Here is a 57671-nt window from a genome sequence, read left to right as displayed (position 1 = left end):
TCGTTTTATCTGTCATGTAAAGCGGGTAGAAACCGAAGAAGAAGCTAGAGATTTTATAAACTCTATAAAAAAAGAACACTACAAAGCCACCCATAACTGTTCTGCCTTTATTTTGGGAGAAAAAAGCGAAATAAAGAGAACTAGTGATGATGGTGAACCAAGTGGTACTGCCGGTATCCCCATGCTGGGAGTTTTGGAAAGCCATCAGTTAACCAATCTTTGTGTTGTCGTAACTCGGTATTTCGGTGGGATTAAACTAGGTGCGGGCGGATTGATTCGAGCTTATGCAGGAAGCGTTGCTCTAGCAGTTAAAGAAATTGGACTGGTAGAAATTAAAGAGCAAGTGGGATTAAGGCTTCAGTTGTCCTATAGTCAGTACCAAGAGTATGGTAATTTTTTAAAATCTGAAAACCTAATGGAGTTTGATACCGAGTTTACGGATTCTGTAGCTACTACTATTTTTGTGAATAAAGAAGATAAAAATAGAATCGAGGAAGGCCTGATCGAATTTTTCAATGGTAAAGTTCAGTTAAGCAACCAAGGAATTCGGCAAGTGGAAGTTCCTATTATTTCTTGATATAAAAAAAAGCTATGATAGCCATAGCTTTTTTATATTTTACAAATTCCAATTTTCATTTTATACTTTTCTTAATTCTATTTCATGAGGTGTAGTTATGTCTAAAATTTATAATAATATTACCGAACTAATCGGAAATACTCCCATTGTCAAACTAAATCATTTGGTTCCTGATGGTGCAGCTGATGTATACGTGAAGTTAGAAGCCTTTAATCCTGGATCTTCTGTCAAAGATCGTATCGCTCTTAGTATGATTGAGGCAGCAGAGCGTGATGGTCTTCTTAAACCTGGATCAACTATCGTTGAAGCAACCAGTGGAAACACTGGAATTGGTTTATCTTGGGTTGGAGCAGCCAAAGGCTATAAGGTTGTCATTGTCATGCCAGAAACGATGAGTGTTGAGCGTCGTAAAATCATCCAAGCTTACGGAGCTGAGTTAGTCTTGACTCCTGGAAGCGAAGGAATGAAAGGAGCGATTGCAAAAGCAGAGGAAATTGCTGAGGAAAGAAATGCATGGTTGCCACTTCAATTTAATAATCCTGCAAATCCTGAAGTACATGAAAGAACTACTGGCGTAGAAATTCTAGCAGCCTTTGGCGACACTGGATTGGATGCTTTTGTTGGTGGAGTTGGAACAGGAGGAACTATTTCAGGAGTCTCCCATACTCTTAAAAAAGCAAATCCTGCAATCGAGATTTATGCGGTTGAAGCAGACGAGTCTGCTGTTCTATCTGGTGAAAAACCTGGACCACATAAAATCCAAGGCCTTTCTGCCGGCTTTATCCCTGAAACCCTTGATACTGATGGCTATGATAAAATTGTGCGAGTTACTTCTGAACAGGCTTTAGACTTTGGCCGTCATATTGGTGGCAAAGAAGGTTTCCTTGTTGGTATTTCATCTGCAGCAGCAATTTATGCAGCAATTGAAGTTGCTAAAAAACTTGGACAAGGTAAAAAAGTCCTTGCTCTTGCTCCAGATAATGGTGAACGCTATTTGTCAACTGCTTTATATGAGTTTGACAAATAATTTTACAAACGATATGACAGATAAAAGAAAATCATCCTAACATTCAGGATGATTTTCTTTTTCGTCTTTTTGCTGAGATAAAAATTGAAGGGCTTCTTCAGTCCAAGTCGGAATACTCTTAGCAAGAGGTGCAAAGCCAAACTTATGACGGTCATTCGAAAAGCGATGACGCTTAGGTAGGCGATGTTTTTCTTCTTCCAAAGTTCTCATTGATAGGCTAGCCTTCTTAGTATATTCATCGAAATCAAGGACTTGCACTTGCACAGAATCCCCTATAGCTAGAAGATCATGAATATTTTCTATGTATCCTGTTTTAATCTCAGATATATGAATCAATCCGGTAATACCAGATTCAAGTTCAACAAAGGCACCATAAGGTTGGATTCCTGTAATGGTCCCCCTTAATTTATCGCCAATCTTCATTCGTCTTCAACCTCAATTGTCTCGATAACTACATCTTCCACTGGTCTATCCATCGCTCCAGTCTCTACTTGAGCAATCTTATCCAAAACTTGATAAGACTGTTCATCTAGTAACTGACCAAACACGGTATGACGTCGATCTAAGTGGGGTGTACCACCTTTAGTTGCATAGATCTCTGCGATAGGTTCCGGCCATCCCCCACGACTCAATTCTTTTGCCGAGTATGGTAGATTAGAATTTTGTACAATGAAGAACTGACTTCCATTGGTATTAGGTCCAGCATTGGCCATAGAGAGCGCCCCGCGAATATTATACAATTCTGGCGAAAATTCGTCTTCAAATCTTTCGCCATAAATCGATTCGCCACCCATTCCTGTTCCTGTGGGATCTCCACCTTGAATCATAAAATCTTGAATAATACGGTGGAAAATAACACCGTCGTAATATCCATCTTTTGACAAAGCGATAAAGTTAGCTACCGTTTTAGGAGCTTGTTCTGGGAACAGGACCAATTTCATGTCACCTAGATTTGTCTTGATTGTTGCAAAGGGCCCTTTGTTTTTTTCCATTTCCACTTGTGGAAAGTTTAATTCTTTTTCTACCATACCTAATTTCTCCAAAGCATCAAAGATGCCATCTTCTTCTACTGTTTTTGTAATATAATCTGCTTTTTCAATAATTTTTGGATGCGAATGCCCCATAGCAATACTCATGCCAGCATAGTCAAATAGCTCTAGGTCATTCAACTCATCACCGAAAACCAAGAGATTTTCAGGTTTTAAACCAAGTTTTTCTATAACCTTTTGGACTCCTGTCGCCTTGGAACCAGCAATCGAAACGACATCTGAGGAATTCGGGTGCCAACGAACCAAACGTAAATCTCCTGATAAATCTCCAGGTAGCTGTAAACTATCTCCTTGATCCTCAAAAGTCCACATTTGATAAATCTTTTCTGACTGGTAAAAGTCAGAATCGACAGGTAAATCCTGGTAAACAACATCAATGGCTTGATTAATCATTGGACTGCGAGCCGAAAGAGCGGCTCCATGACTGCCAACAAGCCCGTATTCAATCCCAACTTCCTTAGTCCAAGCAATGTACTTCTCTACTATATTTTGGGGGATTGGTTGCTCACTAACGACTTGTCCTTTTTTATCTTCTACATAAGCACCGTTTAGGGTCACAAAAAAGTCAGGTTCTAGTTCACGAATCTCGGGCACCACACCAAAAATCCCACGACCTGAAGCGATCCCTACCAGGATCCCTTTTTCTTTCAGAGTCTTAAATACTTGTTGGATACTCGCCGGCATATAACCTGTATCTTTCACCCTCAAAGTATCATCAATGTCAAAGAAAACAATTTTAATTTTCTTAGCCTTGTATTTTAATTTTACGTCCATATATCCCTCTTTATTTGCGATGTTCCCATTATACCATAAATACAGCCAGAGGACTGCTCTCAAAATCAGAAGACTTTTTCTACCTTATCAAAAGTCTTCCTGAGGAACTAAGTGATGCTGGAAGGCATAGACAACCGCTTGAGTCCGGTCGCTCACTTCCAATTTTGATAAGATATTAGAAACATGAGTTTTTACTGTTTTTAGAGAAATATAAAGTTCATCAGCAATGCGTTGATTTTCATAGCCCTTGGCTAGAAGCCCCAAAATATCTCGTTCTCGGGCGGTTAAATCATCATGTAATTCAATGTGATTGCGATGGTACTGAACTTTTTTGCTGACTTCTGTTTCAATCGCAATTTCTCCTCTAGCTACTTTTCGGATAGCATGTAAGATCTCATCTGCACTAGATGTCTTCAGCATGTAACCTTTAGCTCCAGCATCCAGAACAGGATAAATCTTTTCATTATCCAAGTAGGAAGTCAAAATCAAAATCTTTGCCTCTGGCCAAGTTTCTAGAATAGCCATAGTAGCCTCGATACCATTCATCTCTGGCATAACAATATCCATGATGATGACATCTGGTCTTAGCTCCAAAGCCAGCTCAACTCCCTCACGGCCATTAGAACTTTCTGCCACCACTTCAACATCTGCTTGTAAGTCTAGGTAGCTTTTTAATCCCAAACGAACCATTTCGTGATCATCTACTAATAAAATTTTCATACTAATTCTCATTTCTATCTAGTAAAGGCACTCGAATATCAATTGCAACTCCTTGCTTAGGAGCAGTCAAAATCTGAATTTCTCCTGCCATATCATGAACTCTCTCTTCAATATTTTTCAAGCCATAACTTATTTCATCTAGCTTTTCTCTGTGAAAACCAATACCATTATCAGCCATTTTTAGCTGAACTTCGTGTCTGTTCTGATATAAGTAGACATCTAAACGACTAGCCTTGGCATGGCGAAGGGTATTGCTAATAATCTCTTGCGCAATTCGAAAGATGTGTTCCTCAATCTGTCTTGGGATGGAACCAACTCGATGTTCAAAGTTGACTTCAATCTCACTCTTATCAACTAACTCTTTCAAGATCACTTCCAAACCTTCGACCAAACTTCGACCTTCTAATTCTGTAGGCCGAAGATGTAGTAGCAAGATTCGCAAATCTTTTTGGGCAGTATCCAAAATGGAAGACACTCCTTTTATTTGCTGCTCTACCACTTCTCTTTCCAAAGTCCCCAGTTGACCTGAGACACCTGATAGAATCATATTCGCTGCAAAAAGCTCCTGACTAACCGTATCGTGAAGATCTCTAGCAATACGACGGCGTTCTTTCTCAACAATCACCTCTTCGTTTTGGAGAACTTGATTTTCAGACTTCTGCAGATTTTCTGTTAACAATGCCATCTTAGCAACAATTTTTTCAAATCCATAATCAATGTCTTCCTGATTACTTACCTCTATTTTTTGGCCATCTAAAATATTTCGAATATTTCTTCTGATAGATGTTAAGGTTACAATCTGTACAAATTTCATAATCAGCAAGAGTAGTATAGTCAAAGACAGAGTTAAAAAGAAAATGAAGAAGATAAACTTTTGTAGTGTTTCAAAATTCCCCAGAACTGTTTGCCATTGAAAACCAAAAAGGCTGAAGACATATTGAATGACAACGGCTAAAACAAGAAAGGAATAAAAGAAAAGTATAAAATAGTAAGACTTCCTCATTTACGAACGACCTCAACATTTCCAATAAGACTGGCAATAACAATTTTAACGCTTTTATTGGCTCTGTCAAAATCTGGCGTAGTCAGAGAAATACTTTCATTTCTCAATTCCCGAACAGTCTGCCCTAAAAAGAAGAGTTCCCCGTATAAACTATTGACCTTTAAACTGACTGCCACATCAACTGGAACAATAATTTTTGTGTCACCAATTCCTTTTCGCAAGATAATGACATTATCATGATTGGTTAAAATTACCTCTTCCAGATGAATAGTATCTTTCCCTACCATTCGAAAAAGGTTAATATCGTCAAATCGGCAACTATCATGGGAGGAAAAATGATGTATATCCCCAAGCCAACGATTTTTCTCTTTTTTTACAACTGTATCTTCCTCAAAAATTAGGTGAGTCGCTTCATTTTCCTTGTATATATAAGGAGAAGCAACAATCAGACCATAAACGACAGCAAATAGAACTGCTGCAATGACAAATGGATTGAGCATAATAATAAGAAAAAAGAGAATAGAAGCTGTAACTAAGAAAAAATTACCTCTTTGCCTACCTAGATAATAATAGAGAAAGAGCAAAAACAAAATTGAGAGAAGGACAAGTCGAGAAAAATCACCTGCAACAATCGTAATAAAAGCCATTGTCAGTAAAATTGCTTCAATTAATACAAAAAACTGAATCTTTCTCATCATACTTATCCTTTCTACTTTTCTATTTCTATTGTATCAAATTTTACTATTTTTTCCTCAGACCTGAGCATGAATCCTAAATTTACAGACATCGTTTCAATTCTTATTCGTTCCAGAAAATCAAAACTTTTTAAGAGCTCCACCAAAAAAAGCAACCAAGGAGGTTGCTTTTATTTTAATCACCATGTGTCGAACTTGATGCTGACGTTTCGTCTTCTGAAGAACTTGACGATGACGTATTCTTACTGCTAGAAGAAGAATTCGAGCTCGAGCTAGAACTTGAACTTGGAGTAGTTGCTTCCGTGACATACAAAGTCACTTTTACCTTCTTAGGATTAACTGGTCCAGTTGCTGGAGATTGTGATGTCACCAAATCAGATTGACTCGACACAACCGAACGATCCACGACTCTTTCAATGTTACTAGATGGAATTCCTAGAGAAATCAGATAATTCCGAGCATTTGCATAAGTATATTGAAGGCTACCAAAGTTTGGCATTTCAATCGTTGATACTGCTTTGGCTACCTTTAAGACAATCTTCGTATTTGAAGTGAGATCATAGGTAGCTCCCGCAGCTGGTGTCTGTTCAAAAATTGTTCCTTCTTCTACATCGTTTGTTTCAACTTCTTCAACTTTGATATTGTTTTTTGGAACTTTTAGAACATCCGTGAGTCTCTCAACAGCTTGGGCAGTCGTTTGGCCAGTATAGTCTTCCATAATTAGCGTTTTAGCTCCCTTAGAAACAACTAAGTTAACTGTACTGCCTTCTTTTCTCTGAGTTCCTGCCACTGGATCTGTGCGAATAATCATCCCTGAAGCTACTTCATCACTATTCTCTTCTATCTCTTCACCAACTTTTAAATTGACTTTTTCAATCGCTTCTCTAGCTTCAGCAACGGTCTTGCCAGTAACATCTGGAACCTGCTTATTAGATGGTGTTAGATAGAGCAATGCTAGAAAAGCAGCAATGACCAGAAATACTGCAGCTAACAAAACCTTGTATCTCGCTCTCAAATGACGCTTTTTCTTAGGTTTTGTTGGTGGTGCAACTTGAGGGGCTTGCAGTTCAACATCTGTAGCTGGATCATTTTTTACTCTAGAAGCTACAGGAGGTGTAACTTGCGGAATCTTTGGAAGTGTCTTAGTATCCGCTTTTACCGCGTCATCAAACATCAGTTTCTTTTCATTCCGTCGTTCAGGTGACAGGCAACTAGACAGATCTACATACATATCCGAAACACTTTGATACCGGTCTGTCAGCTTTTTAGCGGTAGCCTTAATAATAACATTTTCCAGAGACTGCGGAACATTGGCATTTTCAGCAATAATAGACGGCAATGGTTTTTGGAAATGTTGTAGAGCAATCGTCACTGCACTATCCCCATCATAAGGAATATGACCAGTCAGCATCTCATAAAAGATGATCCCCATCGCATAAATATCGCTTTGGAAAGTTGCTTTCGAACCACGCGCCTGCTCAGGAGACAGGTAATGAACACTGCCCAGCATTGAATTTGTCTGGGTCAAACTTGTTTCTGCAAAGGCAACCGCAATCCCAAAGTCCGTTACCTTAGCATTTCCATCTGGAGTCAGGAGAACGTTTTGCGGTTTCAAATCTCGGTGAACAATCCCACGAGCATGTGCCAAACGCATGGCTAAAAGAATTTGCCCCATAATTCGAACGGCCTCTTCGTTCGACAAAGGAGAGTGTTCCTTGATATAACGTTTGAGATCCAAGCCAGCTACATATTCCATAGCCAAATATTGCTGGCCGTCTTCTTCACCAATATCGGTGACACGAACGATATGTGGATGGTCCAAATCCGCCATGGCACGCGCTTCTCGTTGGAAACGTGCAACAGCGATAGGATCCGTCTGGTAATTGGTTCTAAGAACCTTAACCGCCACTTCTTCACCATCTAAAATCAAATCCTTGGCAAGATAGACATCTGCCATCCCGCCTCGGCCAATTTGTTTGATGATTTTATATCGCCCGGCAAAAATTTTGCCGATTTGAATCATGCTTCTTCCTCCTTGTCAAAGTACACAAGAGCTACTGTAATATTGTCCAGACCTCCTGCATTATTGGCAAAGCGAATTAAAGTTTGAGCTTTTTCTGGCAAAGTAAGACCACTTTTTAGAATATCATAGATTTCACTTCCGGCTACCATATTTGATAAACCATCACTGTTAATCACGATATAGTCGCCCTCTTCTAAAGTGATTATTCCAAAATCAGGCTGAATTTCATCTTTTTGTCCGATTGATTGGGTAATGATATTTCGTTGGGGATGACGTTCAGCTTCTTCAGCTGTAATCTGACCAGCTTTCAAAAGAGCATTGACTAAAGAATGGTCACTTGTTAGTTGTTTGTACTCTTCTCCACGGACCAAGCCGATACGGGAATCCCCTATGTGAGCATAAATTGCTTGATTGCCAATAATCGCAATGGCCTCAAGTGTCGTTCCCATTCCCTTGTACTCGTCTGATTGTCCAACTTCATGAATCTTTTTATTTTCTGCTTCTAAGTGCTCAGCAAACCAATCTCTCACACCATTGACAGAATCAATCTGCGTATCGACCCAAGCAGCACCCAAGTCTGTTACGGCCATTTCACTTGCAATATTTCCAGCACGGTGACCACCCATGCCGTCCGCTAGGACAATCAAAGGCATCCCAGAGCGATTCACAAAATGATTTACGAAGTCTTGATTATTTGTACGTTTTTTACCAACATCTGTTAATAATGCTATTTCCATTCTGTTAGTATCCTCCTCTTTCAAGATATTCTCCTAAACTGACTGATAAAAAAGCCATCGCTTCCATATAATTCGGGAGTGATTAAAATACACCCATCTTTTAGAATATCTTTTCTTTCATGTTTTAAGTTTACCTGCTCAAAGTTAGGATGTTTCTCTAAAAATTTAGAAACTACTTGACTATTTTCTTGTGAAAAAATAGTGCAGGTACTATAAGTTATTATACCACCTTTTCTCAAACTTTTACAAACACTATCTAGTATCTCTAGCTGAATTTTTTGTAAAGAGAGAAAATCTGCATTTTCTTTGTTGTATTTGATATCCGGTTTTCGCCGTAAGAGACCAATTCCCGAACACGGAGCATCTACTAAAATCTTATCAAAGGCATCCTTACCGAATTTCTGATAGACTTCTCTAGCATCAAGCTTTTTTGTTTGAACTTTATCAGCAAGACCCAACCGAGTAGCTGCTTCTTCGATCAATTGAAGCTTATGCTCATACAAGTCTAGGGCTATGATTTCCCCAGTATTTAAATATGAAGCCATATGAAGAGTCTTTCCACCAGGCGCACTGCAAGCATCTAAGATTCTTTCATCTCCTTCAATACCTAAAGTTGGTGCCACCAGCTGACTAGATTCATCCTGAATTGTAATTAGGCCAGACGTAAACAATTCGTGACCAGCAAAGTGACCTTGATTTTTAACCAAAGCAGACGGAGCTAAGAGAGAATCTTCTGCCTGTAAAAGTCCTTTTAGTTCCTCTTTACGAGCCAAGTCTGTCACACGAATACTGGCTTTATTCCGCTCAAAAAGACTCGCTAAAATGGCCAGGGCACGTTCTTCACCATACTCTTCTATTAAAGCCTTAACTAGCCATACTGGCGTCGAATATTGGATAGAATAGCGCTTGTTCTTCCGTTTAATCGTTTCAACGTCAGCTACACCTTCACGTTCTATCCGACGCAAAATAGCATTAACAAACTTATCGCTTCCTAGCTTTCGTTTTTTAGCTAGTTCAACAGCTTCATGAATAAGAGCGTGATTTGGAATCTTATCCAAATACAGCATTTGATAAAGACTCAAGAGCAAGAGAATGTATAGCCAAGAATCTAGTTTATTCCGGTCTTCAATTAGATGGGACAGATACCACTCAAGGGTCAGCTTACGATCAACTGTTCCGTAGACAAGTTCTGTCGCCAAACTTTTATCTTGTTGAGAAAGCTGAACCTTCTTGAGAGCCTTATTGAGGGCAATATTGGAAAAAGCTCCTTGATCAAATACTTCTTCTAACACCTCTAAAGCCACCTGTCGCGCACTTTTTCTTCTAGTTTCCAAACTTATCTCCTACTGCTAAGTTTCGGCCAGCACCATTCAAAAAATCTGAGATAGTCATTTGGGGTTTTCCAGCTGGCTGAACTGTCTTAAGGGCAAGTGCCCCTTCTCCAGTTGCAACAAGTAGCTGCCTTTTCCCAATCTCTAAAATCTCTCCAGGCTGGCCTTCTCCATCTGCTAATTCCGCTTCATAAATTTTAAATCTTTCACCTTGCCATAGAGTATGGGCTACAGGCCAAGGATTCATTCCGCGTATCTGATTAAAGAGTTGACGATTGGTCTTGTTCCAATCCAGTCTTTCTTCTTCAGGTCTGATATTTGGTGAGAAAGTAACCTGACTTGGATCCTGAGCTTCAGGCTGAATATCCCCAGAAAAATAAGCCGGCAATGTGTCCAAAAGTAAATCTCGACCAACAATGGCCAGTTTCTCAAACAAAGTACCGACATTATCTTCATCAGTGATTGGAATACTTCTGCAGGAAATCATATCTCCTGCATCCATCTCTTTGACTGTTTCCATGATTGTAACACCAGTTTCCTTATCACCTTGAATCAAGGCGTAATGAATTGGTGCCCCGCCACGGTGTTTGGGCAGAAGAGAAGCATGGACATTGACAACAAAATTCATGCTTGCAAGAAGTTTACTTGGAAGGAACTGTCCAAATGCTGCTGTTACAATTCCGTCAGCACCTAGATTCATGATTGCTTCCATTTCTGGACTTCCAGATAATTTCTCCGGCTGATAGATTGGCAACCCATAAGATAAAGCCACTTCTTTCACTGGTGTTATTCGAATTTCTTTTTTCCGCCCTACTGCTCGATCTGGCTGAGTCACAACAGCCAAAACTTCGTATTGGTCACTTTCCAACAATCCCTTTAAGACCGTAGCAGAAAAGTCAGGCGTACCCATAAATATTAGTTTTATCATACTTATTTCCTTTTACATAAAGTTTTGTGGTTCGTTATCAATGCTGAAACGCAAGTCCTTGTTATCCCGTTCCTGCGTCCATTCCAAAATCTTATTTAAAGTTTCTTGCAAATTATCTTCAAAACGATATTTTACTAAAATCTGATAATGAAAAAGATTATGTGTACGGGCAATTGGCTTGGGTGTAGGTCCCAGTATTTTAACCTGGTCAGACAGACCCTGCTTCAAAATATCCAAAACTTGATAGGATTTTTTTACTAAAAATTCTTCATCTTTGTGGGATAAAGTCAAGCCAACTGTAAAATAATAAGGCGGATAGCCAAGTTGCCTGCGAATATTCATTTCATAGTTAAAAAAGCCTTCATAATCTTGCTTTTTAGCATACTCAATAGCATAGTGGTGGGGGTTGTAGGACTGAATCAAAACTTGGCCTTCCTTTTCAGCGCGGCCTGCTCGACCAGCTACTTGAGTCAAAAGCTGGAAAGTCCGCTCAGAAGAACGAAAATCTGGTAAATTCAGAGCTGTGTCCGCATTCAGCACACCGACCAAGGTTACATTTGGAAAATCCAAGCCCTTAGCAATCATCTGGGTTCCCAGTAAGATATCCGCTTCACCTCGCCCAAAAGCTTCTAAAATCTTTTCATGACTACCTTTTTTTCGAGTCGTATCCACATCCATTCTCAAGACCCGCGCATCAGGAAAGGCTGTTTTCAACTCATCATAGGCTTTCTGCGTCCCCGTTCCATAGTAGCGCATACTCCTGCTGGAACAGTTAGGGCAGGCATAGGGGATATCTTTGACAAAACCGCAGTAATGACAGTTCATGGTCTTGGTATCCATATGAAGCGTTAAAGAGATATCACAGTTTGGACAAGTGTCCACTGTCCCGCATTCTCGGCACATAATAAAACTTGAATAGCCTCTGCGGTTCAACATGAGAACAACTTGTTCCCTTTTATCCAAACGCTCTTGAATAGCCTCTAAAAGTGGAGGGGTAAAGTTTTTGGCTTCATTTTGACCAATATAATCCCTAAAATCGACCACTTCAACTTGTGGAACCTTGGCTAGGGGATTGGCCCGTTTAGTCAGCCTTAAAAATTGATACCGACCCTTCCCCGCTCTTGCTCTGCTTTCCAAGCTTGGCGTTGCTGATCCCAGAACTAAAACCGCCCGATTATACTGAGCTCGGAGAATAGCAACTTCTCGAGCATGGTAACGCGGATTAGAATCCTGCTTGTATGAAGATTCGTGCTCCTCATCAATGATAATTGCACCAATATTTTTGAGAGGGGCAAAAACAGCTGAGCGCGCGCCAACAACAACCTGGGCTTCCCCTCTTTCCACCTTACGCCATTCGTCATATTTTTCACCATTTGACAAGCCAGAATGAAGGATTGCCACCTGTTGGCCAAAGCGGGCAATAAAACGATCCGTCACTTGTGGAGTCAGAGAGATTTCAGGAACCAGCATGATAGCAGTTTTCCCTTTTTGTAAGACTTGTTCAATTACTTGAAGATAAACTTCTGTCTTGCCACTTCCTGTGATTCCTTCTAGCAAGATCGGATTCGCATCTTGGCCAATCTTCTCAGTTATCGCAGCGACAGCGTTCTCTTGCTCACTATTGAGCTCTAATTCTTGGTCCTTTCTCTCTCTTTCAAAATAGCTTGCCGTTCTACTGACTTCTTTTTCCTCAACAACAATTGCATTTTGGTCTATAAAATACTGAACCAATTCTCTAGAAAATTTTTCCCGCAAATCCGCCAGCAACTGTGCTTCGTTTTGCTTCAGTAAATACTCTTTTAAATCCTGCTTTCTTTTGGCACGATTGGATATATCCATTTCTACTAAGGAGTTATGATTTACCCTATACCATTTCTCTGTTTTGATTCGTTTTTGATCTGTTGCCTGATACTCCATACGAATCCGTCCTAATTGGCTCAAGCGCATAAAGGCTGCTTGTCGTTCCTTGTCTAAATCAGAAAAACGAAGACTAGTCTGCTCCCCAAAAATCTCTTGTCTCTCCTCTAAAGACATCACTTCCGTCGGATAGAGTATTTTGTCGTAGGAGGAGTTAAGAAAATTAGGTAGCATGGCTTTTAAAATGGAAATTTTGTAAGAGAAGACTGTTTTACGTAACTCATCTGCCAGCCAGAGTTGCTCTTCGTTTAAAACCGGACTAAAATCAAGAACTTCAACAAGTTCTTTTAATCCCAAACCCTCTTCCTCTTCAATAGCAAGAACAATCCCTTGAATCAAACGATTGGCCTTTCCAAAAGGAACGTGAACCCTCATCCCGACTTGCAAGGCTTGAGAAAACTCTTGAGGAACTGCATAACTGAAAGGTTTATCCGTCTGCATCAAGGGTACATCTACAATAACTTTAGCAACTAGCATTTCCTCTCCTTCCTTTCTCACTTTTAAGTATTAGCTAATTATTTGCACAAAAATATACGTCTCTCTATTATACCGAAAAAATAGCTGGAATAGAAAAAAGAAGATTGAGTTTCCCCAATCTTAAATCTTTTCGCCTTCTTCTTTTTCTTTAGCGATTTGTTCTTTAATTTTACGTTCTTCTTCTTCCTTACGCAAGCGCTCTTCTTCTGCACGGCGACGAACAGCCTCACGCTTTCCTTCTGGATCCGGGTGAATTGTTACATTACCAGACTCAATTTCTTCTAGAGCTCGAAGAGTTGATTTGACAGATTTAAAGTCCTGAGTCGGTGTGGCGCCAGCCTCAAGCTCGTGTGCACGCTTTGCTTCCAAAATTACTAATGAATATTTTGATGGTACCTTGTCCAACAAGGTATCAATAGACGGTTTTAACATCATAATTTTTTACCTAATTTCTAATCTTTATCTTACTGCTGCAGAATTTTTGACCATGTCTTGATAGTGGCCAATCACGCGATCCACACGGAAATGCTCCGCCTCAATCACTCGCTTAACTCGTTCAGCCGCTAGACTGACCTCATCATTGACAATAGCATAGTCATACTCACGCATGAGGGCAATTTCTTCCTTGGCCTTCTCAATCCTCTTAGCAATGACGTCTGCACTGTCTGTGCCACGACCAACCAAACGGTCTTGTAATTCTTCCAAATCTGGAGGTGTCAAAAAAATAAAGACAGCGTCTGGAACTTTTTTCTTGACCTGCAAGGCACCTTGCACCTCAATCTCAAGGAAGACATCGATTCCCTTATCCAAGGTCTCGTTGACATAAGTTAGTGGCGTCCCGTAGTAGTTACCGACATACTCAGCATACTCCAACATCTGACCCTGACGGATCAACTCTTCAAACTCTTCACGAGTTCTAAAGAAATAATCCACACCGTCCACTTCACCTGGACGTTGCGGACGTGTCGTCATAGATACAGAATATTGAAATTGGTTTTCTGAGCTTTCAAAAATTTCACGTCTAACCGTTCCTTTTCCTACACCAGATGGTCCAGAAAAAACGATTAACAAGCCACGTTCCGTCATTTGGTCTCCTTCACAGTCTTTTACCTAGTGTAACAAAAAAAAGCAGATATTTCAACTGCTTTTTATGATGATTATAAGCTACTGAAAGAAAAAAACAGCTCGAAAGCTGTTTCTCTACTTAGCATAATCAACGGCACGCAATTCACGAATAACTGTGACCTTGATATTTCCTGGATACTCCAGATTGTTTTCAATTTTCTCACGAACATCATGTGCCAAAATCGTCACCTTATCATCCTTGATTTTTTCAGGATGAACCATGATGCGGATTTCACGACCCGCCTGCAAAGCAAAGCTGGTCTTAACACCATCGAATTCATTCGCAATTTCTTCTAAGTCATGCAAGCGTTTAATATAGCTTTCTAGTGACTCGCTACGAGCACCCGGACGAGCAGCGCTGAGCGCATCCGCTGCAGCAACAATGACTGCAATCACGCTTTCAGCTTCTACATCTCCATGGTGGCTAGCAATGGTGTTGACCACAACTGGATGTTCCTTGTACTTACGAGCGAGCTCGGTACCAATTTCAACGTGACTTCCTTCCACTTCTCGGTCAATTGCTTTTCCGATGTCATGAAGGAAACCAGCACGGCGTGCCAGAGTTGCATTTTCACCAAGTTCACCAGCAATGACTCCTGCTAACTTCGCCACTTCAATTGAATGGCGAAGGACATTTTGTCCATAAGATGTGCGGAATTGCAATCGTCCCATGATCTTCATCAAATCAGGGTGAAGGTTTGGAGCTCCAATTTCATAGGCTGCTGCTTCCCCATATTCGCGAATACGATTATCAATTTCCAGACGGTTCTTCTCTACCAGCTCTTCAATACGAGCTGGATGAATCCGTCCATCTTTGAGGAGAGCCTCCATCGTCATGCGAGCAATTTCACGGCGAACAGGATCAAATCCGGATAGGGTTACAACGTCTGGAGTGTCGTCGATAATGACATCAATTCCTGTAAGACTTTCAAAAGTGCGGATATTGCGTCCTTCACGACCGATAATCCGTCCCTTCATAGTATCATCAGGCAAGTGGACTGTTGAGTTGGTCTGCTCAGCCACATAATCACCAGCAATCCGCTGCATGGCTTGAACCAAGATATCTTTGGCCATCTTGTCAGAGCGTTCTTTAACCTCTTGTTCAGCCTCACGAATACGCATTGCAATTTCTTTGGTTAGCTTTTCCTCTGTTTGAGCAAGAATCAGATCACGTGCTTCGTTCTGCGATAGTGAAGCAACTCTTTCTAGTTCAGCTTCTTTTTGTTTTTCAAGCTCAGCTAGTTGTTCTTCCCGCTCATCAATGTATTTAGTTTTATCTGAAAGACTTTGTTCTTTCTGCTCGAGCAACTTCTCTTTGTTGGTCAAGTTATCATCTTTTCGATCAAGGCTAGCTGCACGTTCTGTCAAACGACTTTCTGTTTGTTTCAGCTCTTGACGCTCAGACTTAAACTCTGCCTCAACTTCTTCTCGATATTTTCTGGCTTCTTCTTTTGCCTCCAAAAGTGCTTCTTTTTTAAGCGAATTAGTCTCGCGTTTTGCATCTTTCAAAATGATATCTGCTTCACGCTCGGCCTGACCGCGTAAATTCGTTGCTTCTTGTTCAGCATTCAAAAGAGTAAGTTCCGCGGCTTCTTTTGAAGATTTCATTCGAGCCGAGATGCTTACATATCCAATGACTAAACCAATGATGACGGCAAAAACAAGAGCGAAAATCATTTCCATGTTTTTACCTCATTAATTTATTTTAAATTGAATTCGAAAATTCTTAATTATTTTATCATAAATTTGATAAATTAACAAACTGATTTTGGTAAAAAAGAGAGCGATTTCTTATATTATTTTATTAAGTTTTTGGCAAAGCCTTGTGCCACCTTATTCTTGTCAAAAATTATTTTTTTACAAAAATATTTGATATAATCGAATTATAGAAATTGATTACAAAGGAGACTTTTATGTCTAAAGAAGTTATTGTTGAAAGTTTCGAGCTTGATCACACAATCGTTAAGGCCCCTTATGTACGACTCATTGGAGAAGAAAGCGGACCAAAAGGAGATGTCATTTCCAATTTTGATATCCGACTTGTCCAGCCCAATGAAGATTCCATTCCAACTGCAGGTCTCCATACCATTGAACACCTGCTGGCCATGCTTATCCGTAAACGCATTGATGGAATGATTGATTGCTCTCCTTTTGGTTGTCGAACTGGTTTCCATATGATCATGTGGGGGCGTCATACCCCATCCGAAATCGCCCAAGTGATCAAATCATGCCTTGAAGAAATCGCTGAAACCACTACTTGGGAGGACGTCCCTGGAACTACGATTGAGTCTTGCGGAAACTATAAAGATCACAGCCTCTTTTCTGCCAAGGAGTGGGCTAAATTAATCCTCAAACAAGGGATCTCAGATAATGCTTTCGAACGCCATGTTATTTGATTATTCAATAACGAAAAAAATCTCAAGACTAATTTTTTAGCTTGAGATTTTTTATTTGTTTCTAAAAGTCTAAAGAATCCGCATAGCCCGGACCATTTCCTACAAAATAACCTGTTTTACAGTTGATACTAAAGAGGTAGGTTCCATCTGGCTTAAAGAGATTATAGTAGCCATTTCCTTTTATAATATTGACACGTTCGATGATATATTGATCGCCAGTAATATAGCCACGTTCCCGTGAAATTTTTAAGATTTTTTCCAAAATACCTGGATTAAAGACCCAAGCGGGATTATTGACATCATCAATCACAGCCTGATTATAAGGAACACGGCTTAGATTTCTCTGAAAAGGAACACCAGTGCTGGACAGTCCTCCATATCCAGTAGAACCACCCGTGATTACGCCTTGATCCGCATTATTAGTGGTTGGTGCTGTTGGAGTGGTTTCAGCAGGTGCTGGAGCTGTATTGGAAGCAGTCCCTTGACCTCCAGCTGCTTGAGAGACTGTTTGCTGACCCTTTCCTTGACTAATGGCAGAGCTGATTAACTTATCTAAATTATCATTGCCCGTTTTAGTTTCAGTAAAAGTCGCGTCCCCCTTAACTTTTGCATTAGTATCTAAAACACCATCTTTGATCGCAGCTGTTTCAAACTGAGAATTGACTGCTTGAATTGCTGAGATTTGTTTTACAAGATTATCATATTTAGCCTTAGCAACCGTATATTCCTTATCATTTTTCAGGGCTTCAAGTGCCGTTTTTAATTGATCCAAGTTGGCAAAGCTACTGTTTTTAATAGCCAATTTATTCTTATCAGTAAAGAAAGAATCATACAAATCATTAAATTTTTTCAAAGCACTGTTTTCAGAACTTGAACTACTTGAACTAGTCTTTTTACTTGCTTGACTGCTGGAGCTCGTTACTGTTTTGCCTGCCTGATTACGATTCATCGCAAAATACGCAGTTGCCGCAATTCCAGCTACAGCCAGAAGAGCTACTAGGGCATAGATGACCTTTTTACTACCAGAGCCTGTCTTTTCATCATCTTCTTCATAAGAATCCTCTGTAACTGCTGTAGATACTGGAGGAACAGGCTCCAAGTCCACCTGAGTCTTATCTTCGGGCTCGTCAGAAAAGGCCTGGCTGACTTCAGCTTCTAACCCAGGACTCTTAGGAGAAGCTATAACTTCTTCTTTCGTCTCATCAGTTAAAACTGTTTCTTTTTTCGCTTCTTCAGCCTGTTCGTCTTGTTTCTTTTGAGCTTGGACGGTTGCTGTATACTTTCCAGCTTCAATTTCTTGACGATGTTGCTTGATATATTTGTCTAAAACACTATCATCTTCTTTGACGCCAGCTTCTAATTCCTCACTTTTTCTGGCAGCCTGACCAATAGTCATTTCTTTAGCTTCTTCAAAATCTAAAATAGATTCTTGCTCTTGGCTTTCAGGCTTTTTATTTTCCTTACTCATAGTCATCCTTTCTGCTCTTCAAGTTTTCGTTTGACTCTTTGTCCAAAATATTGATATAAATCAACCTTCAAGGTTCCATTATAGAGTTTTCTCTTTTTATCTGCCGGACTTCCATATTTGCTTTCAAAAGCTTCATCGCTAGTCAAAATAAATTTACTCCATGTTTCTAATGGTGCAAAAGTTTGTCCCATTTCCTGGTAGAGCTTTGTAACAGCCGTATCATCCAAAAGCCGTTCTCCATAAGGAGGATTTGAGATAATCACACCATTGATTTTATTAGTGTGCAAGTCTTGCAACCTCATTTGCTTAAAGCAAATACAGTCTGCCACCCCAGCTTCCTCAGCATTCTTCTTAGCAATGTCAATCATGCGTGCATCCAAATCTGATCCAGCAATATCCAATTGAATATCCTGCTTAATTTGCATACGAGCATCAGCTTTTGCTTTCTGAATTTGTGCTCGATCTATCCAAGTCCATTCTTCAAAAGCAAAAGAACGATAAAGACCAGGAGCAATATTCTTACCAATCAAAGCAGCTTCTATACAAAAAGTTCCAGAGCCACATGTCGGATCAACTAAAGGTTTATCAGGATACCAATTGGATAAGAGAAGAATGGCAGCTGCCATATTTTCCTTAATTGGTGCTCCACCCTTATCGGTCCTATAACCACGCTTAAACAAGCTAGTCCCCGTCGTATCAATCATGACTGTCGCCAAATCTTTTAAAATAGAAACTTCAATCTTAAATTCAGGTCCATTTTCCATAAGGGGAACCCCTTCAGGACGCGCATAGTGTTTCTGCAACTTCTTCACAACGGCTTTCTTAGAAATCGCCTGAACGCTAGGTTCATTGTGAAGTTTGGACTTGACACATTTCGCTTTCGAAATAGGGAATTTTGCACCTAAGGGTAAGTAGTTTTCCCAATCAAGTGCGAAGACTCCTTGAAAAAGCTCTTCAAAAGTCTTGGCAGGAAAAGTCCCAACAATGATTTTGATCCGATCTGCCGACCGTAACCAAAGATTGGTTTGAATAATAGTTTGGACATCTCCTTCGAAACGAACTCGACCATTTTTAACCTGACAATCGATTCCAAGATTTCTAATTTCACGACCAACTACTGCTTCTAGACCTGCTGCAGCTGTCGCTATTAAGTCAAATGTTTTTTTCATTATTTCCTCAAAACAAAGGGGAAGCGTCTATCTATATACTGAGATAGCCGACTTGAGATTTACTTAGATCAGGAAAAGTTGCTATCCCTAACTTTTTAAAGTATATTTCACTATAATTAGAGGCTAAGAACCAAGCCCTAGCCTCTACCTATATGCAATTTTCTATAAGCCATGTTTTGTTCCAGAAATGACTAGGTACCATTTCCTTCGATAATCATCTGTCTACTGTTTCCAGTCAGAATGCAATGTTCGTTTCCACGCATTCCATGCCCCGACCAAAGTTTGGGTTGCTAGCTTGAGGGGTTTACCGCGTTCCACTTTTTGTGTTTCCACAAAAACTACGTCACTGTGGCACTTTCAGGCCTACTCCAGCATATCAAGAGACTTAGCTGTTTCATCCGCCGTAACGGAATAATCCGTCCCTAGGCTTATTGTTTCGCCTAGCACAAACACTACCGGCATCACAGCCAGTGCTAGCATGGACTTTCCTCATAAAAAATAACTTTTCATGCGATTATCCAAAAATTGCACGTCTTATAATTACAATTGATTTAATTCGCTCGCTTGGATTTGTTTACCGAACACTTCTTTTTCCAAACGGCTTAGTCTTTTCAAGATATCAAAATTGGTAATTGTCGTTTGAGTTGTGTCTCCAAATGACTGATGAACCTGAGAAGCAGTTGAATTTGGAGCTTCCTGAATTCGTTTAGAAAGTTCTTGTTTTAAACGGCTATTTTCTTCACGCAATTCCTTCACTAAAGCTGAATAAGTTTCGTAGTCTTTGATCACATCATCTAAAAACTCATCCACTTCTTGCTTACTATATCCACGTACTGCTGTTTTAAAATCTTGATCAAAAATATCTTTAGGTGTAAAAATAATACTAGCCATTTCTCTCTCCAATCTGGTTTATTATTATCATTATATACGAAAAGGAAGAGAAAAATCAAGGTATAAACTTTAAATTTCAGAAAAATTTTCCGCCATCTCATTTAAGTCATCAAATGTTAATTTTTTGATATGATATTGTTCATTTTCCTTCATCATTCGGTAAAGATACTTGAGCTTTGTCTCATTTTCTTCATCGTAAAATAGATAAGCGCCATCTGTGCTCTCTAACAAAAATTGATTATAGGTCCGAAACTGACTTGGATTTTCATAGCTTGGATAAGCATATTTGATAAAATCAACATTTTTAAAGTTAGCCAATTTTTCTTGGTTAACCTCATTCCAATTTTCACCTTGGTTTTCAAAAATAAAAATCGTCGCCAATTGAAAATTATATTCTTTCTGTAATTCCTTAGCAACTTCCAGAACCCAGACCTCAAAGCCCAAGTTTCCCGTAAAAACCAGCCATTTCATGCCATTTTCTAAGAGATAAATCAAATCCCTACGAATAGCTGCTTTGATAATTTTCAAGCGTTGATCCTTGTCTCCAAAGATTCCTAAATCAAAGGCTTTATAGCCTACAACAAGTACACTGACCATTTTTTATCCTTTTACAATGTTTTATGGTATAATAGAGTGATGTTATTGTACCAATAAGGAGTTTTATGGTCAACTATCCGCATAAGCTTACATCTAAAAATAACATAAAAAAAGTGAAAAAAGAGACTGTCGATTTCGCTAATCGGGGAATGACTTTTGAAAAAATGATTAACGACACCAATGACTATTACCTTAGCCGTGGATTAGCTGTTATTCATAAAAAGCCTACACCCGTGCAAATTGTCAAAGTTGATTATCCTAAGCGAAGCCGTGCCAAGATTGTCGAGGCCTACTTTCGCCAAGCATCTACTACGGACTACTCGGGAGTTTACCGTGGGCATTACATTGATTTTGAAGCCAAGGAAACGCGGCAAAAGCAATCTATGCCTATGAAAAATTTTCATGCACACCAGATTGAACATATGGATCAAGTGCTCAATCAAGGCGGGATTTGCTTTGTCTTACTTCACTTTTCTAGTCTGAAGGAAACCTACCTCCTTCCTGCTCCCTACTTAATTGAGTTTTACAAGATTGATAAGGGTGGGAAATCCATGCCCCTGGATTATATTCAGAAACATGGTTATCTCATTGAACAAAACATCCTTCCCAGCATACCTTATCTTGATATTATCTCAAAAAATTTACTAGGTGGTCACTCTAATGAATAAACAAACCTTAATGACAGCCCTAAAATGGGTTGCAAGCGGCCTTATCTCACTCTTTCTTTTGGGACTTCTGCTAGGAAGTTGTCTCTTCTTCTACTATGTGAGCAAGGCCCCTGAATTATCAGAAAGCAAGCTCGTTGCTACTACTTCCAGCAAAATTTATGATAGTCAAAATAACCTTATCGCAGATTTGGGTTCTGAAAAACGCGTAAATGTTACCACAGATCAGATTCCGACGGATCTGGTCAATGCTATTGTTGCTATTGAAGACCATCGTTTCTTCAATCACCGTGGGGTTGATTCCATTCGGATCATCGGCTCTATCTTTAATAATATTCTTAAGAGGTCGAATGGGCTTCAGGGTGGTTCTACCTTGACCCAACAGTTAATCAAACTGACATATTTTTCTACCTCTAAAGCAGACCAGACGGTCTCACGTAAAGCTCAGGAAGCTTGGTTGGCTTTCCAACTAGAAAGAACAGCTACAAAGCAACAAATTCTGACCTATTATGTCAATAAGGTTTACATGTCTAATGGGAACTATGGGATGCAGACAGCAGCACAAAGTTTTTATGGTAAGGACTTAAAAGACCTAAGCTTGCCTCAATTAGCCTTGCTTGCCGGAATGCCCCAAGCTCCAAACCAATATGATCCATACTCTCAACCAGAAGCAGCACTTCAACGTCGTAACTTGGTTTTATCTGAGATGTACCAACTGAAATACATCACTGCTGAACAGTATGAACAAGCTATCAATACTCCTGTTACTGACGGTTTGCAAAGCTTGAAGAGCTCTGCGTCTTATCCAGCTTATATGGATAACTATTTAAAACAAGTTATCGAGCAGGTCGAAAAAGAAACAGGCTATAACTTGCTGACTACTGGTATGGAAGTCTACACCAATGTCAATACTGACGCTCAAAAGCAACTGTGGGAGATCTATAACTCCGATACCTATGTTAACTACCCAGACGATGAACTTCAAGTTGCTTCCACGGTTATGGATGTAACAAATGGTAAAGTTATTGCCCAACTTGGAGCTCGTAAACAGTCTACTAATGTTTCATTTGGTACGAACCAAGCCGTTGAGACCAATAGGGACTGGGGTTCAACTATGAAACCTATCACAGACTATGCACCAGCCATCGAAGATGGGGTCTATAGTGCAACATCTGCAACTATTGCAGATGCTCCTTATAATTTCCCCGGCTCTAGCACCCCTGTCTACAACTGGGATATGCGCTATTATGGTAATATAACCATGCAATATGCCATCCAAGAATCACGGAACGTTCCAGCAGTTAAAACTTTGGAAGCTGTTGGCCTCAAACAATCCCTTAAATTCTTGAACAAGATTGGCATCAACTATCCAGAAATGCACTATTCAAATGCTATTTCAAGTAATACCAACAAATCTGGAAACGAATATGGCGCAAGTAGTGAGAAGATGGCTGCGGCCTATGCAGCTTTTGCTAATGGTGGAACCTACTACAAACCTCAATATGTCAACAGAATTGTCTTTAGCGATGGTACGGAAAAAATCTTCTCTAATGAAGGTTCAAGAGCCATGAAAGAAACAACGGCCTACATGATGACAGATATGATGAAGACTGTTCTGACATCCGGAACAGGTACAAATGCAGCAATTTCTGGTGTCTATCAAGCTGGGAAAACTGGTACTTCTAACTATGCAGACGATGAATTAACCAAACTTACAAAGCCTTATTATGGCTCTAGTATTGTAACTCCAGATGAGCTCTTCGTCGGTTACACTCCTCAGTATTCGATGGCGGTATGGACTGGTTATTCAAACCGCTTCACACCAGTTCTTGATGATGGGGTCAAGGTTGCAACTGATGTCTATCGATCTATGATGACTTACTTGAATGCCAATGGAAACGAAGATTGGGAGCAACCAAATGGGGTTTATCGAGTTGGCTACTATCTATACCTAAACGGATCTAATCCATATCGATACTATATCCAACCTTCCTCAACTTCAGAAGAATCATCTTCTTCTGAGGAAGAGTCTTCTTCAAGTAGTTCGGAATCTTCTACTACTTCCGAATCTAGTTCATCCTCTACTTCCAACCCACAAGAAAGCAAACCACAAATTAATAACGGTCAGCGCTAATGTTTGGAAGATCAACATAAAAACTCTATCTTCTCATATGAGAGAAGATAGAGTTTTTTTATTTAGAAAAGGCCTTATATAGCTATAAAGACCTTGTCCGTAAATATTCTTTTATAGGGCTAAGGCTCCCATTGGATCCCACGGAGCCAAGACAATAGGCTCTGCTTCATAAGCAGCTAATTCCGCTTCAGTCAGAAATTCTTTGCGCACTACGATTTGGTAAGTGTATTCATCCATCCAAGCATCACTGGCTACAAAGTATCCTTTGTCCCCAACTTTTTCGCCCCAGGAGTTTTCCACCTTCCATTTCTTGGCTTTTCCATTTTCATCCAAGTCTACCCCTGTCAAAACCATTGCATGGGTCATTAGACTTTCGCTATAGTCCAAACGTCCTGCCTTGTCTTGAGTCAACTGGATATCCATACTAGAAGTGAAGTCATACATGCCGTTAGCCATAATACCCGCTTTTCGATTGCTAGACTGTCCAACATCAGAACCAAACCACACGGTTTCGCCAGCTTGCATTTGGGCGATAGCCAGCTCTTTTAGCCTGTCCATTTCAACATTCAAATAACGAACCGGCTTGCTACCAACGACATTACCCAGCATCTCAACTGTATAGGACTGACCATAAGGCTTGTCTGCAGTCGGCGCATTGATGATAGAGACATAGTCATCTAGCTTGAGATCAACATATTTTTTGAAGAAAGCTTGTGGTGTCAATCCGTTCTCACTATGGAAATGATTATCTTTATCCCGATAAGAGAAGTCGAATTGGCGAGGTGGTAAACCTAAATTCATAGCTAGGAAGTTAAAGACTTCTTGGAGGAGCTCTTCTTTCTTAGCCTGAAGTTCTGCCAAGTCTGCTCCTTCTACCACCAATTCTCGCAAAATCTTTGCATCCTGACGCAAGAGCTTATTGAGAATCTGATTGAGCTCGCGACTATTGCTAGACGAGATTGACTCTGGATAGACTGACTTGGGTACGACACCATATTTTTCAAAAAGAGAAACAACCATATCCCATTGACCGCCATCCTGCTGAGGCGTATCTAAGAGAAACTTAACCTTGCGACTAGTCAATTCTTGGTCAGCGGTTGCCAGCACCTGCTCTAAGAACCAGTTGGATTTTTCATATTTATCCCAAAAGAAAGTGTGGGCCTGAGATAGCTCAAAATCTTCCAATTGGAAACCAGCAATCATTTTGTGGCGGAAGGTATTAAGAGCTGCAAACATCCAACAGCGTCCAGAAGCTTTTTGGTCGCTAACCTTGTCCTTAGTGAGGTCCAGTGAAAAGACTGGCGTGTTTTCCACAGCACTGCTTCGCTTCTCCAAGGATGTCAAGAGACCATTGTGACTGATGGCATTTTCCATTGCTGCAAACTTAGGATTAGCTTCATAAACAGCATACAACTTATCTGTAAAATCTTGTTCTATCGACTTCATAGAATCCTCCTTGTCATTATACATCTATTATAGAACTTTAAAAAAGGAGTGCAAGTAAAAAGGCTAGACAAGAGAGTCCTAGCCTTTTTCTAAATCAGATCTTAGGATTCCATAAACGGAAAAATCTTTGACTTGTCCTTTATGAAATACAGCTTGACGGAAAGTACCTTCGTAGCTCATACCAGCTTTTGACATAACACGTCCCGAAGCTGGATTGGCTGTTACAAATTTTGCTGAGACACGATTGAAACCTGCACCTTGCAAGAGATAAATTAAAACAGCTTTCAAAGCTTCTGTCATCAGCCCCTGTCCCCAGTAGTCTTTACTTAAAATATAACCGACCTCGCAAGCATTAACTGCCTCATCCATGTCCACCACACTGATGTCCCCAATTACAGAATCAGGATTTTCTTTCAGGCAGATAGCCCACTTGTAAAAATCCATATTTTGATAATTCTCAACCCAGCAAGCAATAGACTGTTTGGTGACTTCAGGGCTCTCATGAGCATCACAGGTCACATGCAGCAGATTATCCGGACGACAAGCCCAGTTGTCATACATAGCTTGAGCATCTGATTCCAGAAAAGGTCTTAGCAAAAGACGTTTGGTTTCAATAGACTGTGTACCTATCTTTTTCATAGTTTTCTCGTTTCTTGGCTCGGACTAAAAAGATTCGATAGAGATTTTCACTTCCAAAATTCGTCAAAAATCGTAATCGGCAAATGCCGTTTGTGCTGTCCTTTATGCCACCAAGATTCGATAGTTTCTTGGGCTTGGGCTGAAACGGACTTGCCTTCGAGATAATCGTCAATTTCATTGTAAGTCACTCCCAGAGCGACTTCATCCGCAATCCCAGGTTTTTCCTCTTCCAAATCAGCCGTCGGTACCTTTTCATAGAGAGCCGGATCAGCTCCTAAAGCGGCCAAAAGCTGCTTACCTTGTCGTTTATTGAGGCGGTAAAGTGGTAAGATATCTGCTCCGCCATCCCCAAACTTGGTGAAAAAGGCGGTGACATTTTCTGCTGCGTGATCGGTCCCAATAACAGCCCCACTGTATGAACCAGCCAAAGCATACTGGGCAATCATACGGCTGCGGGCCTTGATATTACCCTTGTTAAAATCAGAGACTTTGGCACCCGTTGCCTCTACAGCCCTTGTCATGGCATCAGCGGATTCCTTGATATTGACTGTCAGACTGACATCAGGCTGGATAAAAGCCAGAGCCTTTTGCGCATCATCTTCATCTGCCTGAACACCGTAAGGCAAACGAACTGCGATAAAGCGATAGCTATCATCTCTAGTTTCAGCCCGCATTTCCTCTACAGCCAGCTGAGCCAAGCGACCAGACAAGGTTGAATCCTGACCACCAGAAATTCCCAAAACATAACTTTTCAAAAAAGGGTGCTTTCTCAGATAGGCCTTGAGAAAGTCCACCGACTTGCGGATTTCTTCCTCCGGGTCAATGATTGGTTTGACACCCAGTTGAGCGATGATTTCTTCTTGTAGACTCATTTTTCTGCTCCTGTCTGGTAGGCTTTCTTGCGCATCTGGTCAATCAAATCCATCTTATCTTGCCAAATATCTCGAGCCAGGTCAACTGGATAATCCTGTGGATTAAGAACCCGCTTGTACTCGTCCCAAAGTTTATCAAATTCCTTACGGGCATAGGCTTGAATTTCAGTCAGGCTCCGCTTTTCATAAACAAGATTTCCCTCTTGGAAAATATCCACCAAAAGCGGTACTGCATCAAAATCCTTAACCGTCTTATTAATGTATGTGTAGGTAGGATGGAACATTTCTAACTCTTCCAAGCCATTGACATCAATGCCGTCATAGGTAATGTAATCTCCCTCAGACTTCCCTTTTTCGCGACTGGTAATGCGCCAAACTTGCTTCTTACCTGGGGTAGAAACTTTTTCGGCATTATTGGACAGCTTGATAGTATTGCGCAATTCTCCAGTCTCATCTTCAATAGCAACAATCTTATAAACCGCCCCTAAAGCCGGCTGGTCGTAGGCTGTAATAAGCTTGGTTCCCACGCCCCAGACATCTATCTTAGCCTTTTGCATTTTCAAGTTGAGAATGGTATTTTCATCCAGATCATTGGACGCATAAATCTTAGCATCAGGGAAGCCAGCTTCATCTAATTGCTGCCGAACTTTCTTAGAAATATAAGCAAGGTCTCCCGAATCAATGCGGACGCCCAGAAACTTAATCTTGTCTCCTAGCTCACGCGCCACCCGAATAGCTGCCGGAACACCCAAACGCAATGTATCGTAGGTATCTACTAGGAAAACACAGTTATGATGAGTCTCAGCGTAGGCTTTAAAGGCATCATAATCATTGCCATAGACTTGAACGAGGGCATGAGCATGCGTTCCTAAGACAGGAATATCAAAGAGCTTGCCAGCCCGGACATTGCTGGTACCGTTAGCTCCGCCAATCACCGCAGCCCTTGTCCCCCAAATAGCAGCGTCCATTTCCTGAGCCCGTCGAGTACCGAACTCCATCAGAGGTTCATCTTCGATAACAGAGCGAATACGGGCTGCCTTGGTAGCAATCAGCGTCTGAAAATTAACGATATTGAGCAATGCAGTCTCAACAAGTTGACACTGAGCTAGAGGGCCTTCCACCTGCACGATTGGCTCATTAGCAAAAACCAAGTCACCTTCCTGAGCTGACCGAACACTCAGGCTCATCTTTAAATCCCGCAAGTAATCTAAGAAGTCTCCATGATAACCCAAGGACTCAAGATAGTCTAAATCACTCTGGCTGAACGTCAGATTATTGAGATAGGAAATAATTCTTTCTAAGCCCGCAAAGACAGCGTAGCCGTTATTAAAAGGATTCTTACGGAAAAAAACTTCAAAGACTGCACGTTTGTTATGTATATTCTGATTGAAATAAACCTGCATCATATTGATTTGATACAAGTCTGTATGTAAGGTTAAACTATCATCTGGAAACATATTTTCTCCTTTATAAACTGCATGGATTTTACTTATTATATCATAAATTTACAATTAAGAGGTGATAGGGAAATAGTCCGGCAATTAGAAAATTGAAATTATTCTTTCTCCAATTTAGCTAATAGCTATTTAATTTCTAATAAACCACTCCACAATTATGCCTCAAAAGCTTCAACAAATCCAAAAAACCTTGTTAGTCATAAACTAACAAGGTTTTCGGTTTTATTCATGTTCAGTGATATATTTATAAGCTTCTTGACCCGCAATCGCTCCATCACCTACTGCTGTCGTAATCTGGCGTAAGTCTTTTTGACGGACATCTCCGATTGCGTAGATACCAGCTACTGAGGTTTTCATATGGTCATCTGTCACAATCCAACCTGATTCATCTCTTATACCCAAATCTGCTACAAACTCACTAACTGGATCCAAACCAACATAAATGAAGATACCACCAAAATCTGCTTGGCTAGTTTCACCAGTCTTGATATTTTTAAAGGTTACTCCAGTCACCTTACGATCGTCACCATGAATAGCTTCTACGACTGAATCCCAGACAAAACTAATTTTTTCATTAGCAAAGGCACGATCTTGCAAAACTTTTTGTGCGCGTAATTGATCACGACGGTGAACAATGGTCACACTTTTAGCAAACTGGGTCAAGAAAATGGCTTCCTCAACTGCTGAGTCGCCTCCTCCGACAACTAGTAAGTCTTCATCGCGAAAAAAAGCTCCATCACAAACTGCACAGTAAGAAACACCCCGACTATTAAATTCAGCCTCACCCGGTACATTGAGCTGACGGTGAAAGGCTCCTGTCGCAATAATAACAGTCTTACTTTCATAAACCTCGTCTTCTGTGATAACTTTTTTAGAATCACCCTGATCTTCAATCCTTTGAACATGACCAAAGACATGCTCTACTCCGAGATTTTCCAATGGCTCAAACATTTTTTCAGCCAATTCCGGACCGCTAATTAGGGCATAGCCAGGATAATTTTCAACATCTGCTGTATTATTCATTTGCCCGCCTGGAATACCAGCTTCCAACAAGGCAACTTTGAGGTTACTTCTTGCAGCATAAAGTGCCGCTGTCATTCCTGCAGGACCTGCTCCAATAATAATTGTATCGTACATGACTCCACCTTCTTTTGTTGTAATAATAATTATTCTAACGCCAATAAAAAACTTTTGCAAGCATTATGCTTTCAGCACTAAGAGAATGCCCATAACCGCAAAAGATAAAATAGGGATAGTCATAATATCAATCAAAAGTACATCAAACAAATGCGCCTGTCGTGCCTTTGCTGTCTTATCCTTGCGACTAGCCATTCTGGCTAAAATTAAAATCCCTGACAAACCGCCGATTAGGGCTGTTGTCAAAAGAAGACTCTCTATATAGAGAGAAAAAATTTGCTTTAACATTTAATCTCCTATGTTTTGGTCTATTTATGTCCAATAAGTCATGCTTATTTTGCTCAAAACAAACTCAGCTGGTAAAACCAACCGAGTTATCTTTTCTCCATTATATCAAATATAGGTTCGTTTGTAACTAGCAAAAAACTCTTTCGTCCGTTCTTCTTTCGGATTATTCATAATCTCATCAGGCTTACCACCTTCAATAATATGCCCCTTATCTAAAAAGAGAACTTTGTCAGCAACCTGTGAAACAAAGGACATATCATGACTAACCAAAATCATTGTTTGACCAGATCTTGCAGCATCAGCAATGGATCTTTCTACTTCGCCGACAAGCTCAGGATCCAGAGCAGATGTAGGTTCATCAAGCAGGAGAACATCAGGTTTCATGGCTAGAGCCCTTGCCAAAGCTACCCGCTGTTTTTGACCACCTGATAAATGACGGGGGTAATGGTTTTCTCGATCTGATAAACCTACCTTGGCCAATTCTTCTTTAGCTATTTTAGTAGCTTCTTCATCTGAAAGTTTCTTGACAACGAGCAGGCCTTCTTTTACATTTTCCAGAGCAGTCCGTCTCTCAAATAGATTAAACTGCTGGAAAACCATGGCTAATTTTCTACGAAGTGTTAAGATTTCCTCCTGAGTAATTTGGGAAAAATCAACTCTAAAATCATCAATCTCAATGATACCGCTATCTGGAGTTTCCAAGTAATTCAAACTGCGAAGAAAGGTGGATTTACCAGCCCCAGATGAACCAATCAGGGCAATAACTTCTCCTTTTTGGATATCCAAACTAAGATTATCCAATACCGCTTGACCAGAGAAAGATTTACTGAGGTTAAAAATATGAATCATTAAAGGATATCTCCTTTCGCTTGAATTGCTGAATCAATTGCTGCTGGCGTTTGGATGGCCATTTTTCTTTCGATAAAGCGGCCAAATTGCTCAATCATAATATTGACAACCCAATAGACTAGAGCGACTGAAATGAAGCGCTCAAAATAACGGTAATCTGAACCACCTAAAATCTGGGCTTGAGCAAATACTTCTACCACTCCGGCACTAAAGGCTAGTGAAGTTCCTTTAGTCAAACCAATTAAGGAGTTGATCAGGGTTGGTGTAGCTACAACTGCTGCATTAGGAATAATCACACGACGGTATACTTGGGTATTGGTCATTCCCAGACTTCTAGCTGCTTCAATTTCTCCTTCACTAACAGAGAGGATTGCTGCCCGGATAGTTTCGCTAGCATATGCTGCCTCATTAAAGGCGAAAGCAACAACAGCAAAGACTGAGGCTGGGATTGCATTGATATTAAAAGCAGTTCCAAAACGTTGATTAAAAACCTTTAGAGCTATAGGAATCCCATAATAGGTAAGCATCAGTTGGACTAAGATAGGTGTTCCCCTTAAAAAGCTGACAAACAAAGCCTGAATAGGGTACAGAACTTTGACACGGTTGATTTTGACAATAGCAAACAGAAGAGCCAAAACCAAACCCAAAAGGGCGCCGCCCAGTGTTAAAAATAAAGTTGTTGGTAATTTTTCAATAATTCTTGGCAGGGCATCAAAAACAGATCTTAAACTAAAATTTTGGCCATCCGGAATGGACTTCATTAATTCCTGATACCAGTTAGAAGCCACTATAACTAAACTTGCGTTCATTATTCAATCCTTTCATCATTCTCATATAAGAAGGTCTATGCTCTTTTACTCGGTTTACTGTATCTGAATAACACAAGAAAAAAGATAGACCAGTATACTCTAGTCTATCACACCATTTTTATATCGAACAGTATAAATTATTTATCAAGGGTATAAGAAAATTTTATGACTAGAAGCTTTGGCGCTTGGCCTTGCGTTCTGCACGACCTCGAGCACGATTTTCAGCCCTCTTGGTCTTACGACGTTTTTCATTGACAGCCCACTGAATTTTTTTCTTATAGCCAGGTTTGATTTTCTTCTTTTTCTTTTTAACCAAACCAATCATTTCTGTATCAAGCTTCTCATAAGACTTTTCGCGGTTGGCTCGGCGATCTCGATCATAAGTGTCCTGAAATTCACCGTTCTTTATCATCTTAGGAATGAACTTGATACCCAGTTTCTCTAATTCACAAATATCAGAGTCATCACTTGGCTGATAAAGCGTAATAGCCGTACCAGGAAGTCCATTGCGTCCTGTTCTTCCCACTCGATGGACAAAGAAAGACAGGTCCTGCGGAATAGCATCATTGATGACATGACTGACCCCCTCAATATCAATCCCCCTTGCTGCTAGGTCAGTCGCAACAATATATTCAAAATCAAGATTTTTCACTTGATTCATAATCCGCTTGCGCTCACGAGGTGCAATATCACCGTGAATCTTAGCCACTTTCAAGCCTTGAGCAAGTAAGTAACTATGTAACTCATCTGCTCTTGTCTTGGTATTGACAAAAATCATAGCCAAATAAGGCTGTAAGATTCTGCTGATTTCATAAATCTGAGCATTTTTATCACGCCCCTTTGTTGAGACCAGCCAATTTTCGATTGTATCAGAAATAACCGTTTTAGTCTTGATTTGCTCCATGACCGGATTGGACAGATATTTCTTCAAGAAAGGCTGTAGCTTCTGCGGAATAGTCGCTGAGAATACCAAAAACTGCAAATCTTTTGGCAGACTTGAGGCGATTTTATCCACTGTTTCCAAGAAGCCCATATCTAGTGTCATATCCGCTTCATCCACAACAAAGGTCTTAGCCTTATGAATGGCTAAATCTCCTGACTTGACCAAATCATAGATTCGTCCAGGTGTCCCGATAACAATATGAGGTTGGCTAAATTCAAGTTTATCTATTTGACGGGTCTTATCAGTCCCTCCTACATAGTTAGCAACACGAATTTCTTTATCAGAAAAAGAAGCAATCTGTCTAGTTGCTTGATAGATCTGGGTGGCTAACTCGCGGCTTGGTGCTGTAATCACAACTTGTACGTGATCCTCATCTTCATTCAGCTTTTGAAAAATCGGTAGCAGAAAAGTATGGGTCTTCCCAGAACCTGTCTTTGATTCACCGACCAGGTCGCGCCCAGACAAAACAACTGGAATCAACTTCTCCTGTACCTCTGTTGCTTCAACAAACTTTAGATCCTCTAAAGCCTCCTGAATATAATTTTTAAAAGTAAATTCTGTAAATTTCATTTTTTCCTCTTATCCTTATTCGTCCTATCTATTATAACAGAAATTATGGATTTATAGCCATTTATATGAAAAGAAGGAGAACAATCGTTCTCCTTTTTCTTACAAATACAAAATTGCTAGAGTAATCAAACTTGCAACAAGGCCTATTCCCCAGAAGAGAAAATCCACCTTCCATTCACTCCAAGCCTTACCACGGCCAGAAAAACCACCAAGTTCAAAATGATGGTGAACTGGAGTCATTCGGAAAATCCTCTTACCACCTGTCATCTTAAAGTAAGTAACTTGAAGCATGACTGAAGCTGTTTCAAATACGTAGACAATCCCAATCAAAAGAAGGGTCCATTCTTGATGGAGGGCAATAGAGAGAGCCGCCAGCATACCTCCTAGAGCCAGACTACCTACATCTCCCATAAAGATCTTAGCAGGTTTATGGTTAAATCCGAAGAAGCCAAGCAGGCCACCAATCATACTAAAGATCACGATTAGAAGATCAAAACGTTTTTGTTCTAACGCAATAACCGCATAAGCCCCCAAACTGATCACGACGGAAATACTTGCAAGACCGTCAATTCCATCAGTTAGGTTGACTGCATTGGAAAAACCAACCAACCAAAAGAGAACAAAGAAAATATAAAGAAAACCTAATTCCAGTGGGAAACCGAAAACGTTCAGCATATCCCCTCCGCCGTGGCGTTCAAAAAAGAGATAAAAAACCACACCGCCAACCAGCTGCAAGAATAGTTTTTGCTTAGGATTCAGTCCCTCGTTGATTCGGCGGAAAACTTTTAAGAAATCATCTAAAAAGCCAACTAAACCGTACAAGAACAGAATAAACAAAATCGTTGTAACGTTGCTAGAAAGATTTCCTGAAAATAATGCAATGACAAAACTCGCCACAATCGAAGCCAAGAGGAAAACAGTTCCTCCCATAGTGGGTGTTCCAGCTTTGGCCTGGTGTTGTTTGACATCTTCGTGCATTTGTTGCCCAGAAATGCGGGCTTTTTGATAAAAACGAATAAAGGCAGGGATTCCAATAATTGTTAAAATCAAAGTAGTAATTCCTGCAATTATAGCTGTAAGCATCTTACTCTCCTAGTGTTATTGTTATTTCTTTGAGGTTCTTGATAGAGGTATTGGCTTTTACACTCTGTCCAACAACCTTCGAACCTTCACCTTTGTAGGTAACCTTTATATCTAACCATTTGGCAACGGTTGATGCGTTCTCTTTGGTCCAACCGTACATGTCTGGCATGTCATCCAGCTCATCTGTTAGAAGAAGGACTTGCTGGTTAGAAGCAACATTCTTACCTGCTTCAACAGATAATTTAGTAATGCTACTTCCTGTACCAAGGATAATCGGCTGAACCAAATTACGACGTAGCTCTTCAGCATAAGAACCCGGCGACTTATCCTTGCCTTTTTCTTTTGTTTTAGGCATGGTGTACTTGGTTTCGGTAATGATATTATCCAAAACAGGAGTCGGAGTAGTTAGGCTTAGCGTATCCTTCATGGCAACCGCTTCCTGTAAGATAGGGTTGACAATCTCTTTCCATAAATCTGGATAAAGCTTTTCTTCAGGCTGTTTTACTGTCACATACATGATGAAATCTGGGTCTTCGGCAGATGTCATGGCTACTACAGAATAGATATATTCACCATCTAAGTAGCCTCCACCATCTTTAGCTTCTGCCGCAATCTGGGCCGTACCAGACTTGACCGCTACATCTTGACCTGGAACCTGAATGACCGGCACTCCATTTGTCTGTAAGGTACCAAAATTTGGATCTGTCCCAACAGTGATCATATACTTACGAGTCTCTTGAGCTGCTGTCTTCGAAACGGGGTTTCCAACAATTTCTCTCGAGCTTTTTCTAGCACTATTAGTCGCTGAATCATAAATTGCACTGATAAATTTAGGTTCCAACATGACACCGTCGTTAGCAATTGCAGTAAAACCACGTAGCATTTGAACTTGCGTTACGTTAATCCCTTGACCAAAGGAACTCATTGCAGTTGTAACGACGTTTTTATCCGGAAGATTGCCGACGTCTTCACCCATCATACCAAACCGCGTACGAACACCAAACTTGAATTTATCTAAATAATCACGCCACTTATCATCTCCCATCTTTTTCTCCAGACGGGCCATACCGATATTACTTGAATAGGCAAATCCTTGAGCATAAGTCAAGGTCTGACCAGTTGAGAGCCCCATATTGACTCCCCAGTCTTTGATGGTTGTATCCTCGATTTGAAACTCGTCATTAAAGTAGGTTTCATTGGCAGGGAAAGTATGATTATCGATAGCACTAGCCAAGGTAAATACTTTCATAGTCGATCCTGGCTCATAAGGGCTTTGATAAAGCAAGGTTGACCAATTGAAGTCTTTAGACAGACCTTCCTTGGTATCTGCATTAAAACTTGGGCGCTGAGTTGTTGCCAAAATCTCACCTGTCTTGGCACTAACCAGTGTTGCAGACACAAATTTCCCTTTAACCTTTTCCTGGAAGATATCCATTCTTGTCTCTAGATAGCTTTGCAGATGGCTAGAAATAGTCGTATAGACATCTTTACCATTTTCTGTTGCCACAGAAACTTGGTCTGAACCAGGCACAATATTTCCGTTTTTATCGCGCTCATAGGTCACCAAACCATCCCGTCCAGCCAAGATTTTATCCAAGGAATATTCTAAACCTGTTGAACCACGTAGGCTCTTAGATCCATCCTCATTTTCTACCAATTGGGCAATACCGACAAACTGAGAAGCAAAGGTTTCATTTGGATAGCTTCGACTAGGACTAGTATCAAAACTGATTCCTTTAACGCCGGCATCTTCCATGGACTTCTTAATATCTGTCATCGTTGCGTAAGGAATATTATTTCCTTTAGCACCAAAATAGACCTGAGTCAATTTTTCCTGTGATAGTTGGCTCTTGGCATAATCAGTCTCAATGTCTAACTTATCGTGTAGAATTTGAGCAACAGTCTCATACTGAGAGGGCTCTACATAGAGAATCTCACCTGTAGCTGATTTATACTTTTTATCAATAATGGCATAGAGATTATAAGTCGTTGAATCTTCTGCAATGGCATTGCCGTTACGATCATAAATCGTTCCCCGCTTGGCCTGTACTGTTTTTTTAATCTGGTAAACTTTTTTAGCCTCCGCCACCAGGTCTACTCCAAATTTTCGACCAGACCCAATCAAGATAGCAAAGTTAATCAAAAAAACAAAGAAAAGAAAAACAGTCAGGATACTCAGATTTTTCCCCACTTGTTTTCGATTCATATTAGCTGTTTTTCGATTTTTTAAAGCATACCTTAAAATCTTATTCTTCATGCTTTATTCCGCCGTTTTTACGATTGCATTTTGCAAGGTCATTTCCTGAGAGCTGGCCAGGCCAGACAGTCTTTCCTTACGAGTTAAATCATTAATCTCTTGCTTGGCGTTATTAATTTCAACCTGCTTAGTGCTGACTTGGACATTTAAGTCCGTCAAATCATGCTGAACTTGCAAGAGTTTTGTTTGCATAAAGACAACACTAACGGCAATAATAATCGCTGTCAAGATAATCGAAGCATAAAATGCTTTCTCGATACGAGTGAACTTTTTAATCCGTGATTGGAGCTGCTGTCCTCTCGTTTCTTGGCTGTTATTTGGCATTTATTCCCTCACTTGTGTACTTTTTTCGCCACGCGCAATTTAGCTGAATGTGCTCGATTATTCATCTCAAGCTCTTCTGCACTCGGCAAAATCGGCTTTCGACTGATCAATTCCAGTTTAGGTTTCAAGTCATCTGGAATAAAAGGCAAGCCCTTTGGCACGTCTACTGTCGAAGCCTCTTTAAAAAGTTGCTTGGTCAAGCGATCTTCCAAAGAATGAAAGGTGATGACTGAAATCCGACCATCTACCGCCAATAAATCAATTGCTTGCTGAATAGACTCATCAGCTGCTCCTAGCTCATCATTGACCTCAATCCGAATGGCTTGAAAAATCTGCTTGGCTGGATGCCCTTTTTTCTTTAATTCCTTGGCTGGCTTGGCAGATTTGATAATCTCTGCAAGCTCTGTCGTCGTTTCAATCGGCTTGATCTGCCTAGCTTGCTCAATTTTACGAGCAATTTGCTTTGAAAATTTATCTTCACCGTATTTAAAGAAAATACGCACTAAATCATGATAATCATAGTCATTAACTACTTGATAAGCGCTAAAATCCGCATGACGATTCATACGCATATCCAATGGTGCATCTTGTTTATAAGAAAAACCACGTTCTCGCTCATCTAATTGGGGACTTGAAACCCCTAAATCATAACAAATGCCATCAATCTCATCTACACCAAGTTTTTCTAACTGTAGTTTGAGATGGCGGAAATTATCCTGCACAAAAGTAACCATGCCTTTTTCGATGTATGGTGCTAAACGTTTTTTGGCATGTTCGATAGCTGTCGCATCTTGATCAAAAGCATAGAGATGGCCCTTGGGACTTAACTTACTTAGTAAATATTCACTATGGCCTGCCCCACCTAAGGTCGCATCAACATACACCCCATCAGGTTTAACATCTAAATAATCAATAGTTTCATGAAGAAGAACGGTTACATGATGAAATTCATTTGTCATATCTTATCTATTATACCATAATCAAAAGCAAAAAAAATTTTAAAGAAAAAGTAGGACCAGGAAAAATAATCCTAAGTTTTTGTCGTATATACTTGACACAATCTTCAAAAAGGATTATACTATTTTAAAAGTCAAATATACACGACATTTGACTGGTGAAAAAAAATAGAAAGGAAGGGTGTAATGAATCGTGTCAAAGAATTTAGAAAAGAAAAAAAGATGTCTCAGCTAGAGTTGGCCAAGTCTATCGGGGTATCACGGCAAACTATCAATATGATTGAAAACAACAAATACAATCCAACCTTAGAACTCTGCATCAATCTAGCTAAAACGCTAGATACTGACCTCAACGCCCTCTTTTGGGATCCCCAGCTGACAGATGAAGATTCAGAAGACTAAGAATTTTTCCTTGCAGCAATTTCATACCTAAAGAAAGGAAACAACATGAAAAAAGAAACATTCTCAGACAAGATGATCAAACGATTTTACGGCATTACTGGACCCTTGGACGAGCAAAAGCGACAACAGGCTGAGCATCTAGGAAATATAGGCTTTATCTGGCTTTTCTTTATTCTGATTTTTGGCAATGCCATCGCCTTTCCAATGGCTTTTCGCTGGCCTAAAATTATCGCTGTTGCCTATCCTACCCTTCTGGAAATCCTTATCCTCGTCTTCTGTGTCTATATAGTCATTCAAGCACGGCGCAAAGGAATTGATAATCTAGAGCTAGGACTTCAGGATGAAAAAGAAGAAAAAGCTATGAAACATGCTGGTCTCAAAGCAGGCTTCTCTTATTGGCTGCTCTTTTACCCTCTCTTCAGCATCATGATAGCTGTCATGGAAAAGAAAGATATCCTACAAGTTTTGCTTCAACCTAAACTCATTATAGCCGGATTAGCTGCTGGTCTTGGATTTGGACTGATTATGCATTTTATTTCCAAAGGAAAGATTCGTCAAGCACAAAAAAGGGAGGAAGAAGAATGAACCTTCAATCTTATAGAAATACTATCTTAATTCTATTATTTGCTATTTTTCTAGTCTGCCTCTTCTTTCTGAGGACCACAACAGATCCAGTTCTTTTTTGGATTCTAACCTTCACTTGCGTCGCCATTCTCTACATCAGCTATAAACTTTTAAAAAGGAAGAAAAAATAAAATGAGGCTGGGACAAAAGTCCTAGCCTCTCAATTGTCTTTAGATTGTCGAGCAAGACGCAGTGGTTGAGTGGGCTCTACTACGCTGATTTCATCAGCTTTTACAGCCCTACTCAACTGTGCGGAGGTGGGACGATGAAATCGAATTCTAACGAATTACCGATTTCTGTCCCACTCTCATTTTTTTATGAATTTGGATCATCTAGACTGCGGCCATGAAGACCTTTCTCGCGCTGAACTTGACGCAACTTCTCAGGCGTCACATCATTGCCATCTTCATCGACAATCTTGATACCTTCGATGTGATGGCGAACAGAGCGACGGTAGCCCTCGATATACTCTTCACGAAGCTTGGCTTGTTCCACTTTTTCCTCAGCAGTTAAGCCTTCCGTTTTTTTCTTTTTAGCCAGTTCATTAATACGGGCAATTTTTTTAGGATCCATGATTCCACCTCTCTCTTACCTTTTATTTGGTATTAATCTGATTAAACTGCGCCATTTGTCCCGCCTTGGCTGTCAAAGAAGACAGGAGAGCTAGACGGTTGTTACGCACAGCCTCATCTTCTGCCATGACCATGGTATGGTCAAAGAAAGCGTCGATAACTGGACTGAGGGCAAAGAATTGGTCCAAATTGGCAGCTAAGTCAGATGTCAGCTTGACTTTTTCAATGGCCGCTGCCAAGTCTTTTTCCTCTTGATTTTCAAAGAGTGCTGGATTGACAACTGTCTGCCCTTGTGCTTTCTCAGCTAGATTGAAGACCCGAGATAGGCTTTCGACTGCTGACTTGAAGTTGTCTTCCTGAGCTTTTTCTGCTAGAAGCGCTGCTGTTTCTACCAAATCACGTACGACGAAGTGAGTGCTTTGAAGAACAGCCGTCACGATGTCTTTTGGAATGCTGCGATCCATCATTTTCTCAACGCGGGCACGGAAGAAGTCCAGCACCGCCTCTTGATTGTCATAACTTAGACTTTCAAACTTGAGTTCGTAAAGTCGGCTAACCAGCTGAGCCAAGTCAATGTTCCAGCCAAACTTGTCCAAGATACGCACGACACCTTGAGTCGCACGGCGCAGAGCATAAGGGTCATTAGATCCGCTTGGAATCAAGCCAACTGAGAAGAAAGACAGAATGGTGTCCAACTTATCGGCCAGCGCCAAGACCGCACCGACCTTAGTATCAGGCAATTCGCCATCAGCTGAAGTCGGCATATAGTGCTCCCGAATGGCAGCTGCTACTGCAGCATTCTCACCAGCCAGAAGAGCATACTTCTCACCCATGATACCTTGCAGCTCATCAAATTCCCCAACCATGCCAGTCAGCAAGTCAAACTTATAAATAGCTGCTGCACGAGCCAAGTCGGCTGTCTCATCAGCATCCAATCCTGCTTCTTGCGCCAAGAGAGCAGCAATCTTACTAGTCCGCTCCATGTGCTCTGCCAGAGAGCCAATCTTTTCGTGGAAGGTCACATTGCTCAGCTTTTCAACCAAGTCAGCAATAGCTAGCTTTTGGTCTTCCCGCCAGAAGAATTCCCCATCTTCCAGACGAGCCACCAAGACTTTCTCATTTCCCTTGATGACATTTTCTAGATGCTCTGCATTTCCGTTGCGGACAGAGATGAAGTGCGGCAAAAGTTTGCCTTCAGCATCGCGCACAACAAAGTAACGCTGGTGCTCTTTCATAGAAGTTACCAAGACTTCCTCAGGCACCTCTAAGTATTTGGCATCAAAATTACCTAAGAAAGCAGTTGGATATTCTACCAGATTCAACACTTCATTGAGCAAGTCTTCGTCAATTTCGATAGAAACACCGTGCTCCTCTTCCAGTGCTCGAATCTGCTCAACAATCATATCTCCACGTTCAAGAGGACTAGCAATGACAAACTGAGCCCGTAGGTCATCTTCATAGGAATCTGCTGAAGCAATCTCCGTTTCTTGACCTAAGAAACGGTGTCCACGGCTAGTACGACCGCTCTTGATGTCCAAGAAATCCAAATCAAAGGCCTGCTCATCTAAGAGTACAGTTAAGGTGTGGACCGGACGGATATATTCAAAGGTGTTGTTGGCCCAGTGCATGCTGACAGGAAAGGTCAAAGCTTGCAGAACTTCCGTCACTGCTGGGATGATCTCCTCTACAGGGCGACCGATTTCTTCCTTGGTCACATAGACGTATTCTTCCCCCTTGATTTCACGGAAAGTAATGTCCTCAACCGTCAAACCCTTGCCACGGACAAAGCCTTCGGCAGCCTTGGTGAAGTTCCCATCTGCGTCCAGAGCAATTTTCTTAGAAGGGCCTTTGAAATCTTCTGTCAGATCAGACTGCTTGTCCGCCAAGCCAACCACGCGCACCGCCAAACGGCGAGGCGTAGAGAACATTTCAATTTTCTCAAAGGTCAGACGATGGTCTGTCAGGAAGTCTCCCATCTTGTCGCGCAGCTGCTTCATGCTCGGTGTCACCACATAGGCTGGCATTTCCTCCAAGCCTAATTCAACTAGTAAGTTTTTTACCATGATTATTCTCCCTCCTCTGCCAAGAGTTTCTCGCGAGTCTCAGCATCCAAAAGCGGATAGCCCAGACGCTTGCGCTCAGCCACAAAGGTCTTGGCCACGACACGCGCCAGATTACGAATGCGAGCGATATAGCCTGCTCGCTCTGTCACGGATACAGCTCCACGCGCATCCAAGAGGTTAAAGGTATGCGAGCATTTGAGAACATAGTCATAGGCTGGGTGCACCAGATGCTCGTCCAGACAGCGCTTAGCTTCTGCTTCAAACCTCTCAAAATTCCCCAAGAGCAAGTCTTGGTCACTAACCTCAAAGCTGTACTTGGAATGCTCATACTCAGGATGAGTGAAAATTTCGCCGTACTTAACGCCATCAGCCCACTCAATGTCATAGACTGAGTCCACTTCTTGAATATAAGAAGCCAGACGCTCCAGACCATAAGTCACCTCAGCAGTCACTGGTTGAGTTGGTAGCCCTCCAACCTGCTGGAAGTAAGTGAACTGAGTGATTTCCATACCATCCAACCATACTTCCCAGCCCAGACCAGCTGATCCAGTTGACGGATTTTCCCAGTTATCTTCGACAAAGCGGATGTCGTGCTCCAGCGGATTGATGCCCAAGAGCTCCAAAGACTGCAAGTAAAGTTCTTGGATATTGCTTGGAGATGGCTTCATAACCACCTGAAATTGGTGGTGCTGGTAAAGACGGTTAGGGTTTTCCCCATATCGTCCATCTGCTGGGCGACGAGACGGCTCGACATAGGCCGCATTCCAAGGCTCAGGACCAATAGCTCGCAGGAAAGTATAAGGACTCATGGTTCCCGCCCCCTTCTCATTATCATAAGCCTGCATAAGCATACAACCCTGATCATTCCAGAATTGCTGTAAAGTCAAAATTATTTCCTGAAAGGTAAGTTTCTTGGACATTAGTTACTCCTTTTGTTTTTATTTTAGCTCAGGGACCATCTTTTGCTCCGTTTGAACAAACAAAAGAACCACATCCGACAGTCCTAGGCTATTGCGACCTAGGGGCGTCAAAAACGCGGTTCCACCCTAATTTATTACTTCATTCTGTTTACAAAATATAACCAAAAGCGCCATCTGCTCTGCTTCCCTATCTGGCTCACACTATCCCAGACTCGCTAAAAAGTAGACAAAGTGATTTCTTTCTAAAAAAGATTATAGCAGAAATCCTAACTATTGTAAAACACTAATGTACCTATCACAAAAGAAATCCCTCAAGTCTAAACCTAAGGGATTCTAATTCTAAAGTAAGCTTGAAACTTTTAAGCTTGTCTTGGCTTTCTTGGCTTCACAACTCTTGGTTTTCTGCCATCAAGTTTTCTTCTAGCTACCTTCAAATTCGCAATAGCTTCCTTAACTTCTGCTTGACTAGCTCCCGGATCGTCCAGAACTGCCTTAGCTTGAGCGTACGCTTCTAAATATGCTGCTTTAACATTCTCGCTAGCATAGATAAACTTATTGCTGATTGCTTGATAGTGCATGTCGTATTCTACTAATTTTTGTAAATCAGTAAAGTTCGTTGGCTTACCATCTAATTTTTTCTCAGCAGCTGCCAATTTAGCCAGTGCTGTATCGATTTGCTCCTGGGTCACCTTCTCTTGGAGTAAAAGAAGAGTAACCTCTTGGAAGGCTTGGTCATAGGCACGGCGGTTTCTATCCTTAGCATTAGCATAAGCACCTGTTTTCGTTGTTGCGGCATAGGCTTCTACTGCCGCTTTAACAGCTGCCACATCGGATTCTTTACCGTCAAGATCAGTTGTTGCGGCTTGCAATTTAGCAACAACAGCATCCACCTCTGCCTGCGTCAATTTACCAGCTAAAGCGTCTTTAGCAGATTGATAAGCTTGATCATAAGCCAGACGTTTTGCGCTAGAAGCATTGTAATATTGAACTGTCGTTACTAGATTTGATTGCTGATTAACCGCAGCCATAAGAAGCGTTTTAACAACAACTCCTAGTTTAAGAAGATTGTTCTTACCTTCAAGAACTTCAACAGTTGGATCTGTTTCTACAAGCTCATAACCAGTTGGGAGATTTACAAAGACAGAGTAGAATCCCGCCCCTACTGATCGTCCAAAGGAATTCTTACCAAATTTAGCAGCAGGCAAAGTATATACATCGCCATTGTTGTTCTTCAGAAGCACTTGGGTATTCTTTGGTACAGCCTGATCAAAAGCAACACTGACTGGCGCAAAGACAACTTCCTTAACAAGGAACTCGATGGTCTTGAAACTATCTTGTGCTGTTAATTCAAATTCCTGCGTCTTGGAACCGTAAAACTTGATTTCATCTCTATCATAGGTGAAGACTTCTACTGTATAACGACCGAACGGCAAGAAGTTGATATCTTTTCCTTTGTCCAAATCAACGTATTTTCCTTTGTCATCCTTGATTCGATAGACAAAGGTCGTGTCAACATCTTTATGTGTAGTTGCATCCACCATGGAAACTCGGATCCGGCCTGAATTTTCAGAGCTGACAAATTCAGACAAGGCAAGAACATCTTTGTTGCCTGCATAATCTTCTACCGCATAGAAAATCTGGGACTTGTCCACTCCTTCTGGCAAGGTGTAAGTACCATCTTCATTGGCTGAAAGATAAACTCTATGCTCGTATTCCCGTTCTTTTCCATGGGAATCCACGTCTTTATAAGTGATTGAACCTTCTTCGTCTGCCTTCAAGTAGAAGACTTGTTCGCGCAGGATACCACCGTTTCCGACATCATTTGGCTTACGGACTGTTAAAGTCTCAACACCGTCTTTATTCGTGATATAACCTGAGGTAATCTGAGGTTTTTGGGTATCAATTTGAAGATCGAAGCTTACGGTTTGCTCTTCTGCACCAGGCACGTCAGGTGTGTAGCGAACAACATATGTATAGCGGCCATCTTCTAACGGGTTGCCCTTGCTATCGCGACCATCCCAAACAGTATTTGTCAAAAGATAAGACTTCGGTTTTCTCGCATCACCGCTATAGAAATTCTTACGACCATCCCAAGCCTTGCTACTTTGCCAGATTGGGAAGCGGTAGTCAGTATCATCTGTTGTATACACACTAGCTGTCAGATTGTTCACATTCCGGTAGAAGACAGAACGGTACTGGATCACATCTTTATTGCCATCGCCATTTGGTGAGAAGGCTAAGCGAATGTTGCCATCAGCATCCAGCTGCAAGATATGTTTCCCATCGGCATTTTCTGCTGTTCCTAAGACAACTGAACTGCGGTCTACAGTTTTACCAGTCGAATAAAGGGTATCTTTAGACGTTGTTACGAGGCTCGTCACATTGCTTTTAGAATCAATACTTTTATCCTCTGGTACCTGATAATAGAAACCTGATTTGCCATCGCGAACTAATTTATAAATTGGTTTTTCAGCAGCTGGCAGATTCTGGAATTGACCACGGAAGCCCATAAATGGCAGACTCACTACGTCACCATCATCTGCTGGATCAACAAAGCGAACAAAACCTTCTAAGAAGTAACCGTTTGGCATTAACTTGGTCAGCTCTTCTGCAAATTTAGCTACATTAACCTTCACAGTTACAGTCTGACTACTATGAGCCTTAACCGTAACTTCAGGCCAGACTGTCTCAGTCAATTTACGAGGTGTCAGATCAAATTGACCATCCTTAACCGTATCCGTATTGGTATTGACAATCATTTTCAGGGTTCGGTCAGTATCAGTAATATTATGAACTGTCACGTCAAACGTAAAGCTATCTCCGACATTGCCTAAGGATACGCTTGGGTATTGGTTTTCCCCAGTAACATAAAGTCCAGTAGACACTGCGGCAGCTGTATCAACGATTCCTGCACCTTGCTGACGCGGAGAGGTATAAGCACCTGTTTCTTTATCAATATGCAGCTTCGCAGTAGACATGATCAAAGCCTTGACTAATTCAGAATTCTGAGCTGGAGTTAGGTTTGGATAATGTTTAAGCAGGTATTCTTTCACCAAGGCTGCAACACCAGCCACATGTGGAGAGGCCATACTGGTTCCGTTCATGCTACCATAGGTATTGTCATTGAGTGAAGAATAGATAGATCCACCTGGAGCTGATACATCCGGCTTCAGCTGCCCATCGGTAGTAACACCCCAGCTAGAGAAATCAGATAGTTCTTTAGCTGTTGGATTTGGACGATTATCTTTCAATCCATTGAAGGCAATCTTATAATTACCAGCAGCCAAGGCTTCACCATACTGTTTGCTGATAAAGGCGGATGGAACTGATTCTGAATCCTCATCCAAGGCCATCTGGATATTAGCCCCTTCAACATTGTTGTAGATGAGGGCACCAGCTGCACCATGTTGGATCGCATTTTTAATCTTCTCAGAGAATGTAATCGAACCACGCTGAATAAGGGCCAACTTACCTGTCAAATCTAAACCATTAAAATCTTCTTCGCGTCCTTGACCAGCATTAACATACTCGTATTCCTTGCCCTTTTCAAAATCAGCCTTGCTATCTGCTTTGGCAAATGTGAATTTTCCGTTGCTTAATTCAGCATTATCTTCTAGACCACGAACTTCCATGACTTCTTCAGTCACTACCGTATTATCAACAGAGGCAACAGAAATAGCTCCTTCTGCAGTTGAAGGATTTCCGACTAAACCATAGTCTGGATTTTCAGCCAGAGGTTTGGAATGGCCACTTCCGAAAGTATTTTCGTTACCAGCCGCAATTACGACACTGACTCCTTTAGCTCGAGCTCGTTCAATCGCAGCGGAGAGACTAGGACTCATGTTTACGACTGATCCTGTTGCTGAACCCAAACTCATATTGATGGAATCTGCCCCCAAGGCTACCGCATCTTCGATGGCCTTGATATAAATGGCGTCGCTCGTAGTTTTTTGACGGTCTGAGAAGACCCGCATGAACATCACTTGGGCTTCAGGAGCAACCCCATAGATGTATTCTCCATTGCTATCCTTCTTGTCTGGATTTCCAGCCGTGATACCAGTAACGTGCATACCGTGAGAATAGCTATCTTTTTCCTTGATGCTATCATCACCATCAATATAGTTATAGGCATAAACAACCTTGCTGTTATACCATTTACCATAATCAATTCCGGCCTTCTTCTTTGCTTCTTCAAGAGCAGCTTCCGTTTGGTATTTGGCCTTTGAAGGGTCCGAAATACGCAAGACTTCATGGTGGACGTCTAAACCAGAGTCGATAACAGCAACCAAGCGGCCTTCCCCTTTATAACCTTGAGACCATGTTTGAGGAACCTTGATAATTTCATTACTACTAATGCTAGTTGGTTGCTCGTCCTTGCTAGCTTTAGCTTCTTCCGCAGAAGTCGCAGTAGCAACTGGCTGACCTGTATTTTCTGACGCTACAGCTTCTGTAGTCGCTGGCTTGCTTTCAGGATTCTCAGTCCTAACCTCCTGCTTATCATCTTTCTTCGCAGATGAAGGGCTTGTCACCTCTGCTGTCGAAACAGTCTGTTTTAGATCTATAGCTACTGCTGTTTCGCTAGCTACTTGCTTTTCTTCCTTAGTTTCTCCTGCTGATGGAGCTTGAGCATTTACTGGCTCTGAACTTGAGGATTTGTCTACTTCTTCAGAAGCCTGCGACTTGTCCTCTTTTACTGTCGCCTTATCCACAGAAAGAGACTCCTGCTCTGACGGATCAGCTGTTGTAACTAGGCTTGACTGCTGACTAGCTTCTGATGTGCTAACGGCTGTCTGTTCGTCCGCATTGGCTTGGCCTGAACCAAAAATCAAAGCAGTTCCCAACAAAGCCGAAGCCAAACCAAATTTGAACTTCCGAAGTGAAAAACGTTGTTGTCTTTTCATACAAAACTCCTCAATATTTTTTAAATCATATTATAATAAAAATTGTCTGAAAATTCATACTTTGTTATAAAATGTAACGAAAATGTAATATTCCCGAATGTTTTTCTACTTAATACCTATTTTATAAAGTTTGATTAATCAATTTGTTTGAAATATAGAACAAAATTAGAATAATATACGGTTTTTACTACCTTTGTTGTGAAAAATAGTCTTCCTAGCAATCTAGCAGGGAATTACTTTTTGTTGAAAACGCTTGCCCGCCTAAAAACTTTGTGATATAATTAACATATTAATAATAATAACTAAACAGGAGGAACTACTTATGAAAGCAGTTGTTGTTAATCCAGAAAGCACTGGTGTAGAAATTATCCAAAACAAAGAACTCCGTCCGCTTGAAACAGGTGAAGCTCTTGTAGAAATTGAATACTGTGGTGTCTGCCACACTGACTTGCACGTTGCACATGGTGACTTCGGTAAGGTCCCTGGTCGTATCCTTGGTCACGAAGGGATTGGTATCGTCAAAGAATTGGCTCCTGATGTGAAGAGCTTGAAAGTCGGTGACCGCGTCAGTGTCGCTTGGTTCTTTGAAGGTTGTGGCACATGTGAATACTGTACTACAGGACGTGAAACTCTTTGCCGTACAGTAAAAAATGCTGGTTATTCTGTTGACGGTGGTATGGCTGAACAATGTATCGTAACAGCTGACTATGCTGTCAAAGTTCCTGAAGGTCTTGATCCTGCACAAGCTTCTTCTATCACTTGTGCCGGTGTAACTACTTACAAAGCCATCAAAGAAGCTCAGCTCCAACCAGGCCAATGGATCGTCCTTTATGGTGCAGGTGGTTTGGGTAACCTAGCTGTTCAATATGCTAAGAAAGTATTCAATGCCCATGTTATCGCAGTCGACATCAACAATGACAAACTCGCCTTAGCCAAAGAAGTTGGTGCTGATATTGTGATCAATGGACGTGAAGTTGATGACGTTCCTGGCCTCATCAAAGAAAAAACAAACGGCGGAGCTCATTCTGCTGTCGTAACAGCCGTTTCTAAAGTGGCCTTCAACCAAGCCGTTGATTCTGTACGTGCAGGTGGTCGTGTAGTAGCTGTTGGTTTGCCATCTGAAATGATGGACCTCAGCATTGTCAAGACTGTTCTAGACGGTATCCAAGTCATCGGTTCTCTTGTAGGTACTCGTAAAGACTTGGAAGAAGCCTTCCAATTTGGTGCTGAAGGCTTAGTTGTTCCAGTCGTTGAAAAACGCCCTGTTGAAGATGCCGTAGATGTCTTTGATGAAATGGAAGCTGGTACTATCCAAGGACGTATGGTACTTGACTTCACTCACTAATGCCTCTTTCTATTAAACAAAAAACGAACTACTCTATGATCAGTTCGTTTTTTTATTGATTCTTTTACAGTATAGGGTTCTTAAGGTTTGTTGCAAAAAATCTCACTATTTACGGAGAAGGCCCTTTTGTCTCCCTGTTTATAAAATAGCGAGCAACAAGCTCTTTTTCATCACTTTATAACTGAAAATACATCATAATACTAAAGCATAAGACCTAGGGAATAATCCTTAGGTCTCTTCTTTATGACTCAAAAATACGAAGAAGAATTTTTCATCGCAAACCTTTCACGCCGTTACTCCAGCTCTATCCCCTTCTCACGGAGATTATCTAAACATTCCTCATAGTAGCGGGCATCATGCTCGCTATAGATAGGATTGCCTAGCTTCTCCTCAGGCAAGTCTTCATAAGGAGGGCAGGCCTTACCACGGTAGTTCTTGTCCAGCCACTCTGGGCCGACCCGATAACCACGACTAGCCATTTCCTCCATGATCAAACGATGATAGGCATAGAGACGATAGGGCGAGTGGGTAAAGACATAGTCAACTGTCGCATGCCTTCTGCCCCAGCCATTACCACGTAGGGCGCAACATTCCCGATGTTGCCCCAACAGCTGAGGTCGGGGAAGTTGAGGAATCAATGCCTCATGCCAAAGTCTCATAGAAGTCTCCTTTCAGTAAAGTAAAATGTTGCAAGTAGGTGTTTGGATAAAGAGCAGGCATCTTCCTTGGAAGCCTGACCCCATGCTCTGGGATTTGACAGGTATGCGAAATCATAATTTCAAGCTCGATTAATTCAATCTGTTCATTTCAAGTATTGACGGATTTCTTGGTAAGTCTTGCTGGAATGGCTCAAAACGAGGTATTTGTTTCTAGCCCAGAGTTGCTGAGGTTCTTACTATTCATAGCTGAAAACTAACTCACTTTAAAAAATGAGCGAATAAATGAGTCTCATTACTGACCATATTAAGTTTTTTCATCTTCCACAAATTTCCATAGACTCAAGATATAAAGTAATAATTTTCTTTTAGTTCTCGGAATCGGTCAAAACTGAGAATGCCCTCATTTTGTAATCTTCCTAGGACGACACTAGGATGAATATCTATCTCCTCAGCAAAGCGTATGACATCTGACTTATCGAAATTCCCTTTTTTAACAAAAGCTTGATAGTCTTCAGGGTTTATCAAAAGATCTTTTGCAAACTGATCTGCCTCTTCCTCAGAACGTCGGTAAGATTCGCTATTTCCATCATCAGATGAAAAATCATTCTCCAGAATATGCCCAATCTCATGGAAAAGTGAGAACCAGAAAATATCTGATGCTTTGTTTCGATCTGTGAGTAATAGCATGGCACTGCCATTTCCAAATTTTTTCGTTGCTCCATTCAGATTGGCATTTGGCAAAGCTGGAAGGCCAACTAGGACAACACCACAGTCAAGCAAGATATCAGACAAGCGTTGAGGAAAAACTTCTGGACTTTGTCTGGTCAACTTTCTCAAAGCAGGCAGGCTTCTCTCTAACTTTCTGCGATTGAGCTTAGTTGTCGTTTTATCACGCGCTTTTTTAGATGCCAACTCAAGCATGATATTGGAGTTTACTATACTTTTAGGCGTAAACTCACGTGTATTCCGATAGCTCACTAGATGGTTGAAAATCGCGAGGTTTTCTAAACTTGCCACACCTAGAATCTTGCGAAGCTCGACAATCTTTTCTTTCAAGGTATAGCGTTTTTCTGGAACGTAGCCTTCATCCTTAAAATACTTGAAGTCAATCATCTCACAGATATCTTTCTCGCTACCTTCTTCTAGCTCTCTTTGTTCCGCAATCTCTGCCACTTTTACATCATAAGCATTCTGAAGATTGAGCCAGGTTTGCATGGAAACTCCGCTTAGCTTGGCTAACTTATGAGCCGTATCCTTACTAATAGACTCCTCAGCATTAACGAGCTTGCTGACAGTCTTTGCCGAAACTCCCAAACGCTCCGCAAATTCTTTTTGCGTTACGTTATAATCTTCAATCAACTCTCCAACATACTGACCTGGATGAAAAGCAATCAGGTCTTTGTATTCAACAATTTTATTACTCATAGTGATTGCTGACCTCCTCTATTTTTAGGATTTCGATTTCAACAGGACTAGGAAATACCTTTTCTAGATCCTCCTCACGAAATTCTACAATCAAACGATAGGAACTCTTTCGGCCATCTATATCTAAAGCAAACTGTCCCTGTCTCTTTCCCTTGAGTTGGTGAAAGTGATACTTAGGAAAAGCCGTCACACTAGCCAAAGAATCCGCCGCTTCCAAAAAGTTGATCAACTGATGCAACTTTACAGCAACTTTATCCGAAAAATCCTTTTTCGCCTGTCTCAGCTCTGTGCACTGCTTTTCAACAGTTTTATTTGTATAGATAAGCTCCATATGTCCCTTTCCGTTAAATTAAATTACCTATTAGGTAATTTAATTATACTATCTTTAGACAATAAAAACCAGCCAAAAGTTAATTTGGCTGGGATTTTAAATCGGGTTGACATATCTAACCACTTTCCCATCACCCTTTGAACTCCTTCAAAAACTGTTTGAGCTCAGCATCTGCTTCTGGTGTGGTTCCGTGGAGTTGATTCAGCATCTCTAGTAGAGAAGCTGTTTGGCTTTCGATTGCTTTATTTGTATCATTAATCTTGCTGACGATTTCTGTTAAAGGCTCTACTTCTTCCTCCTCAAAGGTATCTACATAGCGAGGAATATTGAGGTTATAGTCATTTTCAACAATTTCTTCATAGCTTGCTAGATGAGCAAACTTGTCAATCTCCTCACGAGACTTGTAGGCTTCCAGGATCTTCTCAATATGAGCATCCGTCATGATATTCTGGTTTTTGCCCTTATCAAATTCCTTAGAAGCATCGATAAAGTAAACGTCCCGATTGGTGCGATTCTTTTTAAGAATGATAACCGTGGTTGGAATGCTGGTGTTAAAGAAGATATTGGCTGGAAGACCGATCACGGTATCAATAGCCCCTTCTTCCAGCAAGGCCTTGCGAATGGTTCCTTCAGCATTGCCACGAAAAAGGACCCCGTGAGGTAGGACGATAGCCATGACTCCCTTGTCCTGCTTGAGGTGGTAATAACCATGCAAGAGGAAGGCAAAGTCAGCCTTAGACTGAGGCGCGAGTTTCCCAAAAGGAGAGAAGCGAGGATCTTGGAGGAAACCAGAGCTTGCGGACCACTTAGCTGAGTATGGAGGGTTCATGAGAACACCGTCAAAGTTGGTCGGCTCCTGGGTCGGCCAGTCTTCGTCCAGCGTATCGGCATTGTGCAAGAACTGGTTTTCAACAGGAACCCCGTGGAGTATCATGTTCATCCGAGCCAGGTTGTAGGTCGAAGTATTGAGCTCCTGACCAAAGTATTGGACGGTTTGAGGTTGATGAGAATACTTCTTAGCATTGAGCAAGAGCGAGCCTGATCCCATGGTAGCATCGTAGAGTGTAAAACCCTGCTCGTCTTCACGCCCTAAAAAGGCAATCTGGGTCATGAGCTTGGCTACAGGCTGTGGAGTATAGAACTCTCCTGCTTTCTTTCCAGAGTCGGTCGCAAACTGACCGATCAGATACTCATAGGCATCACCAAGCATATCTCCTGCGTGCCCCGCCACTTCCAGTACTGCTAGCTCTTTCATAACGGCAGCTACTAGCTGGTTTTGCTTTTGAGGAGTTGCTCCTAGCTTTTTAGAGTAGAGATCGATATCCTCAAAGAGATTTTCATAGAGGTCGTCACTCTGCTCGATATCTCGAAAACCCTGAGCCAGATCTTCCAGCTGGAAAGTTCCCTCATTGACACGTGCTACCAGAGCCGTAAAGGTCAAGTCTGGCTTGATGATATAGTTGAGCTCATCATTCATAACAGAGACAAGATCCTCATGGGTATCCGCATCCTCATAGTAGTTGCGATAGACCTCAAGGGCAGTCTCAAGACTATCTGTCCCCTCCTCCATGGTCTCCGCCACGAAAAAGAGCATCTTATCTGATAGATACTTGTAAAAGACCATACCCAAGAGATAGGACTTATAGTCATTAGCATCCATCTTGGAGCGGAGAACATCCGCTGAGTTCCACAGGGCCTGATAGAGCGACTGGGAAGTTTGTGTTGTTTCCATAATGTTTCTTTCTAAGTTTTGCAATTTATTTTTAAACAAGCAATCATTTATAACAAATCACTTCATTTTCAATCGTTTGAATCAAATCTAAAGGAATAGAAGAGACTGGAAGTTGATAAACGATATTTTTTCGAGGGTTATAAAATCCAAGATTTACGATAGAAAGGAAATCGGAGTCATAGGAATGTAGCCCCATGATATAGTAGACAAGGACTTGTAGTGTATGGTCTTTATTAGGAGCTGTTTTAGTCACCTTAAAATCCCACAGTGTATCCTTGGTAAGAAAATCTCCATCACCCTTGTCAATCGTATCTGTATAACCTCCATGAAAATGAAAGCCATCCTTTACCAAAGGACCAAAGAGGTCGAAAAAGCAAAGACTTCGTTCTACCATGATACGAATATTCTCTATCGTTTCTGCATCCACCAAAATTTCCTCAAAAGGCTTATAATACTGTTTCCCTGCACGAAAAACGACATCAAAAGAAACCAAACGACAAGCACTTTCTATCGATAAGTCATCCAATCCTATCACCAAATCGAGAAGTGCTTCTGCTAGGTCTCCCATGCCCACAATCTGAGCTCCCATGAGAGAAATTCTGAAAGCATCACGGGCTTCTGCCCCTTTCATGAGACGGGTCAAGTAGTCTACACAAATCCCCACTAAACTAGGAGATACAGACTCTACAGAGTGCAGAACTCTGTGATCTTCGAACTGTTCTACTGAAAATAATTTGATGGGCAGATAACCACCTCGAGGTTGGTTAATTTCTTTGATATGTTGTGTTACAGATACCATTAATACTCCTCTTTATAGATAATTTTTTAAAGAATGTTACTTCAGTTTTCCTTCTTCCGTAATCGCCTAGCAGAGCTGGCTTCCATCTGATGACTTGTAATTGGATTAGTATATAATCTCCCTAACGCCAATTTCAAGAAACTTGTCAATCGTTTGTTGGTATCAATAATAAATTTTCCTTCTGAAACCTTGAAATCCTGCTCTGGATATTGTTCATATGATGTTAATAAGGTGCTAATTATTGAGGTATCAGATAGGTCAATTTCATCATCTTTTAGAATTGCCACCATTTTCAAATTATTAGATTTAATTTCAAAATCTGAGAAAGTAACTAAATCAATTCTTTTTAATTCATCAACTTCTGCAAGACTAGCTATACGGTAATAATCATCAATACCTTTGAATAGACTATGAATCGTCCTAAAACTTCTAAAGTACAATTTATTATTTCCATCAAAATAGGCATCGTTCTCAGATTTTAATTCTATACCATTTTCAATAATTGTTCTCTCAGCTTTTCTACGTCTCCATTTCAAGATTGACTTATCAACCAGTCTCTTTGATTGTGTAATTTTTTGAAAAACTAAACCATCATTTTCAACTTTACGAAAAATCAAGTCAATTTTTGAGAACTCTGCTTCATTCACATCATTTAGACCCGCGGTATTTAAAAATTTATCTTCATATTCTTTGACCATAGACATATGCGAATCATCAATTTCAACATAGAACCATTCATCATGTTCTAATTTTATTTCTGGATCAAATTCTCTACTATTTTCAGGATCAATCTCCGGAGCAACTAATTCTGAAATATCATCCGAATTCTCCAATTTTCTATATATTTGACCTACTTTTACTAAAAACATATTATCCCTTCTCCAAAAATGTAAAATTGTTTATTCTAACTAGACCTTCTATAGTCCCAGTCTCTTTAACATCTTTTTTCTTGCTATAAATAATAAAGACATTACCGTTTTTATCAGTGACTCTGTAATAACGATATGAGAGTAACCATATCAAATTAAAATAATACGATCTCTCCATAAGAATCCACCATATTAGAAAAATGAGGACTATTACTACAATCTGATATAAGAAAGTTAATTCACCTAAACCCAGCATAATTACAAAAAGGCCTAAGTAAGTTGGAATGATTTCATTTTCTACCGGCTGTATACTTTCAACTTGAGCAGTATCATTCGCTTCCTTGAATCTTATCAAATACTGTAAGACTCCAAAAGAAAAAGAAAGCATCAGGAAAGTCAACACTCCTATTTTTAGAAAACTACATACATAAGTATCATGTGAGGGAAAAATGTCTATAGTAAATAGATACAAGACTAAACCTGGCGAAAAAGAACAAATTGATAAACAAAATGACAAACATAATCTTTTAAATTTTTTCATAACAAGATTCTATATAAACATATCCTGCAAGAGTTTCTTTTTGAGTGTTTCAAGCTGAGAAATTTTTTCTTGGTGAGAATTGATGAGGTTATCGAGGTTTGAGAAGTAAGCACCAATGGCTTGTTGTTCTTTCTTATCAGGATAGTAAAATTCATATTTCATTAAGTTTGAGGGGCTTATTCCAAAAACTTTCATACCTGTACCAACTTTGTAACCATATTTCCTAAACGTTTGAGTTTTAAACATATAATATAAGAAAATTGAATCAAAAATTGACTGAGGTCTAACAGCTATCGTATGAAGGCCTGCAACTATTTTTTCTGATAGAGCATCAACAACTACTGCAACTTCTGCAATTCCTTTGTAATCTTCTGAAGCATCCGCGAAAATTAAATCTCCCTGCTGTAGAAATTCACTTAATTTTGTATCAGTTTTAATATATGGAATTGAATTTCCATCATCTATCATAGAAACTTTTCCTAGATGAATATCACCATAATGTATGTACTTTAGACCTGTATCTTGATTCGTCTCAACATCTCTTGACAAAGAGTAAGATTTTACACGATCTGTAGATTTTTCTAAAGTAGTTTTCTCCCACTCAGCATCAAACCCATTCAAACGTATCTCAGGAACAGTCTGTCCAGCTTCTGGAAACATCTTTGAGAGCATAGTCGCCTTCAGAGATTGGTAGTTAGCAAGATTGTCCTTGTAGCTAGCCAGAAGGTCGTCGAGAGTGCGAAAGAGGGAGCCGATGGCGGATTGTTCCTCATTAGAAGTAGGAATACTAAACTCTGTCTGTGAAACTGTCTTCCAATCAGAACGTGGCATCTTTGTTCCAGATGTATCATTTGCAACTCTTTGAAATTTTGGCGATTGTACTAATGAAAATAAAAAATTTGAATCACAATTTCTTGCCTGCAATACCCAAAAATCTCCTATTGCAATACCATTAAAATTTGGGTGTAGCCAATTTTTTAAATATGGACGTAACTTCCCATATAGAATATCATTCGTTTCAAACACTATTCCTTTGCGACAATCAATATTTTTACTTAAATCTTTGTTCAATCTCCCTTCTCCAGAAATTATATCTTGATATTCAATTCTTGGTAAATCAGGGTTGTCAGAACTTTTAGTTCTCCTTTTTGCTATCTCTTCAAACGTATTTCTTACCCATGAATGTTTATTTTTAAAGAACCTAATTTTTGGTTTCTCCATCACTATCCTGCTTTCTTACTATTTTAAATTTTAAATTAGATACATTATATTCTTGTTTTACTATTTTTTCTGCCATTTTCTCTGGAGAAACTAACCTAAATGTAGTTTCTGTTATATACTTCGTTAAATAAGTCCTTAATTCATCACATTTTTCAGTTAATTGAGATTTTTTCATAAAGTCTTCAGCGACTTCTTTATAATCTTCAAAATTCTTCACTTGACTTATTCTTTTATGATAGTCTACAAAAATTGAAACTTCCTTACGAACCTCACCTTTCAATCTAGATAGTTCAATATCATCTTGTATAACCAGCGTCAGTAATAACAAATCTTTTAATTTTATAATTGAATCATATTTAGGTAGCAAATAATCTGAATATAGTAAAGGAAAAAACTTTTCAAACTCAATATCTTCGTCTGATTCTATTTCTTTAGGAAGCATCTTCACCAATTCAAATATTGAATCTGCAAATAAATTTTTAGCAGTTCTTATATCACTCAATATCTCATATGAACGTTCTGCCCGCTCAATTGTATACTGTAAGAAAATACGTTCTCTTTCGTTCTCTTCTTGTTTTTCAAAAAATTCTCGTTGTAACTTATGTTCATCTTGTAGCTGTTTAAGTTGCTGCTTATTTTGAAGCTTTGCAACATACACCGCTACGCCAGCACCTAGTAAAGCCCCTATCAATGTAATTATATTATCCATTTATTGCCATTTCCCTTAAGTATCAGGTGTTAATAATATTATTGCAACTTGCCTATTATTAAAAAATTATTTAATCCAATAGAACTTCTTTCATCCCATCAACATCGCCACTTTTAACGAAGACAACATTTTTATTCCCAGTTAATTCGACAAGTTTATCTTTCCCTAGAATGATAGCCAAATTCTTAACGATAGACCGTTTAGCAGACTCGTTATAGTATGTAAAAATAAATCGGTAATTGTAAGTATAGTGACTTGTTAAAGCAAAACAATTTTGAAAAATTTCCTTATCTAGTGGGTCAACTGAATGTCCAAAAACAATAATATTTTTTTTCTTTAATCCACCGTATAAATCTTCCGCATGTCTTGGCTTAAGAAAGTCTAAATATTCACTACCAGTTTCTTTTACAATTCTTTGATAATACTTTTGATAAGGTATCAAACTGCTATTAACATCAATTTCTTTATCCTCAATTCCGAAAACCATCGTATTAATTTCCGATTTATGTCTACTTAAATCAATTTCCCCGTGAATATAGTGAGTATTTTCTTTAGGAATTCTATAAAGTTTATATGGAGTATGAGTATAATTGAAACTAATTACATACGACTCTGAAATATCAGTTATAGCATTCAATGCAGTTTCTACTGGGGATATTTTATCAATTTCAAAATCTATATAGTCTCTGTAAGAAAGGTATATTTCTAAAAGATTTGTCAGTAATTCTAAATGGGATATAAAAAGCTCATTTAATTCTGATATTGCCATCCTTCTTTCTAGTCTAGCCCAACCAAAAATAGTGAACATTTTATAAAATATTTCAGCCACAAATATTTTTGACGCAAAATTTTCTTGAGAAACTAGTTCTTTACGAAACTTATCAGGATAAATTATCCTTAAGGTATTTTCACTACTATAATATATCGAATCAGGGTTTGATCTATAAAAATCAATTGCTTCGGCAAGTTGTGAAATCATGATTTCCAGATTTGACCAATTTTCTCCAAGGGTAGTTCTATTCTCATTTATAAATCTAAGATAAAAATTATCTCTATATTCCTCAATGTTAATATTATTTTCATCAAGGAATTTTTTCAACTGAATATCTGTAATAGGAAATAAGTTATTAGCAAATTCTGCGAAATCACTATAACTCGTTTTTCGTCCCATGGACAAATCAAATCCATTTCCTAAAATTAATATTGTATCTGCCATTTTTCCTCC

General features: G+C 40.3%; 52 protein-coding genes and 1 other RNA gene (1 of these 53 cut by a window edge). 8 read left to right on the top strand and 45 right to left on the bottom strand.

Annotated elements, in window-relative coordinates:
• Together AWH02_RS05955 and cysK are read left to right on the top strand one after the other, a co-directional pair.
• Positions 1 to 577, top strand: partial view of a YigZ family protein gene (locus AWH02_RS05955; RefSeq protein ID WP_060552929.1) — the 3' portion only. The gene continues 56 nt to the left of window position 1, outside the view; only the last 577 of its 633 coding nucleotides appear in the window; its start codon lies off the left edge, out of view; its stop codon occupies positions 575 to 577.
• Positions 578 to 674: 97 nt separating this feature from the next.
• Positions 675 to 1604: a cysteine synthase A gene (gene cysK / locus AWH02_RS05950; RefSeq protein WP_008808600.1), complete on the top strand. Its 930-nt coding sequence runs from the start codon at positions 675 to 677 to the stop codon at positions 1602 to 1604.
• A 36-nt stretch (positions 1605 to 1640) separates the two neighbouring features.
• On the opposite strand, the gene AWH02_RS05945 is transcribed toward cysK, so the two are convergent.
• From AWH02_RS05945 to AWH02_RS05885, 13 genes are all read right to left on the bottom strand, one after another.
• Positions 1641 to 2027: a S1 RNA-binding domain-containing protein gene (locus tag AWH02_RS05945; RefSeq protein WP_060552930.1), complete on the bottom strand. Its 387-nt coding sequence runs from the start codon at positions 2025 to 2027 to the stop codon at positions 1641 to 1643.
• Positions 2024 to 3427 carry a bifunctional Cof-type HAD-IIB family hydrolase/peptidylprolyl isomerase gene (locus AWH02_RS05940; RefSeq protein WP_060552931.1) on the bottom strand — a complete coding sequence of 468 codons (1404 nt, stop codon included), beginning with the start codon at positions 3425 to 3427 and terminating at the stop codon, positions 2024 to 2026. Before AWH02_RS05940 ends, AWH02_RS05945 begins: the two co-directional genes overlap by 4 nt.
• Before the next feature lie 87 nt (positions 3428 to 3514).
• Positions 3515 to 4147 carry a response regulator transcription factor gene (locus AWH02_RS05935; RefSeq protein WP_060552932.1) on the bottom strand — a complete coding sequence of 211 codons (633 nt, stop codon included), beginning with the start codon at positions 4145 to 4147 and terminating at the stop codon, positions 3515 to 3517.
• A 1-nt stretch (position 4148) separates the two neighbouring features.
• Positions 4149 to 5150, bottom strand: a complete 1002-nt coding sequence (locus AWH02_RS05930; protein ID WP_060552933.1) for an envelope stress sensor histidine kinase LiaS — start codon at positions 5148 to 5150, stop codon at positions 4149 to 4151.
• On the bottom strand, positions 5147 to 5845 hold the full coding sequence (liaF, locus tag AWH02_RS05925; RefSeq protein WP_060553303.1) for a cell wall-active antibiotics response protein LiaF: 699 nt from the start codon (positions 5843 to 5845) through the stop codon (positions 5147 to 5149). Before liaF ends, AWH02_RS05930 begins: the two co-directional genes overlap by 4 nt.
• Positions 5846 to 6020: 175 nt before the next feature.
• The gene (gene pknB, locus AWH02_RS05920; protein WP_060552934.1) at positions 6021 to 7868 is read right to left on the bottom strand and encodes a Stk1 family PASTA domain-containing Ser/Thr kinase; all 1848 of its coding nucleotides are present in this window, start codon (positions 7866 to 7868) and stop codon (positions 6021 to 6023) included.
• Positions 7865 to 8605 (bottom strand): Stp1/IreP family PP2C-type Ser/Thr phosphatase, encoded by a 741-nt coding sequence (locus AWH02_RS05915; RefSeq protein ID WP_060553304.1) that lies wholly within the window; start codon positions 8603 to 8605, stop codon positions 7865 to 7867. Before AWH02_RS05915 ends, pknB begins: the two co-directional genes overlap by 4 nt.
• A 20-nt stretch (positions 8606 to 8625) precedes the next feature.
• Positions 8626 to 9939, bottom strand: a complete 1314-nt coding sequence (rsmB, locus tag AWH02_RS05910) for a 16S rRNA (cytosine(967)-C(5))-methyltransferase RsmB (protein WP_060552935.1) — start codon at positions 9937 to 9939, stop codon at positions 8626 to 8628.
• Positions 9929 to 10864 (bottom strand): methionyl-tRNA formyltransferase, encoded by a 936-nt coding sequence (gene fmt, locus AWH02_RS05905; RefSeq protein ID WP_060552936.1) that lies wholly within the window; start codon positions 10862 to 10864, stop codon positions 9929 to 9931. Before fmt ends, rsmB begins: the two co-directional genes overlap by 11 nt.
• A 12-nt stretch (positions 10865 to 10876) precedes the next feature.
• Positions 10877 to 13258, bottom strand: coding sequence for a primosomal protein N' (locus AWH02_RS05900; RefSeq protein WP_060552937.1), 2382 nt, complete (start codon positions 13256 to 13258; stop codon positions 10877 to 10879).
• A gap of 120 nt (positions 13259 to 13378) precedes the next feature.
• Positions 13379 to 13693: a DNA-directed RNA polymerase subunit omega gene (gene rpoZ / locus AWH02_RS05895; RefSeq protein ID WP_008808589.1), complete on the bottom strand. Its 315-nt coding sequence runs from the start codon at positions 13691 to 13693 to the stop codon at positions 13379 to 13381.
• A gap of 24 nt (positions 13694 to 13717) precedes the next feature.
• Positions 13718 to 14344: a guanylate kinase gene (gene gmk, locus AWH02_RS05890; RefSeq protein ID WP_008808588.1), complete on the bottom strand. Its 627-nt coding sequence runs from the start codon at positions 14342 to 14344 to the stop codon at positions 13718 to 13720.
• Positions 14345 to 14458: 114 nt separating this feature from the next.
• On the bottom strand, positions 14459 to 16066 hold the full coding sequence (locus tag AWH02_RS05885) for a ribonuclease Y (RefSeq protein WP_045772969.1): 1608 nt from the start codon (positions 16064 to 16066) through the stop codon (positions 14459 to 14461).
• Positions 16067 to 16296: 230 nt separating this feature from the next.
• Between AWH02_RS05885 and AWH02_RS05880 the strand changes: the two genes are divergently transcribed.
• Positions 16297 to 16779 (top strand): S-ribosylhomocysteine lyase, encoded by a 483-nt coding sequence (locus AWH02_RS05880; protein WP_008808586.1) that lies wholly within the window; start codon positions 16297 to 16299, stop codon positions 16777 to 16779.
• A 61-nt stretch (positions 16780 to 16840) separates the two neighbouring features.
• Here AWH02_RS05880 and AWH02_RS05875 read toward each other — a convergent pair whose 3' ends face one another.
• From AWH02_RS05875 to AWH02_RS05855, 5 genes are all read right to left on the bottom strand, one after another.
• Positions 16841 to 18247, bottom strand: a complete 1407-nt coding sequence (locus tag AWH02_RS05875; RefSeq protein WP_145762180.1) for a cell division site-positioning protein MapZ family protein — start codon at positions 18245 to 18247, stop codon at positions 16841 to 16843.
• 2 nt (positions 18248 to 18249) lie between these two features.
• Positions 18250 to 19416: a THUMP domain-containing class I SAM-dependent RNA methyltransferase gene (locus AWH02_RS05870; protein ID WP_060552939.1), complete on the bottom strand. Its 1167-nt coding sequence runs from the start codon at positions 19414 to 19416 to the stop codon at positions 18250 to 18252.
• Positions 19417 to 19576: 160 nt separating this feature from the next.
• An RNA gene (gene rnpB / locus AWH02_RS05865) (RNase P RNA component class B) lies at positions 19577 to 19942 on the bottom strand.
• 14 nt (positions 19943 to 19956) lie between these two features.
• A complete protein-coding gene (gene gpsB, locus AWH02_RS05860; RefSeq protein WP_008808583.1) occupies positions 19957 to 20307 on the bottom strand; it encodes a cell division regulator GpsB in 351 nt (116 codons plus the stop codon).
• A gap of 69 nt (positions 20308 to 20376) precedes the next feature.
• Positions 20377 to 20904, bottom strand: coding sequence for an SLOG family protein (locus AWH02_RS05855; protein WP_060552940.1), 528 nt, complete (start codon positions 20902 to 20904; stop codon positions 20377 to 20379).
• A 65-nt stretch (positions 20905 to 20969) separates the two neighbouring features.
• On the opposite strand from AWH02_RS05855, the gene recU reads away from it, so the two are divergent.
• Both recU and pbp1a read left to right on the top strand, forming a co-directional pair.
• Positions 20970 to 21572, top strand: coding sequence for a Holliday junction resolvase RecU (recU, locus tag AWH02_RS05850; RefSeq protein ID WP_045505953.1), 603 nt, complete (start codon positions 20970 to 20972; stop codon positions 21570 to 21572).
• Positions 21565 to 23703 (top strand): penicillin-binding protein PBP1A, encoded by a 2139-nt coding sequence (gene pbp1a / locus AWH02_RS05845; RefSeq protein WP_060552941.1) that lies wholly within the window; start codon positions 21565 to 21567, stop codon positions 23701 to 23703. Before recU ends, pbp1a begins: the two co-directional genes overlap by 8 nt.
• Before the next feature lie 111 nt (positions 23704 to 23814).
• Here the strand turns inward: pbp1a and pepC are convergent, their stop codons facing one another.
• The 13 genes from pepC to rsmH all read right to left on the bottom strand — a co-directional run bounded on the left by pepC (position 23815) and on the right by rsmH (position 37336).
• Complete coding sequence (gene pepC, locus AWH02_RS05840) at positions 23815 to 25149, bottom strand: aminopeptidase C (RefSeq protein ID WP_060552942.1); 1335 nt, start codon at positions 25147 to 25149, stop codon at positions 23815 to 23817.
• A gap of 78 nt (positions 25150 to 25227) precedes the next feature.
• On the bottom strand, positions 25228 to 25788 hold the full coding sequence (locus AWH02_RS05835) for a GNAT family N-acetyltransferase (protein ID WP_060552943.1): 561 nt from the start codon (positions 25786 to 25788) through the stop codon (positions 25228 to 25230).
• 47 nt (positions 25789 to 25835) lie between these two features.
• Positions 25836 to 26660, bottom strand: a complete 825-nt coding sequence (gene nadE / locus AWH02_RS05830) for an ammonia-dependent NAD(+) synthetase (RefSeq protein WP_060552944.1) — start codon at positions 26658 to 26660, stop codon at positions 25836 to 25838.
• Entirely contained in the window at positions 26657 to 28117 is a 1461-nt protein-coding gene (locus tag AWH02_RS05825) for a nicotinate phosphoribosyltransferase (protein ID WP_060552945.1), read from the bottom strand. Before AWH02_RS05825 ends, nadE begins: the two co-directional genes overlap by 4 nt.
• 222 nt (positions 28118 to 28339) lie before the next feature.
• Complete coding sequence (gene trxB / locus AWH02_RS05820) at positions 28340 to 29254, bottom strand: thioredoxin-disulfide reductase (protein ID WP_060552946.1); 915 nt, start codon at positions 29252 to 29254, stop codon at positions 28340 to 28342.
• Positions 29255 to 29317: 63 nt separating this feature from the next.
• Positions 29318 to 29542, bottom strand: coding sequence for a DUF4059 family protein (locus AWH02_RS05815; RefSeq protein ID WP_045772959.1), 225 nt, complete (start codon positions 29540 to 29542; stop codon positions 29318 to 29320).
• Between the two features lie 105 nt (positions 29543 to 29647).
• Entirely contained in the window at positions 29648 to 30391 is a 744-nt protein-coding gene (locus AWH02_RS05810; RefSeq protein ID WP_008808573.1) for an amino acid ABC transporter ATP-binding protein, read from the bottom strand.
• Positions 30391 to 31200 (bottom strand): amino acid ABC transporter permease, encoded by an 810-nt coding sequence (locus AWH02_RS05805; protein WP_060552947.1) that lies wholly within the window; start codon positions 31198 to 31200, stop codon positions 30391 to 30393. The genes AWH02_RS05810 and AWH02_RS05805 overlap by 1 nt, the downstream gene beginning before the upstream one ends.
• Positions 31201 to 31369: 169 nt before the next feature.
• A complete protein-coding gene (locus AWH02_RS05800; RefSeq protein ID WP_060552948.1) occupies positions 31370 to 32713 on the bottom strand; it encodes a DEAD/DEAH box helicase in 1344 nt (447 codons plus the stop codon).
• 99 nt (positions 32714 to 32812) lie between these two features.
• Positions 32813 to 33796: a phospho-N-acetylmuramoyl-pentapeptide-transferase gene (gene mraY, locus AWH02_RS05795; RefSeq protein ID WP_053794077.1), complete on the bottom strand. Its 984-nt coding sequence runs from the start codon at positions 33794 to 33796 to the stop codon at positions 32813 to 32815.
• A gap of 1 nt (position 33797) precedes the next feature.
• The gene (gene pbp2x, locus AWH02_RS05790; protein ID WP_060552949.1) at positions 33798 to 36053 is read right to left on the bottom strand and encodes a penicillin-binding protein PBP2X; all 2256 of its coding nucleotides are present in this window, start codon (positions 36051 to 36053) and stop codon (positions 33798 to 33800) included.
• A gap of 3 nt (positions 36054 to 36056) precedes the next feature.
• A complete protein-coding gene (ftsL, locus tag AWH02_RS05785) occupies positions 36057 to 36377 on the bottom strand; it encodes a cell division protein FtsL (RefSeq protein WP_012000070.1) in 321 nt (106 codons plus the stop codon).
• Positions 36378 to 36385: 8 nt separating this feature from the next.
• Positions 36386 to 37336 carry a 16S rRNA (cytosine(1402)-N(4))-methyltransferase RsmH gene (rsmH, locus tag AWH02_RS05780; RefSeq protein WP_060552950.1) on the bottom strand — a complete coding sequence of 317 codons (951 nt, stop codon included), beginning with the start codon at positions 37334 to 37336 and terminating at the stop codon, positions 36386 to 36388.
• Positions 37337 to 37519: 183 nt separating this feature from the next.
• Here rsmH and AWH02_RS05775 point away from each other — a divergent pair, with 183 nt between their 5' ends.
• Positions 37520 to 37735: a helix-turn-helix transcriptional regulator gene (locus AWH02_RS05775; protein WP_008808566.1), complete on the top strand. Its 216-nt coding sequence runs from the start codon at positions 37520 to 37522 to the stop codon at positions 37733 to 37735.
• A gap of 45 nt (positions 37736 to 37780) precedes the next feature.
• On the top strand, positions 37781 to 38320 hold the full coding sequence (locus AWH02_RS05770; RefSeq protein ID WP_060552951.1) for a DUF3278 domain-containing protein: 540 nt from the start codon (positions 37781 to 37783) through the stop codon (positions 38318 to 38320).
• 354 nt (positions 38321 to 38674) lie between these two features.
• On the opposite strand, the gene AWH02_RS05765 is transcribed toward AWH02_RS05770, so the two are convergent.
• The 4 genes from AWH02_RS05765 to sgc form a co-directional block, all read right to left on the bottom strand.
• A complete protein-coding gene (locus AWH02_RS05765; RefSeq protein WP_008808564.1) occupies positions 38675 to 38932 on the bottom strand; it encodes a DUF896 family protein in 258 nt (85 codons plus the stop codon).
• 22 nt (positions 38933 to 38954) lie between these two features.
• The gene (gene glyS / locus AWH02_RS05760; protein WP_060552952.1) at positions 38955 to 40994 is read right to left on the bottom strand and encodes a glycine--tRNA ligase subunit beta; all 2040 of its coding nucleotides are present in this window, start codon (positions 40992 to 40994) and stop codon (positions 38955 to 38957) included.
• Between the two features lie 2 nt (positions 40995 to 40996).
• Positions 40997 to 41914, bottom strand: a complete 918-nt coding sequence (gene glyQ / locus AWH02_RS05755) for a glycine--tRNA ligase subunit alpha (RefSeq protein ID WP_002911276.1) — start codon at positions 41912 to 41914, stop codon at positions 40997 to 40999.
• Between the two features lie 359 nt (positions 41915 to 42273).
• Positions 42274 to 46815: a S8 family serine peptidase challisin gene (sgc, locus tag AWH02_RS05750; protein WP_060552953.1), complete on the bottom strand. Its 4542-nt coding sequence runs from the start codon at positions 46813 to 46815 to the stop codon at positions 42274 to 42276.
• Positions 46816 to 47137: 322 nt separating this feature from the next.
• On the opposite strand from sgc, the gene adhP reads away from it, so the two are divergent.
• A complete protein-coding gene (gene adhP, locus AWH02_RS05745) occupies positions 47138 to 48160 on the top strand; it encodes an alcohol dehydrogenase AdhP (protein ID WP_060552954.1) in 1023 nt (340 codons plus the stop codon).
• 293 nt (positions 48161 to 48453) lie between these two features.
• Here the strand turns inward: adhP and AWH02_RS05740 are convergent, their stop codons facing one another.
• From AWH02_RS05740 to AWH02_RS05695, 10 genes are all read right to left on the bottom strand, one after another.
• Complete coding sequence (locus AWH02_RS05740; protein WP_060552955.1) at positions 48454 to 48819, bottom strand: TIGR02328 family protein; 366 nt, start codon at positions 48817 to 48819, stop codon at positions 48454 to 48456.
• Between the two features lie 339 nt (positions 48820 to 49158).
• On the bottom strand, positions 49159 to 50244 hold the full coding sequence (locus AWH02_RS05735) for a HigA family addiction module antitoxin (protein ID WP_060552956.1): 1086 nt from the start codon (positions 50242 to 50244) through the stop codon (positions 49159 to 49161).
• The gene (locus AWH02_RS05730; protein WP_060552957.1) at positions 50237 to 50575 is read right to left on the bottom strand and encodes a type II toxin-antitoxin system RelE/ParE family toxin; all 339 of its coding nucleotides are present in this window, start codon (positions 50573 to 50575) and stop codon (positions 50237 to 50239) included. The genes AWH02_RS05735 and AWH02_RS05730 overlap by 8 nt, the downstream gene beginning before the upstream one ends.
• A gap of 130 nt (positions 50576 to 50705) precedes the next feature.
• On the bottom strand, positions 50706 to 52307 hold the full coding sequence (locus tag AWH02_RS05725) for a type I restriction-modification system subunit M (protein ID WP_060552958.1): 1602 nt from the start codon (positions 52305 to 52307) through the stop codon (positions 50706 to 50708).
• A gap of 43 nt (positions 52308 to 52350) precedes the next feature.
• Positions 52351 to 53106, bottom strand: coding sequence for a hypothetical protein (locus AWH02_RS05720; protein ID WP_060552959.1), 756 nt, complete (start codon positions 53104 to 53106; stop codon positions 52351 to 52353).
• A 41-nt stretch (positions 53107 to 53147) separates the two neighbouring features.
• Complete coding sequence (locus tag AWH02_RS05715; RefSeq protein ID WP_060552960.1) at positions 53148 to 53975, bottom strand: hypothetical protein; 828 nt, start codon at positions 53973 to 53975, stop codon at positions 53148 to 53150.
• A gap of 1 nt (position 53976) precedes the next feature.
• Positions 53977 to 54516 (bottom strand): hypothetical protein, encoded by a 540-nt coding sequence (locus AWH02_RS05710; RefSeq protein ID WP_060552961.1) that lies wholly within the window; start codon positions 54514 to 54516, stop codon positions 53977 to 53979.
• A 9-nt stretch (positions 54517 to 54525) separates the two neighbouring features.
• A complete protein-coding gene (locus AWH02_RS11175; RefSeq protein WP_223358661.1) occupies positions 54526 to 55737 on the bottom strand; it encodes a restriction endonuclease subunit S in 1212 nt (403 codons plus the stop codon).
• Complete coding sequence (locus AWH02_RS05700; protein WP_060552962.1) at positions 55718 to 56446, bottom strand: hypothetical protein; 729 nt, start codon at positions 56444 to 56446, stop codon at positions 55718 to 55720. The genes AWH02_RS11175 and AWH02_RS05700 overlap by 20 nt, the downstream gene beginning before the upstream one ends.
• Positions 56447 to 56516: 70 nt before the next feature.
• Positions 56517 to 57662 (bottom strand): AbiH family protein, encoded by a 1146-nt coding sequence (locus tag AWH02_RS05695; RefSeq protein WP_060552963.1) that lies wholly within the window; start codon positions 57660 to 57662, stop codon positions 56517 to 56519.
• Positions 57663 to 57671 lie beyond the last annotated feature (9 nt).

The sequence above is a fragment of the Streptococcus gordonii genome (assembly GCF_001553855.1).
In the GTDB taxonomy this organism is placed as follows: Bacteria; Bacillota; Bacilli; order Lactobacillales; family Streptococcaceae; genus Streptococcus; species Streptococcus gordonii.
The sequence above is the reverse complement of the archived record's forward strand: the minus strand, read 5'-3'. Positions and strand labels throughout refer to the sequence as shown.

Excerpts from the sequence above, each read along its gene's own strand:
- AWH02_RS05805 (WP_060552947.1), bottom strand. The coding sequence starts at position 31,200 with ATGAACGCAAGTTTAGTTATAGTGGCTTCTAACTGGTATCAGGAATTA.
- glyS (WP_060552952.1), bottom strand. The coding sequence starts at position 40,994 with ATGGTAAAAAACTTACTAGTTGAATTAGGCTTGGAGGAAATGCCAGCC.
- AWH02_RS05900 (WP_060552937.1), bottom strand. The coding sequence starts at position 13,258 with ATGCTAGTTGCTAAAGTTATTGTAGATGTACCCTTGATGCAGACGGAT.
- AWH02_RS05875 (WP_145762180.1), bottom strand. The coding sequence starts at position 18,247 with ATGAGTAAGGAAAATAAAAAGCCTGAAAGCCAAGAGCAAGAATCTATT.
- adhP (WP_060552954.1), top strand. The coding sequence starts at position 47,138 with ATGAAAGCAGTTGTTGTTAATCCAGAAAGCACTGGTGTAGAAATTATC.
- ftsL (WP_012000070.1), bottom strand. The coding sequence starts at position 36,377 with ATGCCAAATAACAGCCAAGAAACGAGAGGACAGCAGCTCCAATCACGG.
- pepC (WP_060552942.1), bottom strand. The coding sequence starts at position 25,149 with ATGAAGTCGATAGAACAAGATTTTACAGATAAGTTGTATGCTGTTTAT.
- liaF (WP_060553303.1), bottom strand. The coding sequence starts at position 5,845 with ATGAGAAAGATTCAGTTTTTTGTATTAATTGAAGCAATTTTACTGACA.
- gmk (WP_008808588.1), bottom strand. The coding sequence starts at position 14,344 with ATGACGGAACGTGGCTTGTTAATCGTTTTTTCTGGACCATCTGGTGTA.
- sgc (WP_060552953.1), bottom strand. The coding sequence starts at position 46,815 with ATGAAAAGACAACAACGTTTTTCACTTCGGAAGTTCAAATTTGGTTTG.
- AWH02_RS05710 (WP_060552961.1), bottom strand. The coding sequence starts at position 54,516 with ATGAAAAAATTTAAAAGATTATGTTTGTCATTTTGTTTATCAATTTGT.
- mraY (WP_053794077.1), bottom strand. The coding sequence starts at position 33,796 with ATGCTTACAGCTATAATTGCAGGAATTACTACTTTGATTTTAACAATT.
- AWH02_RS05725 (WP_060552958.1), bottom strand. The coding sequence starts at position 52,307 with ATGGAAACAACACAAACTTCCCAGTCGCTCTATCAGGCCCTGTGGAAC.
- AWH02_RS05715 (WP_060552960.1), bottom strand. The coding sequence starts at position 53,975 with ATGTTTTTAGTAAAAGTAGGTCAAATATATAGAAAATTGGAGAATTCG.
- AWH02_RS05720 (WP_060552959.1), bottom strand. The coding sequence starts at position 53,106 with ATGGTATCTGTAACACAACATATCAAAGAAATTAACCAACCTCGAGGT.
- AWH02_RS05930 (WP_060552933.1), bottom strand. The coding sequence starts at position 5,150 with ATGAGGAAGTCTTACTATTTTATACTTTTCTTTTATTCCTTTCTTGTT.
- AWH02_RS05740 (WP_060552955.1), bottom strand. The coding sequence starts at position 48,819 with ATGAGACTTTGGCATGAGGCATTGATTCCTCAACTTCCCCGACCTCAG.
- gpsB (WP_008808583.1), bottom strand. The coding sequence starts at position 20,307 with ATGGCTAGTATTATTTTTACACCTAAAGATATTTTTGATCAAGATTTT.
- pknB (WP_060552934.1), bottom strand. The coding sequence starts at position 7,868 with ATGATTCAAATCGGCAAAATTTTTGCCGGGCGATATAAAATCATCAAA.
- AWH02_RS05855 (WP_060552940.1), bottom strand. The coding sequence starts at position 20,904 with ATGGTCAGTGTACTTGTTGTAGGCTATAAAGCCTTTGATTTAGGAATC.
- AWH02_RS05885 (WP_045772969.1), bottom strand. The coding sequence starts at position 16,066 with ATGGAAATGATTTTCGCTCTTGTTTTTGCCGTCATCATTGGTTTAGTC.
- AWH02_RS05945 (WP_060552930.1), bottom strand. The coding sequence starts at position 2,027 with ATGAAGATTGGCGATAAATTAAGGGGGACCATTACAGGAATCCAACCT.
- AWH02_RS05730 (WP_060552957.1), bottom strand. The coding sequence starts at position 50,575 with ATGGAGCTTATCTATACAAATAAAACTGTTGAAAAGCAGTGCACAGAG.
- AWH02_RS05935 (WP_060552932.1), bottom strand. The coding sequence starts at position 4,147 with ATGAAAATTTTATTAGTAGATGATCACGAAATGGTTCGTTTGGGATTA.
- AWH02_RS05765 (WP_008808564.1), bottom strand. The coding sequence starts at position 38,932 with ATGGATCCTAAAAAAATTGCCCGTATTAATGAACTGGCTAAAAAGAAA.
- AWH02_RS05870 (WP_060552939.1), bottom strand. The coding sequence starts at position 19,416 with ATGAAAAAAACATTTGACTTAATAGCGACAGCTGCAGCAGGTCTAGAA.
- AWH02_RS05800 (WP_060552948.1), bottom strand. The coding sequence starts at position 32,713 with ATGAAATTTACAGAATTTACTTTTAAAAATTATATTCAGGAGGCTTTA.
- glyQ (WP_002911276.1), bottom strand. The coding sequence starts at position 41,914 with ATGTCCAAGAAACTTACCTTTCAGGAAATAATTTTGACTTTACAGCAA.
- AWH02_RS05735 (WP_060552956.1), bottom strand. The coding sequence starts at position 50,244 with ATGAGTAATAAAATTGTTGAATACAAAGACCTGATTGCTTTTCATCCA.
- AWH02_RS05815 (WP_045772959.1), bottom strand. The coding sequence starts at position 29,542 with ATGTTAAAGCAAATTTTTTCTCTCTATATAGAGAGTCTTCTTTTGACA.
- AWH02_RS05825 (WP_060552945.1), bottom strand. The coding sequence starts at position 28,117 with ATGTTTCCAGATGATAGTTTAACCTTACATACAGACTTGTATCAAATC.
- recU (WP_045505953.1), top strand. The coding sequence starts at position 20,970 with ATGGTCAACTATCCGCATAAGCTTACATCTAAAAATAACATAAAAAAA.
- AWH02_RS05915 (WP_060553304.1), bottom strand. The coding sequence starts at position 8,605 with ATGGAAATAGCATTATTAACAGATGTTGGTAAAAAACGTACAAATAAT.
- fmt (WP_060552936.1), bottom strand. The coding sequence starts at position 10,864 with ATGATAAAACTAATATTTATGGGTACGCCTGACTTTTCTGCTACGGTC.
- AWH02_RS05695 (WP_060552963.1), bottom strand. The coding sequence starts at position 57,662 with ATGGCAGATACAATATTAATTTTAGGAAATGGATTTGATTTGTCCATG.
- AWH02_RS05810 (WP_008808573.1), bottom strand. The coding sequence starts at position 30,391 with ATGATTCATATTTTTAACCTCAGTAAATCTTTCTCTGGTCAAGCGGTA.
- trxB (WP_060552946.1), bottom strand. The coding sequence starts at position 29,254 with ATGTACGATACAATTATTATTGGAGCAGGTCCTGCAGGAATGACAGCG.
- AWH02_RS05880 (WP_008808586.1), top strand. The coding sequence starts at position 16,297 with ATGTCTAAAGAAGTTATTGTTGAAAGTTTCGAGCTTGATCACACAATC.
- AWH02_RS05775 (WP_008808566.1), top strand. The coding sequence starts at position 37,520 with ATGAATCGTGTCAAAGAATTTAGAAAAGAAAAAAAGATGTCTCAGCTA.
- AWH02_RS05835 (WP_060552943.1), bottom strand. The coding sequence starts at position 25,788 with ATGAAAAAGATAGGTACACAGTCTATTGAAACCAAACGTCTTTTGCTA.
- rsmH (WP_060552950.1), bottom strand. The coding sequence starts at position 37,336 with ATGACAAATGAATTTCATCATGTAACCGTTCTTCTTCATGAAACTATT.
- AWH02_RS05770 (WP_060552951.1), top strand. The coding sequence starts at position 37,781 with ATGAAAAAAGAAACATTCTCAGACAAGATGATCAAACGATTTTACGGC.
- pbp1a (WP_060552941.1), top strand. The coding sequence starts at position 21,565 with ATGAATAAACAAACCTTAATGACAGCCCTAAAATGGGTTGCAAGCGGC.
- AWH02_RS05700 (WP_060552962.1), bottom strand. The coding sequence starts at position 56,446 with ATGGATAATATAATTACATTGATAGGGGCTTTACTAGGTGCTGGCGTA.
- pbp2x (WP_060552949.1), bottom strand. The coding sequence starts at position 36,053 with ATGAAGAATAAGATTTTAAGGTATGCTTTAAAAAATCGAAAAACAGCT.
- rpoZ (WP_008808589.1), bottom strand. The coding sequence starts at position 13,693 with ATGATGTTAAAACCGTCTATTGATACCTTGTTGGACAAGGTACCATCA.
- AWH02_RS11175 (WP_223358661.1), bottom strand. The coding sequence starts at position 55,737 with ATGGAGAAACCAAAAATTAGGTTCTTTAAAAATAAACATTCATGGGTA.
- nadE (WP_060552944.1), bottom strand. The coding sequence starts at position 26,660 with ATGAGTCTACAAGAAGAAATCATCGCTCAACTGGGTGTCAAACCAATC.
- AWH02_RS05940 (WP_060552931.1), bottom strand. The coding sequence starts at position 3,427 with ATGGACGTAAAATTAAAATACAAGGCTAAGAAAATTAAAATTGTTTTC.
- cysK (WP_008808600.1), top strand. The coding sequence starts at position 675 with ATGTCTAAAATTTATAATAATATTACCGAACTAATCGGAAATACTCCC.